The sequence below is a fragment of the Polycladomyces subterraneus genome (assembly GCF_030433435.1).
GTDB classification, from domain to species: domain Bacteria; phylum Bacillota; class Bacilli; order Thermoactinomycetales; family JIR-001; genus Polycladomyces; species Polycladomyces subterraneus.
In genome coordinates, this window is the sequence record NZ_JANRHH010000054.1 from 1 (window position 1) to 55,318 (window position 55,318).

General features: G+C 52.0%; 70 protein-coding genes and 1 other annotated feature (1 of these 71 cut by a window edge). Of the genes, 17 read left to right on the top strand and 53 right to left on the bottom strand.

Translation table 11 applies throughout. The features are described from left to right. The 12 genes from NWF35_RS15390 to NWF35_RS15445 form a co-directional block, all read right to left on the bottom strand. Positions 1-333, bottom strand: a 333-nt coding sequence (locus NWF35_RS15390; protein WP_301240301.1) for an acyl-CoA dehydrogenase family protein, incomplete at its 3' end; no start/stop codon positions are given. A gap of 95 nt (positions 334-428) precedes the next feature. Then, positions 429-1,208, bottom strand: a complete 780-nt coding sequence (locus NWF35_RS15395; protein WP_301240303.1) for an enoyl-CoA hydratase/isomerase family protein — start codon at positions 1,206-1,208, stop codon at positions 429-431. A 48-nt stretch (positions 1,209-1,256) separates the two neighbouring features. Beyond that, complete coding sequence (locus NWF35_RS15400; protein ID WP_301240304.1) at positions 1,257-1,937, bottom strand: 3-oxoacid CoA-transferase subunit B; 681 nt, start codon at positions 1,935-1,937, stop codon at positions 1,257-1,259. Positions 1,938-1,942: 5 nt separating this feature from the next. Then, positions 1,943-2,593, bottom strand: a complete 651-nt coding sequence (locus NWF35_RS15405) for a CoA transferase subunit A (RefSeq protein WP_301240306.1) — start codon at positions 2,591-2,593, stop codon at positions 1,943-1,945. Positions 2,594-2,607: 14 nt separating this feature from the next. Beyond that, a complete protein-coding gene (locus NWF35_RS15410) occupies positions 2,608-3,759 on the bottom strand; it encodes an acyl-CoA dehydrogenase family protein (protein WP_301240477.1) in 1,152 nt (383 codons plus the stop codon). A gap of 11 nt (positions 3,760-3,770) precedes the next feature. Next, the gene (locus NWF35_RS15415; protein ID WP_301240307.1) at positions 3,771-4,667 is read right to left on the bottom strand and encodes a 3-hydroxyacyl-CoA dehydrogenase NAD-binding domain-containing protein; all 897 of its coding nucleotides are present in this window, start codon (positions 4,665-4,667) and stop codon (positions 3,771-3,773) included. Positions 4,668-4,682: 15 nt separating this feature from the next. Further along, positions 4,683-5,885 (bottom strand): thiolase family protein, encoded by a 1,203-nt coding sequence (locus NWF35_RS15420; protein WP_301240308.1) that lies wholly within the window; start codon positions 5,883-5,885, stop codon positions 4,683-4,685. Between the two features lie 141 nt (positions 5,886-6,026). Continuing rightward, on the bottom strand, positions 6,027-7,778 hold the full coding sequence (locus tag NWF35_RS15425; protein ID WP_301240310.1) for a sigma-54 interaction domain-containing protein: 1,752 nt from the start codon (positions 7,776-7,778) through the stop codon (positions 6,027-6,029). A 658-nt stretch (positions 7,779-8,436) separates the two neighbouring features. Further along, on the bottom strand, positions 8,437-8,685 hold the full coding sequence (locus NWF35_RS15430) for an HPr family phosphocarrier protein (protein WP_301240312.1): 249 nt from the start codon (positions 8,683-8,685) through the stop codon (positions 8,437-8,439). Between the two features lie 5 nt (positions 8,686-8,690). Then, the gene (locus NWF35_RS15435) at positions 8,691-9,422 is read right to left on the bottom strand and encodes a hypothetical protein (RefSeq protein WP_301240314.1); all 732 of its coding nucleotides are present in this window, start codon (positions 9,420-9,422) and stop codon (positions 8,691-8,693) included. A gap of 226 nt (positions 9,423-9,648) precedes the next feature. Further along, a complete protein-coding gene (locus tag NWF35_RS15440) occupies positions 9,649-10,137 on the bottom strand; it encodes a DUF6114 domain-containing protein (RefSeq protein ID WP_301240315.1) in 489 nt (162 codons plus the stop codon). Positions 10,138-10,149: 12 nt separating this feature from the next. Continuing rightward, positions 10,150-10,665 (bottom strand): DUF6230 family protein, encoded by a 516-nt coding sequence (locus NWF35_RS15445; RefSeq protein ID WP_301240478.1) that lies wholly within the window; start codon positions 10,663-10,665, stop codon positions 10,150-10,152. A gap of 765 nt (positions 10,666-11,430) precedes the next feature. On the opposite strand from NWF35_RS15445, the gene NWF35_RS15450 reads away from it, so the two are divergent. Further along, complete coding sequence (locus NWF35_RS15450) at positions 11,431-11,571, top strand: hypothetical protein (protein WP_301240317.1); 141 nt, start codon at positions 11,431-11,433, stop codon at positions 11,569-11,571. A 39-nt stretch (positions 11,572-11,610) separates the two neighbouring features. On the opposite strand, the gene NWF35_RS15455 is transcribed toward NWF35_RS15450, so the two are convergent. From NWF35_RS15455 to NWF35_RS15475, 5 genes are all read right to left on the bottom strand, one after another. Next, positions 11,611-12,156: a hypothetical protein gene (locus tag NWF35_RS15455; RefSeq protein WP_301240319.1), complete on the bottom strand. Its 546-nt coding sequence runs from the start codon at positions 12,154-12,156 to the stop codon at positions 11,611-11,613. A 58-nt stretch (positions 12,157-12,214) separates the two neighbouring features. Beyond that, positions 12,215-13,804, bottom strand: coding sequence for an acetate--CoA ligase (locus NWF35_RS15460; RefSeq protein WP_301240321.1), 1,590 nt, complete (start codon positions 13,802-13,804; stop codon positions 12,215-12,217). A 140-nt stretch (positions 13,805-13,944) separates the two neighbouring features. Continuing rightward, positions 13,945-14,157: an alpha/beta-type small acid-soluble spore protein gene (locus NWF35_RS15465; RefSeq protein ID WP_212772920.1), complete on the bottom strand. Its 213-nt coding sequence runs from the start codon at positions 14,155-14,157 to the stop codon at positions 13,945-13,947. Between the two features lie 89 nt (positions 14,158-14,246). Next, positions 14,247-14,405 carry a hypothetical protein gene (locus tag NWF35_RS15470; RefSeq protein WP_301240323.1) on the bottom strand — a complete coding sequence of 53 codons (159 nt, stop codon included), beginning with the start codon at positions 14,403-14,405 and terminating at the stop codon, positions 14,247-14,249. A 14-nt stretch (positions 14,406-14,419) separates the two neighbouring features. Continuing rightward, positions 14,420-14,788 carry a hypothetical protein gene (locus NWF35_RS15475; protein WP_301240325.1) on the bottom strand — a complete coding sequence of 123 codons (369 nt, stop codon included), beginning with the start codon at positions 14,786-14,788 and terminating at the stop codon, positions 14,420-14,422. 193 nt (positions 14,789-14,981) lie between these two features. Between NWF35_RS15475 and NWF35_RS15480 the strand changes: the two genes are divergently transcribed. From NWF35_RS15480 to NWF35_RS15490, 3 genes are all read left to right on the top strand, one after another. After that, the gene (locus NWF35_RS15480) at positions 14,982-15,218 is read left to right on the top strand and encodes a spore coat associated protein CotJA (RefSeq protein WP_301240326.1); all 237 of its coding nucleotides are present in this window, start codon (positions 14,982-14,984) and stop codon (positions 15,216-15,218) included. Next, the gene (locus NWF35_RS15485) at positions 15,215-15,475 is read left to right on the top strand and encodes a spore coat protein CotJB (RefSeq protein ID WP_301240327.1); all 261 of its coding nucleotides are present in this window, start codon (positions 15,215-15,217) and stop codon (positions 15,473-15,475) included. The genes NWF35_RS15480 and NWF35_RS15485 overlap by 4 nt, the downstream gene beginning before the upstream one ends. 104 nt (positions 15,476-15,579) lie before the next feature. Next, positions 15,580-16,149 (top strand): manganese catalase family protein, encoded by a 570-nt coding sequence (locus NWF35_RS15490; protein WP_301240328.1) that lies wholly within the window; start codon positions 15,580-15,582, stop codon positions 16,147-16,149. Between the two features lie 50 nt (positions 16,150-16,199). Here the strand turns inward: NWF35_RS15490 and NWF35_RS15495 are convergent, their stop codons facing one another. Next, on the bottom strand, positions 16,200-16,370 hold the full coding sequence (locus NWF35_RS15495; protein ID WP_301240330.1) for a hypothetical protein: 171 nt from the start codon (positions 16,368-16,370) through the stop codon (positions 16,200-16,202). 295 nt (positions 16,371-16,665) lie between these two features. On the opposite strand from NWF35_RS15495, the gene NWF35_RS15500 reads away from it, so the two are divergent. After that, a complete protein-coding gene (locus tag NWF35_RS15500) occupies positions 16,666-16,821 on the top strand; it encodes a hypothetical protein (RefSeq protein WP_212772927.1) in 156 nt (51 codons plus the stop codon). An 8-nt stretch (positions 16,822-16,829) separates the two neighbouring features. After that, positions 16,830-17,057, top strand: a complete 228-nt coding sequence (locus tag NWF35_RS15505) for a hypothetical protein (RefSeq protein ID WP_301240332.1) — start codon at positions 16,830-16,832, stop codon at positions 17,055-17,057. Between the two features lie 536 nt (positions 17,058-17,593). On the opposite strand, the gene NWF35_RS15510 is transcribed toward NWF35_RS15505, so the two are convergent. After that, a complete protein-coding gene (locus NWF35_RS15510; protein WP_301240334.1) occupies positions 17,594-18,040 on the bottom strand; it encodes a hypothetical protein in 447 nt (148 codons plus the stop codon). Between the two features lie 289 nt (positions 18,041-18,329). On the opposite strand from NWF35_RS15510, the gene NWF35_RS15515 reads away from it, so the two are divergent. Beyond that, on the top strand, positions 18,330-19,148 hold the full coding sequence (locus NWF35_RS15515) for a hypothetical protein (protein ID WP_301240336.1): 819 nt from the start codon (positions 18,330-18,332) through the stop codon (positions 19,146-19,148). Between the two features lie 118 nt (positions 19,149-19,266). On the opposite strand, the gene NWF35_RS15520 is transcribed toward NWF35_RS15515, so the two are convergent. The 5 genes from NWF35_RS15520 to NWF35_RS15540 form a co-directional block, all read right to left on the bottom strand. Then, entirely contained in the window at positions 19,267-19,533 is a 267-nt protein-coding gene (locus tag NWF35_RS15520; protein ID WP_212772931.1) for a cell division topological specificity factor MinE, read from the bottom strand. A gap of 10 nt (positions 19,534-19,543) precedes the next feature. Next, a complete protein-coding gene (gene minD, locus NWF35_RS15525; protein ID WP_301240337.1) occupies positions 19,544-20,356 on the bottom strand; it encodes a septum site-determining protein MinD in 813 nt (270 codons plus the stop codon). A 429-nt stretch (positions 20,357-20,785) separates the two neighbouring features. Then, complete coding sequence (locus tag NWF35_RS15530; RefSeq protein ID WP_301240338.1) at positions 20,786-21,523, bottom strand: hypothetical protein; 738 nt, start codon at positions 21,521-21,523, stop codon at positions 20,786-20,788. A gap of 541 nt (positions 21,524-22,064) precedes the next feature. Further along, positions 22,065-23,312: an MFS transporter gene (locus NWF35_RS15535; RefSeq protein ID WP_301240339.1), complete on the bottom strand. Its 1,248-nt coding sequence runs from the start codon at positions 23,310-23,312 to the stop codon at positions 22,065-22,067. Between the two features lie 93 nt (positions 23,313-23,405). Then, positions 23,406-23,696 (bottom strand): YlbG family protein, encoded by a 291-nt coding sequence (locus tag NWF35_RS15540; RefSeq protein ID WP_301240340.1) that lies wholly within the window; start codon positions 23,694-23,696, stop codon positions 23,406-23,408. A 239-nt stretch (positions 23,697-23,935) separates the two neighbouring features. Here NWF35_RS15540 and NWF35_RS15545 point away from each other — a divergent pair, with 239 nt between their 5' ends. After that, positions 23,936-24,262, top strand: coding sequence for a hypothetical protein (locus NWF35_RS15545; RefSeq protein ID WP_301240341.1), 327 nt, complete (start codon positions 23,936-23,938; stop codon positions 24,260-24,262). On the opposite strand, the gene NWF35_RS15550 is transcribed toward NWF35_RS15545, so the two are convergent. The 3 genes from NWF35_RS15550 to NWF35_RS15560 all read right to left on the bottom strand — a co-directional run bounded on the left by NWF35_RS15550 (position 24,252) and on the right by NWF35_RS15560 (position 28,369). Beyond that, positions 24,252-24,671 carry a YlbF/YmcA family competence regulator gene (locus NWF35_RS15550; protein ID WP_301240343.1) on the bottom strand — a complete coding sequence of 140 codons (420 nt, stop codon included), beginning with the start codon at positions 24,669-24,671 and terminating at the stop codon, positions 24,252-24,254. The two genes, NWF35_RS15545 and NWF35_RS15550, sit on opposite strands and share 11 nt — an antisense overlap. Positions 24,672-24,776: 105 nt before the next feature. Next, positions 24,777-26,687: a helicase-associated domain-containing protein gene (locus tag NWF35_RS15555; RefSeq protein ID WP_301240345.1), complete on the bottom strand. Its 1,911-nt coding sequence runs from the start codon at positions 26,685-26,687 to the stop codon at positions 24,777-24,779. Further along, positions 26,684-28,369 carry a DNA repair helicase XPB gene (locus tag NWF35_RS15560; RefSeq protein WP_301240346.1) on the bottom strand — a complete coding sequence of 562 codons (1,686 nt, stop codon included), beginning with the start codon at positions 28,367-28,369 and terminating at the stop codon, positions 26,684-26,686. The genes NWF35_RS15555 and NWF35_RS15560 overlap by 4 nt, the downstream gene beginning before the upstream one ends. A 169-nt stretch (positions 28,370-28,538) precedes the next feature. On the opposite strand from NWF35_RS15560, the gene NWF35_RS15565 reads away from it, so the two are divergent. Further along, a complete protein-coding gene (locus NWF35_RS15565) occupies positions 28,539-29,018 on the top strand; it encodes a protease complex subunit PrcB family protein (protein WP_301240347.1) in 480 nt (159 codons plus the stop codon). Positions 29,019-29,103: 85 nt separating this feature from the next. Here NWF35_RS15565 and NWF35_RS15570 read toward each other — a convergent pair whose 3' ends face one another. The 3 genes from NWF35_RS15570 to NWF35_RS15580 all read right to left on the bottom strand — a co-directional run bounded on the left by NWF35_RS15570 (position 29,104) and on the right by NWF35_RS15580 (position 29,801). Further along, positions 29,104-29,256, bottom strand: coding sequence for a hypothetical protein (locus tag NWF35_RS15570; RefSeq protein WP_301240348.1), 153 nt, complete (start codon positions 29,254-29,256; stop codon positions 29,104-29,106). 166 nt (positions 29,257-29,422) lie between these two features. After that, positions 29,423-29,635, bottom strand: coding sequence for a hypothetical protein (locus NWF35_RS15575; protein ID WP_301240349.1), 213 nt, complete (start codon positions 29,633-29,635; stop codon positions 29,423-29,425). Further along, a complete protein-coding gene (locus NWF35_RS15580) occupies positions 29,625-29,801 on the bottom strand; it encodes a hypothetical protein (RefSeq protein WP_301240350.1) in 177 nt (58 codons plus the stop codon). The genes NWF35_RS15575 and NWF35_RS15580 overlap by 11 nt, the downstream gene beginning before the upstream one ends. Positions 29,802-30,314: 513 nt before the next feature. On the opposite strand from NWF35_RS15580, the gene NWF35_RS15585 reads away from it, so the two are divergent. Continuing rightward, complete coding sequence (locus NWF35_RS15585) at positions 30,315-31,637, top strand: hemolysin family protein (RefSeq protein ID WP_301240351.1); 1,323 nt, start codon at positions 30,315-30,317, stop codon at positions 31,635-31,637. A gap of 347 nt (positions 31,638-31,984) precedes the next feature. Continuing rightward, on the top strand, positions 31,985-32,797 hold the full coding sequence (locus NWF35_RS15590) for a PHP domain-containing protein (RefSeq protein WP_301240353.1): 813 nt from the start codon (positions 31,985-31,987) through the stop codon (positions 32,795-32,797). Between the two features lie 617 nt (positions 32,798-33,414). On the opposite strand, the gene NWF35_RS15595 is transcribed toward NWF35_RS15590, so the two are convergent. Further along, complete coding sequence (locus NWF35_RS15595) at positions 33,415-34,491, bottom strand: S8 family peptidase (protein WP_301240354.1); 1,077 nt, start codon at positions 34,489-34,491, stop codon at positions 33,415-33,417. A 206-nt stretch (positions 34,492-34,697) separates the two neighbouring features. Then, positions 34,698-35,711 carry a 3-deoxy-7-phosphoheptulonate synthase gene (gene aroF, locus NWF35_RS15600; protein ID WP_301240355.1) on the bottom strand — a complete coding sequence of 338 codons (1,014 nt, stop codon included), beginning with the start codon at positions 35,709-35,711 and terminating at the stop codon, positions 34,698-34,700. A 51-nt stretch (positions 35,712-35,762) separates the two neighbouring features. Continuing rightward, positions 35,763-36,023 (bottom strand) — a binding site (T-box leader). 111 nt (positions 36,024-36,134) lie between these two features. On the opposite strand from aroF, the gene NWF35_RS15605 reads away from it, so the two are divergent. Next, complete coding sequence (locus NWF35_RS15605) at positions 36,135-36,890, top strand: HAD family hydrolase (protein WP_363321631.1); 756 nt, start codon at positions 36,135-36,137, stop codon at positions 36,888-36,890. A gap of 339 nt (positions 36,891-37,229) precedes the next feature. Here NWF35_RS15605 and NWF35_RS15610 read toward each other — a convergent pair whose 3' ends face one another. From NWF35_RS15610 to NWF35_RS15650, 9 genes are all read right to left on the bottom strand, one after another. After that, entirely contained in the window at positions 37,230-37,907 is a 678-nt protein-coding gene (locus NWF35_RS15610; protein ID WP_301240359.1) for a GDSL-type esterase/lipase family protein, read from the bottom strand. Then, positions 37,904-38,953, bottom strand: coding sequence for a stage V sporulation protein AD (gene spoVAD, locus NWF35_RS15615; RefSeq protein WP_301240361.1), 1,050 nt, complete (start codon positions 38,951-38,953; stop codon positions 37,904-37,906). The genes NWF35_RS15610 and spoVAD overlap by 4 nt, the downstream gene beginning before the upstream one ends. A gap of 15 nt (positions 38,954-38,968) precedes the next feature. After that, on the bottom strand, positions 38,969-39,427 hold the full coding sequence (spoVAC, locus tag NWF35_RS15620) for a stage V sporulation protein AC (protein ID WP_301240479.1): 459 nt from the start codon (positions 39,425-39,427) through the stop codon (positions 38,969-38,971). A 259-nt stretch (positions 39,428-39,686) separates the two neighbouring features. Then, complete coding sequence (locus tag NWF35_RS15625; RefSeq protein WP_301240363.1) at positions 39,687-40,031, bottom strand: cupin domain-containing protein; 345 nt, start codon at positions 40,029-40,031, stop codon at positions 39,687-39,689. Between the two features lie 123 nt (positions 40,032-40,154). Beyond that, entirely contained in the window at positions 40,155-40,349 is a 195-nt protein-coding gene (locus tag NWF35_RS15630) for a hypothetical protein (RefSeq protein WP_301240365.1), read from the bottom strand. A 20-nt stretch (positions 40,350-40,369) separates the two neighbouring features. Continuing rightward, on the bottom strand, positions 40,370-40,768 hold the full coding sequence (locus NWF35_RS15635) for a YhjD family protein (RefSeq protein WP_301240367.1): 399 nt from the start codon (positions 40,766-40,768) through the stop codon (positions 40,370-40,372). Between the two features lie 185 nt (positions 40,769-40,953). Continuing rightward, a complete protein-coding gene (locus NWF35_RS15640) occupies positions 40,954-41,382 on the bottom strand; it encodes a CBS domain-containing protein (RefSeq protein ID WP_301240368.1) in 429 nt (142 codons plus the stop codon). 65 nt (positions 41,383-41,447) lie between these two features. Continuing rightward, the gene (locus NWF35_RS15645) at positions 41,448-42,137 is read right to left on the bottom strand and encodes a DUF421 domain-containing protein (protein ID WP_301240370.1); all 690 of its coding nucleotides are present in this window, start codon (positions 42,135-42,137) and stop codon (positions 41,448-41,450) included. Between the two features lie 106 nt (positions 42,138-42,243). After that, the gene (locus NWF35_RS15650) at positions 42,244-43,431 is read right to left on the bottom strand and encodes a M20 metallopeptidase family protein (protein WP_301240372.1); all 1,188 of its coding nucleotides are present in this window, start codon (positions 43,429-43,431) and stop codon (positions 42,244-42,246) included. 236 nt (positions 43,432-43,667) lie between these two features. Between NWF35_RS15650 and NWF35_RS15655 the strand changes: the two genes are divergently transcribed. Continuing rightward, complete coding sequence (locus tag NWF35_RS15655) at positions 43,668-44,012, top strand: YugN family protein (protein ID WP_301240373.1); 345 nt, start codon at positions 43,668-43,670, stop codon at positions 44,010-44,012. On the opposite strand, the gene NWF35_RS15660 is transcribed toward NWF35_RS15655, so the two are convergent. The 5 genes from NWF35_RS15660 to NWF35_RS15680 all read right to left on the bottom strand — a co-directional run bounded on the left by NWF35_RS15660 (position 43,994) and on the right by NWF35_RS15680 (position 47,189). Next, a complete protein-coding gene (locus NWF35_RS15660; protein WP_301240374.1) occupies positions 43,994-44,257 on the bottom strand; it encodes a hypothetical protein in 264 nt (87 codons plus the stop codon). The genes NWF35_RS15655 and NWF35_RS15660 overlap by 19 nt on opposite strands. 65 nt (positions 44,258-44,322) lie before the next feature. Beyond that, a complete protein-coding gene (locus tag NWF35_RS15665; RefSeq protein ID WP_301240375.1) occupies positions 44,323-44,700 on the bottom strand; it encodes an Asp23/Gls24 family envelope stress response protein in 378 nt (125 codons plus the stop codon). Between the two features lie 28 nt (positions 44,701-44,728). Further along, positions 44,729-45,511, bottom strand: coding sequence for an SDR family oxidoreductase (locus NWF35_RS15670; protein ID WP_301240377.1), 783 nt, complete (start codon positions 45,509-45,511; stop codon positions 44,729-44,731). Positions 45,512-45,563: 52 nt separating this feature from the next. Then, a complete protein-coding gene (locus NWF35_RS15675; protein WP_301240378.1) occupies positions 45,564-46,379 on the bottom strand; it encodes an NYN domain-containing protein in 816 nt (271 codons plus the stop codon). Between the two features lie 138 nt (positions 46,380-46,517). Then, positions 46,518-47,189 carry an HAD family hydrolase gene (locus NWF35_RS15680; protein WP_301240380.1) on the bottom strand — a complete coding sequence of 224 codons (672 nt, stop codon included), beginning with the start codon at positions 47,187-47,189 and terminating at the stop codon, positions 46,518-46,520. 336 nt (positions 47,190-47,525) lie between these two features. Here NWF35_RS15680 and cax point away from each other — a divergent pair, with 336 nt between their 5' ends. Further along, entirely contained in the window at positions 47,526-48,668 is a 1,143-nt protein-coding gene (gene cax, locus NWF35_RS15685) for a calcium/proton exchanger (RefSeq protein WP_301240382.1), read from the top strand. 44 nt (positions 48,669-48,712) lie between these two features. Here the strand turns inward: cax and NWF35_RS15690 are convergent, their stop codons facing one another. After that, entirely contained in the window at positions 48,713-49,810 is a 1,098-nt protein-coding gene (locus NWF35_RS15690) for a citrate/2-methylcitrate synthase (protein WP_301240384.1), read from the bottom strand. 106 nt (positions 49,811-49,916) lie between these two features. Here NWF35_RS15690 and NWF35_RS15695 point away from each other — a divergent pair, with 106 nt between their 5' ends. Together NWF35_RS15695 and NWF35_RS15700 are read left to right on the top strand one after the other, a co-directional pair. After that, positions 49,917-50,510 carry a LysR family transcriptional regulator gene (locus NWF35_RS15695; protein ID WP_301240386.1) on the top strand — a complete coding sequence of 198 codons (594 nt, stop codon included), beginning with the start codon at positions 49,917-49,919 and terminating at the stop codon, positions 50,508-50,510. Next, positions 50,458-50,802, top strand: a complete 345-nt coding sequence (locus NWF35_RS15700; protein WP_301240387.1) for a LysR family transcriptional regulator substrate-binding protein — start codon at positions 50,458-50,460, stop codon at positions 50,800-50,802. The genes NWF35_RS15695 and NWF35_RS15700 overlap by 53 nt, the downstream gene beginning before the upstream one ends. A 53-nt stretch (positions 50,803-50,855) precedes the next feature. Here the strand turns inward: NWF35_RS15700 and NWF35_RS15705 are convergent, their stop codons facing one another. Both NWF35_RS15705 and glsA read right to left on the bottom strand, forming a co-directional pair. Next, positions 50,856-51,155, bottom strand: coding sequence for an Fpa/YlaN family protein (locus NWF35_RS15705; RefSeq protein WP_435873926.1), 300 nt, complete (start codon positions 51,153-51,155; stop codon positions 50,856-50,858). Between the two features lie 197 nt (positions 51,156-51,352). Next, positions 51,353-52,270, bottom strand: a complete 918-nt coding sequence (gene glsA / locus NWF35_RS15710) for a glutaminase A (RefSeq protein WP_301240390.1) — start codon at positions 52,268-52,270, stop codon at positions 51,353-51,355. A gap of 119 nt (positions 52,271-52,389) precedes the next feature. Here glsA and NWF35_RS15715 point away from each other — a divergent pair, with 119 nt between their 5' ends. Then, a complete protein-coding gene (locus NWF35_RS15715) occupies positions 52,390-52,764 on the top strand; it encodes a molybdopterin-binding protein (RefSeq protein ID WP_301240392.1) in 375 nt (124 codons plus the stop codon). A 502-nt stretch (positions 52,765-53,266) separates the two neighbouring features. Here the strand turns inward: NWF35_RS15715 and NWF35_RS15720 are convergent. The 4 genes from NWF35_RS15720 to NWF35_RS15735 all read right to left on the bottom strand — a co-directional run. Beyond that, positions 53,267-53,740 carry a PaaI family thioesterase gene (locus NWF35_RS15720; RefSeq protein WP_301240394.1) on the bottom strand — a complete coding sequence of 158 codons (474 nt, stop codon included), beginning with the start codon at positions 53,738-53,740 and terminating at the stop codon, positions 53,267-53,269. Positions 53,741-53,756: 16 nt separating this feature from the next. Next, entirely contained in the window at positions 53,757-54,833 is a 1,077-nt protein-coding gene (locus NWF35_RS15725) for a M42 family metallopeptidase (protein WP_435873927.1), read from the bottom strand. An 85-nt stretch (positions 54,834-54,918) separates the two neighbouring features. After that, the gene (locus tag NWF35_RS15730; RefSeq protein WP_301240396.1) at positions 54,919-55,173 is read right to left on the bottom strand and encodes an AbrB/MazE/SpoVT family DNA-binding domain-containing protein; all 255 of its coding nucleotides are present in this window, start codon (positions 55,171-55,173) and stop codon (positions 54,919-54,921) included. Between the two features lie 114 nt (positions 55,174-55,287). Continuing rightward, on the bottom strand, positions 55,288-55,318 hold the 3' end of the coding sequence (locus NWF35_RS15735) for an aminopeptidase (protein ID WP_301240398.1). The gene runs 1,094 nt beyond the window's last position; 31 of the gene's 1,125 nt are visible here — the last part of the coding sequence; its start codon lies beyond the right edge, outside the window; the stop codon is at positions 55,288-55,290.

Sequence of the window (55,318 nt, forward strand, 5' to 3'; positions counted from 1 at the left end):
ATACTTTTCTTTTTGAAATTCGTCTCCCCATTGCAACAGCGTCATGCTGTTCAGCGCCGTGTGAACGGAGACGAGCGTTCGGAAGGCGGTGTCTCCGCGCTCCAGTTCGGAACAGACGATAGCCAAGGTGATGTAGTCCATGCCTTGGCCACCGTACTTTTCCGGGATGCAGACACCCATGAGTCCGAGATCGGCTAGTTTATCGATGATGCTGGTTTCAAAGTATTGCTCTTCATCCCACTTTTCGATGTTTGGCATGATTTCCCGATCCACGAATTTACGTACCAGCTTCTTAACAGACAGTTGGTCTTCCGAATAAGAGAAGTCAAACATGCGATTCACTCCTTTGGGAGAATTTCGTTATCCGTATCGCCCATTTCACAGAGGATGATCTCCGGATTCATGCCAAATTTCGGATAGCTGCGCCGTTAGCAGCCTTTGAACCGAGGCTTTCGTTTTTCCAGAAACGCGGCCGTGCCTTCCCGCATGTCTTCCGTTGTGTATAAGAGGGATTGGGCCAACTTTTCAAGGATCAATCCCGTTCGCTGATCCGTTTCAAAGCCGGTATGGACCACCATCTTGGCTAATCTGACCGCCAAGGGACCTTTGGAAAGAATCGCTTCGGCTACTTTTCGCACCTCCTCCATCAGGTGCCCTTGGCTGACCACTCGGGATACCAGGCCGATCCGTTCCGCTTCCCGGGCATCGATCACGGTCCCCGTCAAGATCATATCCATCGCCCGTCCTTTTCCCACCAGACGGGCCAACCGTTGGGTTCCGCCCGCTCCCGGGATAATGGACAAATTGAGCTCTGGAAGGCCGAACTTGGCATTCTCCTGCGCAATCCGCAGATCGCATGCCATGGCCAACTCACATCCTCCCCCCAACGCATAACCGTTGACTGCAGCGATGGTCGGTTTCTCGTACTGCTCGATCTCATCAAACAAACCCTGCAGGACCCCAGCCAATCCGTCTCGAAAGGTTCGCTGGTTCAGTTGGGCGATATCCGCTCCGGCAGCAAAAGACCGCTCCCCTGCCCCGGTAAACACCACCAACTGAACCTGTTCGTTGTCCCGCCATCCTTGAAGAACCTCCCTTATCTCCCGAATCACCTGGGAGTTCAAGGCATTCCGCACTTCCGGGCGATTGATTGTGATGATTCCCATACCATCCACTACTTCCGTCAGGATCGTTTTCTTTTCCGTCATGGCTGAATCTCCCTCCCGTTTAAACACCCAATTTGACAGGTTTTCCTTTCAATGAACTCCCTCCCAACGATCCACTACGGTAAGTTGTGGGTGAATCTCATAATCCGCCGGGGTGATGGACTTCAATTCTTTCAAATCGAGGTGATCCCCGATTTCTACGAGAATCATCCTTCCCTCATTAAAGTGAAACACCGCGTGTTCCGTCACCAACACGTCCACTTCGCCACGAGCGGTCAAGGGGAGGGTGCATTCCGGAAGAATTTTTGGCTGTCCTTCTTTGGTTTGATGAGTCGTTGCGACGATCACCCGTTTAGCCCCCACCACGAGATCCATGGCTCCCCCGACCCCGAGGACCGTCTTTCCCGGAACAGCCCAACTGGCAATATCTCCCGCCTGGCTGACCTGCAAGGCCCCGATGATGGTGGTGTCCAAATGTCCGCCGCGCATCATGGCAAAAGAGAGGCCGCTGTCGAAATAAGAAGCGCCGGGGAGCTCCGATATTGGTTGGCGGCTGGCATTGACCAGCAGAGGATCGACCTGGTCCGGCGGCGGGGTTGGTCCCACTTCCAGCATGCCGTTTTCCGTATGCAAATGGATGGTGACGCCGGGGGGGATATAGTCATTGACCAAAGTGGGAATACCGATCCCCAGGTTGACCACATCCCCGTCCCTGAGCTCCAGAGCTGCTCTGCGAGCGATGCAATGACGAATCCGATCGCGCTGATTCATTCGCCTCACTCCGTGACAAGAATGTCGACAAACACGTGCGGGGTAACGATCGCCTCCGGGTCCAGACTCCCGACGGGAACAATTTCATCCACTTCTGCGATGGTCAAATCGGAAGCCATCGCCATCAACGGATTAAAGTTCCGGGCCGTTTTGTAATAAATCAGGTTCCCCAACTCATCCGCCTTGTGAGCTTTAATCAGGGAAACATCACCGCGCAACGCACGCTCTAAAACATACGGCTTGCCGTCGAAAAACCGAACCTCCTTCCCCTCAGCCAGCTCGGTCCCGGCTGCCGTCGGTGTGTAGAAAGCAGGAATGCCACTCCCCCCGGCCCGGATGGCTTCGCAAAAGGTGCCTTGCGGGATCAACTCCACCTCGATCCTCCCGGCATGGTATGCCTCCCCGACATCCGGATTGGTGGTGAAATAGGTCCCGATGACCTTTTTGATATGTCCCGCATTCAACAATTTCCCCAAACCCTGCCCGGGGGTACCGATGTTGTTGCTGATCACGGTCAGATCCCGGACCTCCGTCCGCTCCAAGGCATCGATCAGCCGTAGAGGGACGCCGGCCAAGCCGAATCCGCCCACCATCAAGGTAGACCCGGAGCGGATACGGCGAACGGCCTCCTCGGCAGATTGTCGGATGGCTGGCACATTTTCTCTCCTCCCTATCGGACGTATTCCTTCTTCAATTGCGCCGCAATGATGTTGCGCTGAATTTCCGATGTACCCTCATAAATCCGTGTAATTCGGGCGTCCCTGTAAAACCGCTCCACCGGAAACTCTTTCATGTAACCCATTCCGCCGAAAATCTGAACTGCCCGATCCGCGATGCGATTGTACACCTCCGAAGCATACAATTTGACCGTCGCCGATTCCTTGATGACTTTCTTTCCTTGATCCACCATGGCAGTCACCCGATACAGCAAACTCCTCAGTGTTTCAATCTCCATAGACATGTCCGCCAACATGTGTTGGATGGCCTGGTTTTCAAAAATCGGCTTTCCAAATTGTTTCCGCTGCATGGCGTAATCCATGGAAAGCTCCAACAGTTTCTCACATGACCCCAGGCAACGGGCTGCAAGTGAGGCTCGACCGTTTGCCAGGATTTTCAATGCGTTGACATAACCTTCTCCCTCCGCTCCCAAGCGGTTTGCCTCCGGCACCTCACAGTCTTCAAAAAACAACTGGCAAGTGTGGGATCCCCGAAGCCCCATTTTCACATCCGCCGGACCTCGGCTGAACCCTGGCGAATCGCTTTCCACCAAAAAGGAGGTGATGCCCTTGGCTCCCTTGGCGGGATCGGTGCTAGCCATGACGGTGATCACGTGGGCTTCCGGACCGTTAGTGATAAAGTGTTTCATACCGTTTAGCACATAGCGATCACCCTTGCGTTCAGCCCGGGTGCGCAGGTTGGCCGCATGGGATCCCGCCTCAGGTTCGGACAGGGCAAACGCTCCGAGCCATTCACCCGTCGCCATTTTCGGCAGGAACCGCTGCTTCTGTTCTTCCGTTCCCAACTCCACAATTCCGACGGTTCCAATACCGGTGTGTGCGCCAATTAAACTGGTGAAACCGTTATGGGTTTTCCCGAGCTCCTCTAACAGAAGGCACTTTTCCGTCATGCTCAAGCCCAATCCACCGTATTCTTCAGGAATGGAAAGACCGAACAATCCCAGTTCCTTTGCTTGCTCCACGACATCCTCCGGGATACGGTCTTCTTCTTCGATGACCTGTGCGACCGGTTCGACCACTTCCTTCACAAAATCCCTCACCACTGTCTGCAGCTGCCGGATTTCAGGTTTGACCGTAATTTCCATTGTTCTCACCCTCACTTTGCAACCTCTTCTTCTTTGTATGGAATCCGCCGCCCCTGCTCATCGTACCGGTAAACGCCCCATCCGGTCTTTCTTCCCAAACGGCCGGCTTTCACATATTGAACGAGAAGCGGGCAGGGACGAAACTTCTCTCCTAGCGTTTTATGCAGATACTCAAGCACTTTCAACCGGGTATCCCAGCCCACCAAGTCCCCCAATTCAAAGGGTCCCATCGGATAGTTCAACCCGAGCTTGATGGCCCGGTCGATCTCCTCGGGGGATCCGACCCCTTCCATCAACATATAGAACGCTTCATTGCCTACCAATGCGCTGATGCGGCTAGTGGCAAACCCCGGCCGTTCATTAATGCAGACAACTTCTTTTCCCAATTGCCAGGCCAATTTTTCCGTCTGCTCAACGGCCCAATCTGCGGATTGCAAGCCTCGAACCACTTCCACCAGCTTCATACGGTGAACGGGATTGAAAAAGTGCATGCCGCATACCCGACTGGGATCAGATGCGGCGGAAGCGATTTCGGTCACGCTTTTGGCCGATGTGTTGGTCGCGAGCACCACTTCCCCATCGCAGATGGCATCCAGCTGCCGAAACACGTGATGTTTGATTTCGAGATCTTCGACCACAGCTTCGATAACAAAATCACAATCCCGAAAGGATTCCAGCGAATCCACCGTTTCGATCCGGGTCAAGGCTTCCTCACCCCATTCCGGGGAAAGAGCTCCCTTTTCCACCTGCCGCTTGATGAGGGAAGCGATCTGTTTCACGGCATTTTCCAACACTTCAGACTGAACGTCGTACAAAACCACCGAAAAACGAGAGATCGCTGCTTGGTAGGCAATCCCCCTCCCCATCACTCCCGCACCGACGATACCGATCCGATGGATTTCCCGCATACCGATCCTCCCTCCTCAACTTTCGACTCGTTCCACAATTGTGGCGATTCCTTGTCCCACTCCGATGCACATGGTCACCAATCCATAACGGACTTGGCGACGCTTCATTTCGTAGAGAAGCGACGTCAACAACCGTGCTCCCGTGCTTCCAAGGGGGTGTCCGATCGCGATGGAACCACCGTTCACATTGCATTTTTCTTCAGGTATGTTTAATTCGCGCATGCATGCCACCGCTTGGGCAGCAAAAGCCTCGTTCAATTCGACCAAATCAATGTCGTCTATCGTCAAACCAGCCCGTTTTAACGCCTTTCGTACAGCCGGAACTGGTCCGATCCCCATCACCGAAGGATCTACTCCGGCAACCGCGGAAGAAACGATTCGCCCCAGAGGCTGAAGGCCATAGGCTCTCGCTTTCTCCGGACTCGCCAGAAGAAGAGCCGCCGCCCCGTCGTTGATCCCGGAGGCATTCCCCGCAGTCACCGTGCCACCTTCCCTGAACACGGGGCGCAACGCCTGCAATTGCTCCAGGGTGGTTTGCGGGCGGGGATGTTCGTCCTCGGTAACCCACCGGATTCCTTTGCGGTCATCGACGGGCACCGGAACGATTTCCTCTTTGAATTTTCCTTCCCGTATGGCAGCAGCCGCTCTCTGCTGACTCAGCAAAGCGAATCGGTCCTGATCCTCTCGGGAGACACCGTAACGCTCCGCTACATTTTCCGCCGTTTCCCCCATCGATTCGGGGGGATATCGTTCGGCCAACCGGGGATTGACGAACCGCCAACCGAGGGTGGTATCGTAAACGGTTGTATTCCCCCGCGGAAAGGCCCGATCGGGTTTCGGCATCACCAATGGGGCACGGGACATGCTTTCCACTCCTCCGGCGATCATCACGTCCCCTTCTCCCATCCGAATGGCCCGGTTTGCCTGGTTTACGGCCTCCAGACCCGAACCACACAACCGGTTGACCGTCACACCGCCGACGGTGACGGGTAAATCTGCGAGTAACAAAGCCATTCTCGCCACATTTCGGTTATCTTCCCCCGCTTGATTGGCATTTCCGAAAATCACATCTTCCACGGCTTCACCGGGGACACCGGTCCGTTCCAGCAAACCGCGAATCGCCACTGCGGCCAAATCGTCGGGTCGTACAGTGGACAAAGCACCACCGTAACGCCCCACCGGTGTTCGCACCGCTCCGACGATCCAGCAATCCTTCACTGTTTCTCACCTCCCGTTCCATATTCAAAGCAAAAGCCATGCCACATGGTGTTTCCCCATCATCTCAAAAGAGGGGCATCGTCCCTCCTCCCGAATAAGTCAAAAAAATAAGTCGATTCCGGTTTATAAACCGAAATCGACTTAAGAGGAACCCCTTTCTCTGATTCCGTATTTGTATGCCTTCCGCATGGCTGTGGACTGGCTGATGCCCAAATGCTGCGCCACCTGATAGGAGCTGTGGAATCGTTCATAAGCCTCGGCCAAAATCTCGCGTTCCAGGTGGGAGATGAAGTCGTTCAAAGATTGAAAGGAACGGTTGAAACCGGATAGTTTGTAGCTTTCCCCGTTAATCTCCGGGACCATCCCCCGTGACTGGCCATCATGGGAATCAGCGTTTCGATTTTCCCGTATTTCCGGAATATATTCCGGTCGAATCGCATCCTCCGGACAGGTGATGACCAGCCGTTCCACCATATTGGCTAGCTCCCGAACATTTCCCGGCCACTCGTATTCCTGCAGCTTCTCGAAAACTTCCGGAACAAAGTAACACGACTTGCGGTACTTTCGGTTATACTTGTCCAGAAAGTGAATGAGCAACGGTTTAATGTCGTTTTTCCGCCGTCGAAGGGGAGGAATTTCGATCGGAACCACGCTGATCCGATAATACAAGTCCTCCCTGAACTCCCCCTTTTTCACCATTTCTTTCAAATCGCGGTTCGTTGCCGCGATAATTCTCACATTGATTCGAACCGACCGTGTTCCCCCCACTCTTCGAACCTTTTTTTCCTGAATCACGCGCAAAAGTTTTACTTGCATCGCCAGAGGAAGTTCCCCTATCTCATCCAAAAACAAGGTTCCGTTATCCGCCAGCTCGAACATCCCCGGTTTCCCTTCTTTTCGGGCTCCGGTGAAGGCCCCTCCCTCGTAACCGAACAATTCCGACTCGATCAGCTCTTCCGGGATCGCACCACAATTGACGGTGATGAAGGACCCGCTTTCATACCGGCTGCTGTTTTTATGGATCATCTGAGCGAAAACTTCCTTACCCACTCCAGATTCCCCCAACAGCAAAACCGTTGCGTCAGTGCCGGCCACTCTCATCGCCAAATGATAGGCCTGTTGCATGGCCATATCGTTCATCACAATGGAGGGTTCTTCTTTTAGGTACAGCTTCCTCAATTCGGCTAGTTCTTTACGATACCTCTCCGATAACTTGCGCGTCTCGTCCAGTTCATCCCGAAGGCGATTTAATTCGGTCACATCCCGGATATTGGTAATCACCCGTACCACCCGGCCTTCGTTGTCAAAGACCGGATTCCCCGTAATGATCAGCACTTTCCCTTGTTTATTGGCTTGCACGGTGCTGACGGTTTTTCCTGTTTTCAACACTTCCAGCGTCACGGACTTTTTCAAAATTCCCCTTTTTTCCAGATACCGAACATCTTTCCCCACATAATACTCCTTCGGAATCCCCGTAAGCCTTTCAATCGCGGAGTTTGTATGAAGCGTGATCCCGTTGTGGTCCGTGATGTATATACAGTCATAGGAATTTTCGATGAGGGTGTCCAGATCCAACCCGTTGGGCGACGGTAGGGAAGGGTGTCCTTCAGTAGCGACCCTTTCCAACAAGTAAAGAAACCAACCTTCCAGTTCATCCAGTGCACAACAACGAACCCGGTATCTCTTGCCGCCGATCTCTTGAAGTTCCGGATGTTCCTTTATGGTAGTTGCTTGAATAAACGAAGCCCAGGATCGATAATCTAACTTTTCCTTTTCAAACAGTCGGAGCAACTCTCGATTTCCGTACCGGATGATACCCGATTCGTCCACGACCGCCATGGGACAGGGTGTCTGGTGCCAAAGATGCTGCCAATCGTGAAGTTTCTCAGCCATCGCCTACCCCCTCACAAAAGTGAATCCCCGAATTCTTCTGTCTCAAGCTAGGTTGTGTCTGGTGAATACTGTCCACATCGTTTTCCCGGTTCTCTGCACCTGCGCCATGCAAGGAAGAGGATCTCCGACCTGGAGCGCAGGACGCGGGCAAAGTACGCTTCGCTTTGTGAATCATTCCTGAAATTTCTAGTTCTTCGCTCGACTGATACAGAGGCGGAGGGTTGGTACTTCTTCATTTCTTCCGATATCGTATCGAGATCGTTGGATCGGTGTGTTCCAACATGACAGCTCAGTGTAATTGTATAAAAATGTCACTCCTATAAAATAAGTGGGCCTTGTTGAAAGCCCTCGGCCAGAAATTGGTACAAAAATTCCAAATAGAAGAGGATTTCACATGGCTCAATACCAGATTACAGTAGAATCGAAGATATTGCATCAGGTTTTTAGAAAGATTCCAAAGACATGGGAGTTGACATACCGATGTGAGGGTAGGGACAGCGAATCGGTAGCCAGCTGGAGAAAATGCGTGGGTGGATTTGGTCGTTTCGAACCACCGTTCCGACTGGATTCGGTTCATTTGCCAGCATTATCAGGATCCCACCTCGCAACCAAACAGAAAAACCCGAAACGGACAATTGCCGCAACGGGTATGTGGAATTTATTCACTTTGACTCATCATCTTGGCCAAAGCTTTCACTGCCTGGTCTGCCTTTTTTCCTTCAGCAGTCAAGATCATCTCTGTCCCGGGTGTGAGTGTTATGCTGAGAACTTCCAAAAGATTTTTCGCGTTTGCCTTTTTGTTCCCTTTTTGGATCGTGATCTCTGTATGAGGATACTTCTCTGCCTCCCGAACAAACTGAAGAACGGTCAGGACATGATCCAACCCGTCTTTCAGCTTCACGACCACCTTTTTTACCACCGGTTTCCCTTTTTCGAACACGTTTGCTCCATCAATTGGAGGCAAAGAAGGTGGGTTCGGCAAATCGTTCGATGGATCCAACGGCGGATTAGGATCGGTTTCGTGTCAGGAGGCTTTTTCGGCAATTGAGGGGGATCTTCCTCGGACCACGGTGGTTGATTCGGTTGACTCGATGGATCGTCAGAACGGGTTACGGGTCGATCTTCCGATGAATCGAAGCCTGACAAACTCGCCAGCAGATCGTTGACGGTGTCCGTCAGTGCTTTTAACCCGTTCGCCTTGGGCAACCGGCCCATATCTATCACAGGGCCGTTCGAAGACAAGATGACACCTTGCTTCGTTTCCAGGTCCACCTGCGGCATTCTGACACGGTCAGTATCCATCTGTTTCACCTTTAGATAGACATCATAAAGTACCACAGCGGGAAGCGGCTTGTCGATCTGCAAAAGAGGCCCTTTTATTTTAAATCCCAGAGCGGTCACATCAGCGACCAGGCCTTGGATCGATATGGGGCCCGCATCTTGAATCTCCATACCCCATTGTCCGGATGGGGAACTCTTTTTTCCGATGAGCAATTTCATATCGTATACTTTGGCTCTCTTTGCAAAAAGACGAACAGCCAACCTGTCATTCTCCGTGGTCGTTAGTGAAGGGATCAAGCCTTGTGCTTCAATGCGATCGGCACGGATCACGATACCTTCATCCAGGGACGTTCGGCTCAACACCGCCTTTGGTGCCTCATTCTTCGAAGAAACCTTTTCGTCCTTTTTCTTGAGGGTTTGCTGTTCACCGGACGATCGGCCCTCGTCCGGTGACCTTGTTTGAGCCGAAACCATTTTGTCACCAATAAAAACAAAACAAACTGACAAACCCACCGAAAGGGCCAGTACCTTCCTGAGGATCCTGCAACAAGAAGCGTACAAAAGCTTCCCCCCTCCATCCCCCGTCTGTTTACTTCAACCACTTCTGCCACGTGGCGGCCGCTTCCTGTTTGGCTGAGCTAACCCCCTCCACCCCAAAATGTTCCTTCTCATTGCTCTCGTTTGACGGTCGGGAGGTCGGTCCCCAAGCAATGCACAGGGACCCGCCTACAATACCCAACAATGTCCCAATCATCAGCCCTCCTAATGCTCCGATAATGGACACGATCGACAAAATCATCGCGAACGTCCCTAGAAGCCGAACATATTGAGGCATCAACCAACCTATCACCCCGCAGCTGAGCACGAGCGTGCCGAACAGCATTCCGGCAAAGGCAAAGCTCCCCGGCACAAAGGCCATCCAATGCAAATTGACGGGAATCCATAAAATAACCAGTCCTGACAGGCAAACCAGCGTAAGGGCCAGTTTTGGGCGCCTTTTTTCGTCAAATCGGCGATCTGTCCGCAAACTGATCTCCGAATTGCTCAAAGACCTTTCTTCCACAGCTCTCTTTCGCATGTTGACACCCCTTTACTTGGCCGAAATCATCTCCAACTGCATGGAAAGCCCTGGCAGAGAGATGCTGTTGGCAAACATGTAGTGCCCTTGAATGAAAGGCTTTTTCAGCACGAGGCTGGGTGCCGACAAATTGAATTTTTGCTGCCAATCGCTGCTATATTTCTCTGCAATTTTCATTTTGTTGAAAGACGCGTCCGCTTGCAGCTTGCTCAAATCGAGAACCAATCCTGAAGCTTTTACATCCTTGGACGCAGTGATGAGCACCCGCACTTTTCCCTTACCAGGAACATTGAGATCTTTGTAAAGCTTCAACTTCTTGATCACCGCATCCAACTGTGCGCTTCCCTGGGGATATGCCGCCCGCTCACTAGTTTCCCCAATCTTTGGCAACACCTTGAAATTGCTGATTTGGATCTCATCCGCCAGGATAATAAACCCACCAATCCCCCCGATAGGGACGGCCAGCGCCACACCCCCAGTCCAAATCCCCAGCACCAACGTAAACACCAGGCACAGAGCGACGAACATACTCAACCAGAACCTTTTTCCATGGTACCTAGGTCATTTCCCCCTTACTTTGGGTCAATGTATGTCATTCAAGCTCATTTGGAGCGAATGACCCGCCATATGACGTAAACGCTGACGGCAGCTCACCAAAGCATCCCGGAGGCCAGCCAACGAAGGGAGGGAATCGCTTTCAACATTTCCGTTCCAAAGGAGATCAAGATGGAGGACCCCCACGAACAACCCGCTGGTCCATTACAGCCAAGGCCATCCGATTGACCGTTTTGTTAACGTTGTGCACCAGAAGGTCATTAACATCTCCGTTCTAATTTTTATAATATTCCGTTAATTATCATGGGTAGATGCGTCGATCGCACTGGTCTTTCCACTGAACTGAATCGGTATAGCGGGGCGCGATCATAACCTTCCTTGAGATTCCATCCTATCCCCTTTTCCGCGACGTTTGCTGGATCATTATGTCTGTGAATCTATGTGTTGGATCACTCCTCTGTATGATTGAAAGGACTGCGCTCATACAGATGATTTAATTCGATTGTATTATAGTACAGCTAAATGAGTATTGACAAGTTATTTTTAGAAAAATTATATAAGTATAATATATTTAAATTTGTTAGGTTATTATCAAGGTATATGCAGACGGAGTTCGACATCGGAAGCCTTATCACGGGCGATTACGATTACGGAGAGGGACTTGGTGATGATCCCTTCTAACAATCCGCATCCCACTATGATGTTGAAGGCATAGCGTTGTTTAAAACGGAGGATAAGATGCTTCGGCATCAGACGCTGCCCACTCAACCGGCTGCCATTACGACAACCCGGGCATTAAAAAAGATCGAAGCATCAGCTTCGATCGCACAAAGTCCGCAGTCTCCCGTCTGCATCATCCAACGCAACAGCCAGAGTTGATCGACGGGAAATGCGACAGCTACTCTAAAATGACAGCCTTTACTTCCCTCCCGCACAAGGTGGTGTGCGATCGGGTTTCCATAGATTGGCGGCACAACCCACTTCGTCGAAGTTGACGTCGCGTCCCACTTCATGCACCTGCATCCAAAACTCAACCACACAATCTAATGGGTGGGTCACCGCCTCCGGGTCGGTGAAGAAATAGGTAATTTCCTCGTCTGGATCCTCACCGGCCGAAAAGGTAACATACAACACTGTACAAGGCACCGTCCCCTTGGCCGGATCGTGAATATCGAATCGCGCCTCGTGGCTGATCATCAACGCGGATATGGGATGTTCTCTTTCCTCCGTTTCCCCGTCCTGCCGGCGGAAACGGATACGCAACAGATCCTGTTCGTCCAAAACTTCGAAGGATTCCGCCGTTCCGAACACATGCAATGCCTGCTGTGGGATACTAATCGTGCCCACCATCAGGTTTCCGCATTGGGAAATCGCTTTTTTCAGCTTGGCGTCTAAGTCTTTAGGGTACATTTCTCGAGCAGTCGCCTGAAAATTGACTACATATCCGTGGGGAAACACCTTCATGATACCGGTCTCCTTCGTCTTCAACTGCCCTCGATTATACCGAAGGCGAGAGCCCGGTTCAACTCGACTGCCGTTTGGCTTTGCGTTCTTTTTCCAATTGCCTCAGTACTACCCGGCGAATTTTGCCGCTGGTCGTTTTGGGCAATTCTGTGACGAACTCGATTTCCCTGGGGTATTTGTACGGAGCGGTCACCTGTTTCACATGTTCCTGCAGTTCCCGAACCATTTCGTCGGAGGCATCCTCCGGTCGTTTCAGAATGACGAATGCCTTGACGATCGAGCCCCGGATCGGGTCCGGGCTGGCCACCACGGCACATTCCTGCACCGACGGATGTTTGACCAGGGCGTCTTCCACTTCAAACGGCCCAATCGTGTAGCCTGAACTGATGATGATATCGTCGGAGCGTCCCTCGAACCAGAAATACCCATCTTCATCCTGACGTGCCTGATCGCCGGTCAGGTACCAATCCCCTCGAAAGGCTTTCGCCGTTCGCTCCGGATCACGGAAATAGCCCTTGAACAACGCTGGTGCATCTTTGTGAACGGCGATATCCCCCACCTGTCCAACCGGAACCGGATTGCCCTCCTCGTCGATGATGGCCACGCGGTTGCCCGGTGTGGGTTTCCCCATCGACCCCGGCTTCACTTTCATTCCCCTAAGCGTTCCCACCAGAAGTGTGTTTTCCGTCTGTCCGTAACCGTCCCGCACTTCGACATTGAAATAGCGGCGGAACGTGTCAATCACTTCCCTGTTCAGCGGTTCTCCGGCACTGACGGCACTGCGTAGCGACGACAGATCGTACCGCTCCAGACCGTCCACTTTGGCCATCAGTCGATACTCGGTCGGCGTACAGCACAGGACATTCACTTTGTATTGCTCCATCAGGGAGAGATACTTTTCTGCAGAAAACCTTCCTTGATAAACAAATGCCGTGGCACCGGACCCCAGGGTGGAGATAAACGGACTCCACACCCATTTGGCCCATCCGGGACCCGCTGTCGCCCACACCACATCTGATGGACGGATATCCAGCCACAGCCTGGCTGCTACCGCCTGATGGGCAATCGCCCAACTATGGTGATGGATCACACCTTTGGGACCGCCAGTGGTACCGGATGTATAAGCCAAAAAAGCCACATCGTCACTGCGGGTGCGGGGAAGTTCCACTGGTTCCCGCTCCACTGTAACCAGCGGTTCCCAACCTTCTCTCTCGTCGGCACCCACCACCCATCGATGCAAGAGGAACGGACAGTCCCTGGCTGCCTCATCCACCCGTTGCGTGAGCGACGCATCGGCAATCACCGCTTTTACTTCTGCATGCTGCAAACGGTAACGAATATCCGATGGTTGCAACATCTCGGAGCCGGGCAATACCACCAAACCCGCTTTCAACACACCCAAATAGGAGATATAAGCTGAGGGATGACGCGGTAACAAAATCATGACCGGGTCACCCTTGGACAATCCTTTGGCAAGCAAACCACTGGCCAAGCGGTCAGAACGCAGTTTCAGCTCACGATAAGTGACAGTTTGACGATCTCCTTTGTCATTTTCCCACAAAATGGCCGCTTTATCCGGGGAGTGAGCGTGTCGGTCCACATCCTGAGCCAAGTTGTAATATGTCGGAATTTCCATCATGAGATCCATGCATACATCGCCTCCCGGTTACGTGGTGACGCTTTCAATAATTACGACAGCAATGATTCCAAATCCTCTGAAATTTGTTGGAAATGAGAGGGGCAGCGACATGTGTCGCTGCCCGATACCAGAAGATGAAATTGTTCAGGTTAAACCGTACGGCCTCCACCCAGTTGAGATTCGGCCAAGGCAACCAAGCGTTTCGTAATTTCACCACCAACAGAACCGTTGGCGCGGGAGGTCGTGTCCGGTCCCAGTTGAACGCCGAACTCAGAAGCGATTTCATACTTCATTTGATCCAAAGCTTGAGCGGCTCCTTGGACCAGGAGTTGGTTGTTGTTGCGGTCACGTTGTTGCGGCATGATTTTCACCTCCTTGATCTTGTACCCTTATGTTGTGGTTTTACCAAAGGATCAATGCGTGTGAAATTATGGTGAAACTGAGAAACCATTCATTTCGACGTCAGGGAATCCGGCGTTTCTTCACTCGCCTTCACGTCTCCATCCCACATTCGCGGCGGTTTGTGTCCATCGATCGAAATAGGTGGTTCCTTGTCCGTTTTGTCCACAAAACGGCTTCCTTTTTCCGGTTGTCCTTTCCGGTGTGTCACTCCTGATCCCTCCTTTATAAACGGGCACCCATCGATTCCAACAATGCCCTCATTTCTTCTAGTCGCGATTCATCCACCACGGCAGTGACCAACACATCCTCATCTGACTGCCATCCACTGCCATCGGCCATGCCGCTGGCACTGGGATGAGCTGCCGCCAATACACCCGCATCAGGGCTGGAAATGTCGGCGTCCATCACGTTTTGGGCCAAGGATGATATCGGTTCTGCAATCGGATTGTCCAAATCCCGTTCCTCCGTTGAAGGAATAACCGAAAAGCGATCCACCTGAACAATCTCAACTCCATGACGTTTCAATTCTTCCGCCGCTTGTTTCGCCTGTTCCTCCGTATGGAAATAAGCCAGGATTCCACGTTCTTTCATGATCTCACCTCCAAACAAAGAGGTACGTCTCGTCTTAATATGACGATTGTTGGTATTGAGGTATGCGCCTGACGCCGATGACATTTTTTGCGTAACGGGAAATGGGCGATTGGACCCGTCACACTCGCCCATGAGGTACATATTCTGACACTGAGCAAATCACACCATGACATGGTTAAGGTGAGGGTGAAAGATGTGGAATCCGTTTGTACATCAGGAGCGATATTGGCAACCATACATCAGTCCATTTGACCCGTGTCATCCCATTCGTTTCAAAAAATACGTCGTTCCACCTAACCAATATATCCCGTTCCAACCCCCCAATCTTCCCCAGTTTTCGCCCAAAGAGGCACTTCGACGCGGCACGTTGTGGCCGCTTTTGTACAGTCCGTACCGGAAGACACGCTACGACGGGGGCAACAAGAGATGAGTAAAATGAGCAAGGAATATTACCAGCTCCTGCATCAGTTGCAGGTGGTTGACTTCGTCCTGGTGGAATTGAACCTGTATCTGGATACTCATCCCGGGGATGCATCTGCGATTCAGCAGTACAACAGCTATGCACAAAAACGATCACAGCTCAAAGAGAATTTCGAGTCCCGGTTCGGCCCATTGACCCATTTTGGTCACAGTTATAACCAGTATCCCGATGGATGGAACGAAGGCCCATGGCCTTGGGAAGTTTAGATGTCCAATCGGCCCTGGTTTGGGTTCACGATATAGACGATATCACCAGACACTGAAAACATCGTCAGTTCAGTTAAAGAGAGACCGTAATGGAGGGAACGGACGTGTGGATTTATGAGAAGAAGTTGCAGTATCCGGTTCGCGTCAGCCAATGCAATCCCAGACTGGCTAAATATCTGATCGAGCAATACGGGGGAGCCGACGGTGAATTGGCCGCCGCATTGCGCTATCTCAACCAACGCTACACTTTGCCGGACAAGGTCAAGGGATTGTTAACCGACATCGGCACGGAAGAATTTGCCCACTTGGAAATGATCGCTACCATGGTCTATAAACTAACCAAAGATGCTTCACCCGAAGAGATGAAAGCAGCAGGGTTGGGCGATCACTATGCCGATCACGATCGTGCACTGTTTTACCATAACGCTGCCGGCAATCCCTTTACCGCCACCTACATCCAAGCCAAAGGAGATCCCATCGCCGATTTGTACGAGGACATCGCCGCGGAGGAAAAAGCGCGCGCTACCTATCAATGGTTGATCGACATGTCGGACGATCCGGATGTCAATGATGCCCTTAAATTCCTGCGGGAACGGGAAATTGTTCATGCCCAACGCTTCCGTGAGGCAGTGGAAATCCTGAAGGAACATCGGGAACAGAAGCAGTTTTTTTGAAAAAAATGTTGAAAGCTCCCCGTAGGGAGCTTTACCTTTTGTATCCAACTTCAACTGATCTGTCTCAATCTCAACTGATCCCGCTGTTTTTTCAGTTGCTGAATCTCTTCCCATAAATCCGCTTGTGCCAAAAACTCGTGGCGTTGCACGGCCAACTTATACTCCTGTTTGACTCTTTCCAACTTTTCTTCAATTTCCCGCAACGGTTCCGCCGTCATCATGCAACACCTCTTTGCTGTAGAATGAACACAGCCCAAGGAGTGTGTGCCCAAATAGGGCTAGGTGTTGATTACCCTTTTTTCTGCTTTGCGAAACCTTTTTTTCATGACAAAAACGAATCTTGTCGAGATCTTTCCGAATGCGGGAGTGAGAAGGCATGTGAGTGGGAAAAAACGACATCGATTGGGACAATCCACACCTGATCGTCATTGACCACTGACAGATTTCTGATACAATTAGAATTCCCTCGGACGAAACAAACGACCCTATGACGAATTTCCGAAAGGAGTTATTTTCATGTCGGTTCATCCCCAATACATCCCATCATTTTTGGAGGAATTCCGGTTGTTGAAACTGGAGAGTATGATGCGGGACCTTCACAAGCTGAGTTCGGACGAGCTGAAACGAATCCACGAGGAAATCGAACGCATCCTATCCTCTCGTGAGGAGTAAACGACGCAATGAATCATCCAAGTCCCGCAGCCAAATTGTTGATTCAAGCCTACAAGCACATTGATGAAGCAAGAAACTTGCTGGAAGAAGTAATCAACCAGATGGGACAACACCAGATCGCGATGTTATCTCTTCCGGAAGATATTCAGCATTTGGTCAATGTCGCATTGCAATTGTCCCCCGAACAGCGGAAAACCCTGCAACGTTTTCTGGAATCCCTCAAAGAAAACGATTGACACCCCCATACAACTGAAAACTACATCCTTTTTCGGTATTTCAAGTCACTTTCTTGGTTGTTCGTCCCCTGCTCACTTTCCACATTACCCATATCATAATAAACACTGCTTTCAAACCGCAGTCTGGCGTTGATTGTTTCACAGTTACACCGACGGCTAATGCCTGTGGAACATCAACGCCTTTTTCATTGTGTGTCTGGTACATTGCTTTCCCGACTCGCTGCACCTACGCCATTCAGGAAGCAGATGATGACCGCTCCGACCGGGTCAGCGCAGGACGCGGGCAATGTACGCTTCGCTTTGAGGAAATTGCCCGCGATTTCAATCCTCCACTTCCCGTGTCTTCGCTTAGTCAGGGCTTAGGTCTTCAATCGCTGGAAAATATTGCTACCTTACGATGATAAGACTGCCCTAGTGTCCGCAAAAAAAACGTAAGCCGTTTTCCAGCTTGGATGGAAGGCAGGATCACGGCTTTCGTCATCTTAAAAATCCAATCTCATAAGTATTTCCAGTGAGACGAAAATATTAAAATCTGATCACGAATTTTTGTTTCTGGGCGATTTCGTGGTAGTATGTAGTTGTCGAACCAATACGGAGGTACGAAATAAGTCGTACATCTTAGCAGCATCGACAGAGGCGAACAATCGTGTACCCGGTGTGACACGGTCGGGAGCCTGTATGCGGATGTAATCATGTTGGACAAACCGTTCCAACATACTTCGCCATTGCTGCTCGCTTCCGAGATGTTCACGAAACGATGCGTGGAGTTGGTTGACCGAAACGACGGGAGGCGGTTGAAGCCTCATTTCCGGATCCAAACGGGGATAGATCAAAAGTCCCCACAAGATGACCAAAGCCGCTTTGGAAGTGATGTCCCAATCGCGGTGAACAGGCACATCAGAACTGTTCTGCTCATGATGGTTCCCGGAGAGCGGATAACGGGTAGTCAGTAATGAACTGATTTCATTCACTCTCAATTCCAATTCCACGTCCTCCTTCCTGGGCTGACAGCCAATATTTGGTGTAAGTACTCGGATATGTATAAATTCTATATTCAGTAATTGTATGGGCAATTTAGTTGACAATTATACTTTTTTGATCATATTTTTGGTTATTACTAGTGTTGATACCCTTTGTTATGTTGATTATGGAGAAAAACATCGTTTACAAACTAAAATTTAGTCAAAAAAAAGGAGTATATTAGTGGAAAAGGTTGTTTCAATTTTGTTATATTGAAATAGAGAAATTATTAAGGCTGAGAGGGGGAAACGCATGTTCGATACAAAAAAAGGCAAATATACAGATGAAGAAAACGAAACAATCATAGAGGCGATTAACCAGGGATTGGCCCAAGGTCGCCGTGAGCGGGACATTTTAAAAGAACTGGCTGATACTTTGAACCGTGGCTACGCTGGTATCATGTCCCATGTTCGCAAACTACGGGCGGAATTCCCGGAACGATTTCCATCAAATTACCAAAATGGCCATTCCCCCAACGGTCGAATGAACAGTTGGTCCGAAGAGGAAGAGGAAACGGTGATTCAAACCGTCAACCGATACTTGAATGAAGGCAAATCTCTGTCGTCCGCCATAGCGGCATTGGAAAAACAATTGTCACGTACACAAGGAGCCATCTATCAGCGGATTTATACCTTACGCAGAAAATATCCGGACCGTTTCAACCGCTTGCCGGAACAACGTCCGCGTAGACGACGCCGTCTGCAGGATTGGCAAATCCAACGCCCGGAGATCCGTTCGTTGGACGGTACATTCTCCCAACAGCAGATAGAGAATATTCGGCACGAGATCGCCGCTTCCCATGAACAAGAGAGTCCCGTCAAGGACCAGACGAAAGAGTTCTCATCCCCCCGTTATGAACCTTCTTCTGAAGAGCAAATGATTTTAAAAGCTTTTGAAAAGAGATTCGGAAAACCCAACGCTACCACTCGTGATAAGCTGGTGCATTTAATGCGCAAGTTCGGTTGTACCCGTGTTTCCATCGCCTTGTTCACGATTACCGAGGACAAAGCATTTCCGACTGTGGTTGTAGATTTTTTGGAGCAAAATCTGGAAAATAATCACACGATATAACCGTGGGCAACCCTTTGACCATGCACCTACTTGTTGTTTATACAAAAAAAGGGCGCGTTTTCCCGCCATGGGTCCATCTTTCATGCCGATGGACCGGGCGGAAAAACGCGCCCTTCCTTCAATTTTTTTGCTTCACTCGGACTGGGATACTGGCACATAAAACGGTTGTTCGATCTCCTCCCCTCGATTGGGGACGCACTTCCACTTGGCCGACCACATCGAAACCGAAATCATCGCACAGCTCGATCAGGCGGATCCGAAATTGTTTCAATTTGGCCTCATCGATTTCCGACCGTTGATAGCTCAAAACGAGAGACAAACGATCATCCGCCGTAGGTGCGGTGGGCTGATCCTTGTCCCTACTGAACATATTGAGAAACGCCACGGACTTCACCTCAATTTAACGCACTCGCGATATGGAACAGCCGTTTGATTCGAGAGATCAACCCATTTTCCTCCAACTCGAGAAACGGGACTTCTTCCCCGTTGATTCTTCGGGCAATATTGGAAAACGCTTTGCCCGCCAACGACTTCTGATCCAAAATGACGGGTTCACCCGTGTTGGATGAACGAATGATGCGTTTGTCCTCAGGCACAATGCCCAGCAGATTGATTGCCAGATGGTTTTGTACCCGTTCCACACTCAACATATCCCCATCACGTACCATCCCGGGCTGCACCCGGTTGACGATCAAATCGATCTGTTTGAGATCGGCCGCTTCCAACAAGCCGATTACACGGTCAGAATCGCGTACCGACGGAATTTCGGGGTTAACCACTAAGATGGCACGGTCCGCCGCAGCGATGGCATTCCGAAAACCGCCTTCGATTCCTGCAGGTGAATCGATCAAGATGTAGTCAAACTCGTTTCGCAGTTCATCCACCACTTGTTTGACCTGTGCCGGTGTGACCTCTTCCTTGTAGCGCGTTTGCGCCGCCGGCAAGAGGGCCAAACCCGGATATTCCTTGTGGCGAACCAATGCTTGCCGCAGTTTTCCCGTACCTTCGATCACGTCCACCAGATCATACACGATGCGATTTTCCAACCCCAGCATCAGATCCAGCTTGCGAAGACCGATATCGGTGTCTACCAGACACACTTTTTTGCCGAGTTGTGCCAATCCCAAGCCGACCGAAGCGACGGTCGTCGATTTTCCCACACCGCCTTTACCACTCGTAATGGTAATCGCGACAGATTCGTGCTTCATACTCGTTACCCCTTTCCCCAACCCTCTGTCTCGATTCGACTGATCCCGCCTCCAGTAGGGTGCTCTTACACCCATGCGGGGAATCTGCTTTCCGAAAGCTAGGGGTTGTGTCATCCAAACCCTCTTTGCGACTCACACCGCAAAGATGTGTACCGCTTATATACACGCGGGTAACGAGACCCGAGATCGTACGGCGATCACCCAAGCCTGAAACAATGAGAATCCTGTTGCTATGACACAACCCTAAAGATTACCCATTATTGTATCAAACATAGTATGGAGGCAAAAGACAAATTTTACCTTAATAACGGGTCCTCCCTCCGCATTTCCGGGACAGGTGTCGAAACGTGTGTCATACCCACTTTTTTCTTTTCAAAGAAAGTTTTTCGTCACACACCGGCTCGTGTCCTGCCAAAACGCCATTCTTTCTCAAACAGACTGGAAAAAAACTTCTCCGCATGTGTCGCATCGTGTCGCCTGCGGGTTGATTTGGATACCGCACCCTGGACAAACCACGATTTCTTCAAAACCTGTAGTGTGTTGTGTTTGGGAATGAACGGCAGACGCAGCGTGAGTATCATGATTGCCGTCGTAACCGGTTTGTGGCGTGGATTGGACAGTGTCAGCTGAAGACAAATCCAGGTTGATTTTGGGCAGGGTATACTTTCGAAAATCCATTTTATTCCTGGTGCGTTGGGATTCTGCAGTCGAATGGGATGTTGGTTGTTCGACTCCTGGTGAATCCGATTCGGGAGTATGTACACGGTTATGTACGGGTCGCCCAGAAGAAACATATTCTTGTATCGTGAATCTCTTACCACAACTCGGACATGTGTCCAAACTCTTATCAATTACCGTTTGGCAACCCGGACACGCCCGTTTTCCTTTGACGTCCAACAATTCTTGTTCCAAAATCTCCACCTGCTGTTTGAGGTCCCTTATCGCGTCCAACATTTCCCGTATATCCGCATTCAACACAAGCTCGGTCTTTGATTCCCACACTTCCGACACCGCTTGTCCCAAACGGCGGTACAGTCGGTCGATATCCTCTTTTTTCCCCTTGATTTTCATACTCAACCGACTAATCTCCAACATCTGTTGCGATTTATGTCCAGCCGTTTCCATGCCCTTTTCTAAACGGTCTTTCAACTCTTTCAACAGTTTCACGGGGCTCCCTCCTTATATCCATCAAATCCTGTAAGGATGTTAGTCGTGTGCCGATACAACTTTATTATAAAGGTTTTTTGCCATTGGTTTCCGGTCTATTTTTGATGGTTTTTCGCCAAACAAAAAAAACTGAGCACGGATGCTCAGGGAAAATGACAAATTTCAAAAAGAACCGGACAACCCTTTAGTCCAGCCACTCTCCGGGAGGAAATGGCCCGGGAGGTCCATCAAAAAACGGTCCCGGGGGTGGTGGTGGCGGGGGTGGGGGTGGTGGCGGGGGCGGCGGCCCCAATACGCCCGGTCCCGGGGGTGGTCCCCATCTTTGTTTAAATCCCGGCCCTCTCAAACCTCTGGGCGGGAAGAACGGTCTCGGCACTCTTCTTCCAAACAATCCAAACAACGGCGCCACTCCTTTCTCCGTCTGCAAGCAAAGCGGATCTACGGGCCTGTTCCTATCCTATGAAAGGAGGGCGGTATCCGTCTGGTCACGCGTTGAGGGCGGATATGGAATTGAGGCGGATAAGAGATTTCGTTAACGCCCTCACCTGATGGTGGGAGCGTGATCCCCCGCTGCATGTTTTTCCATCGGGGAATCGTGTGCGGTGGACGGCGTGAATTTGAGACCTGCTTTCAACCACCACGCGCCGAGGAACAATAAGGCGGCGGTCACGTAAAATATGCCGTGAAAACCGATCCACCTGTACAGGTAACCGCAAGTGATGGGGCCCAGCATATTTCCCAAGGAAACGGCACTGGTGCTGTATCCGTATGCGGTACTTTCTTTTCCTTTGGGAGCATATTGACGCACCAATGTGTTGAGCGAAGGCAACAGCCCACCGACGCACAGCCCCAACAAGAAGCGCAACAGCAACAGTTGCCACACATAATGCACCCAGGCGTGCGGGATAAAGAGTACTGCCGCCCCGAGCATCGCGAAAAACAACACTTTTTCCGAACCATACCGGTCACCCAACCGGCCCAATACCGGAGATGCCAACATATTGGCCAATCCTGTGACAGCCGTCACCAGTCCGGCAAAGAAGGCCACATAGCCGCCTGGCGCTCCCAATTCCGATACGTACCCCGGCATCTGCGGCATCGGTCCCAATACGGCGAACTGCAACAGAAAACCGACCGTAAACAGGATGACCAACGGACGCTGGTGCAAGATAGCGGAACCCTCAGCCCAAAAGCCGGCTGTTTCACTTGATGGTTGAGGCCGCTTCTCTTCTTTGACAGCTAACAAAACGACCAGAGTCGCCAATCCGAGCAGAGCGCCAGTCAAAAAAAAGATGTCACGGTAACCGATCACTTCTGCCAAGACGCCGCCGATAAACGGCCCCATGATCGAGCCGGCCACCGCTCCGGATTGCAACAGACCGAGCGCATATCCGGCATGTTCTTTGGGCGTATTGGTGGCCGTTAATGAGATGGACGCGGGAATAAATCCGGAAATCGTACCGTTCAACATACGTAACAGCAACAGTTGCAGGGGCGAAGTGGCCAATCCCATCAGCATGATCACGACTGACATGCCGAATCCCGAACGCAAAACCATAATCTTTCGGCCGTACCGGTCCGCCAGTGTGCCCCAGACCGGCGCCATCAAAAACGAAGTCAAAAAGTTGGCGCCAAAGACCAATCCCGCCCACAGTTGTCTCTCCGCAGGGTCCCTCATTCCTAATTCCTGCAGATACAACGGCAGAAACGGGACGACCATCGACATTGCGCTCAATACCAAAAACTGAGATACCATGAGAATGTACAAATTTCGTCGCCAAATGGGCATAAAGGTCCTCTCCCGATGTATTTGTCTTTCGCTTTCCCTCTATTTCGCTGAGCGAAATATTAGGATGAGAAAAAGCCGCCCTTTGGTGGGCAGCTATTTTTCCGTCTTGATTCCAACTGATGATCCATCCTTCGACTTTTCCAATGTACGTTGAAAATCGGTCGTCCATTCGCGCCGCAGGGAACGTTCCACGCGTGTGACGTACGGAAGGCGTTCAATTTTTCGGATCGTTTGATCCGATTTACGGCCATCGATGTAGAGATACACATATTTCAACCGCTTGGAGACAAAATGGATGTTTCCCATACGCCGCAATGAACTCGCTGCCTTCAGATCTTTGACCCACACAGCCAAACCCAGCCGGTCAGAAAAAGGAAACGACATGATCGGCTCTCCTTTTTGCGCCGTGTTTTGCAAAGGTTGTTCACCTTTTGTAAAGGCAGTGCATTACACTATATATGGTAACATGTCAGCTCTACCCAGATCAACTGACGAACATTTCCTGCCCTATACCTATTTTCGATCGGATTTGGTACAATAGGTGGAACAATGGGTCGATGGCGGACCCCACCGCCAATCTGGAAATGGGAGTGTGAAGAACAGGCGGCATCCGCCGGTTCCTCATGAAATCCACAACGCTGTATGAACGCCTTACGGCACAGTTGAAATCGTCCCCTGTTTGCGCCGATGTTCGGCTCCGAACATTTGCCGGCGTCCATTTTCTGTATTTGCAACCTGCTGACGACCGTCAACCCCACGAACTGGACGGGCTGTTGGAACAGATGGCGAACGAGCTGGTCAAAGAGACGGAGTGGTTTTTTGCCTGTCATTTCGTACGTTGCTCGGGTGGCACGCGTGTATACCGAATTCAGTTCCGCGTGCCGGACGTCAAGAGTTTTTGCTGCGGCAATCAGTGCCCTCAGTGCATCCTTCTCCGCCCTAAGCGGTGAATCCACAGCGTTTCACCGACGTGTTCCTGTCGAGCGGATCGTTGGCGGGCACTTTGATTGACTCGGATACCGCATGGGCGATTGTTCGGCTCACCTGATGCAGTAACTGGTCCAATGCCGCTTCCGCTTCCAGATAGGCTGCGATCAGCGGATGTTTCCGCATGCGTCGTTGAAACGCTTCGGCCTCTTCTTTGGCAGCATGATAATCGGGATGGAAATGGCCGAATCGCTGGCATTCCTCAAAACGTTCCTTTTTCTTTTGAAACTCCCGAATCAGCGCTTGTACCTGCGCATCCTCGCGGAGTTGTTTTTTCAACTGCAAGTAACGGGTCACTTCCTCGGATTCATTGATCTGATCGGCCAAACGATAGGTTTCCAGTAAAATTTCGGTCATATCGAGCGATGCCATCGCATCATCCCTCCATGCTTCCATTGTACCACAACCCCATTCGTTCTAGGGTGTGTCTGGTAAATACTGTCCACATTGCTCCCTTACGAAATGACCAGACATGCCTTAGACACTATCGCGCAGTTCATCTGGAATGAGGATCTGCACGGCGGACAGTTCTTCCATTTTCCATTGTTTCTCCTCACCGCGACGGTTTTTCCCCCGGATCAGCCAATGTCCGCCGACATTGTCGACTTGCTGCGGGAAGAAGCGGACCGGCCCGGCTCCTTCCCGCGTCGCCATCATCTCCAAATCCCATTCCGCCGCTTTTCGGACCATATCCAAAACGGTGGTTCGATGATACGCACGCAACCCCGACGTCCACATCCGAGGCAACTGCTGTATGCCAGGTACCGCCTCATTGATCTCTGGGTACGTATCCACCAACTGCCCTTCCTCCCTCATCGCCCTGTCAGAAAAACGACTGCCCGCCGATCCGAGGGAGGGCGGAGGCGGCAAGCGCCACCATATTTGTTCCGTTTCTTCAACCAGCCCCGGCAAAAAGGGATATCCTTGTCCGTCCAACAACTCCTGCAGTTGTGCGATTTCCCCTTCGGCCACCCGGAAGGTGGCGGGACCGATCCTTTTTTGCAGTCGTGAGCCGATTTCCGGATGTTGTTCCAATTCATCTGCCAACCGCTCGTCCTGACATTCCAGCAACACACAGGTGCAGAAAGTGATGCGCCCTGCTTGCGCCGCCCACTGGCTCACACCGATCCGTACGTTATCGGGCAACGGGGAGACGCTGATCTGCTCCAATGCGGCAAGCATTTCCCCGGTGGACATCCCCTGCGCTATTCCGCGACGGACGGAACCCACTGTCAAGAGATAGGTCAACATCCGATCCCCCCCGACATAATCGGCAAACTGCGCCAGCCGCCACCGTTCGGCCATGGGGAACGTGAAAGGGATCAGCACTTCAAAATCCGGTTTAACAAAACCCTTGTCTGGGGTATCCGCCAAATGATCCGCAAATGGCGAACAGCTGCTCCACCGCCAGTATGACCGCTTGCCGTTCCGACCCAGATCGACCCACCCCATCACTTGAAGGGACCGCAGCCATCGCCGGATTTGGGAGAGATTCGGTTTTCTTCCAGGAGGCATCGGGTTGCCCCCACCCTCAACCGGCGTCCAGTCCCTTCCCATTTCCTCCAACCACCACCACCATGCTTCCCTGCTCGGATCATCCTGAAGCAACCGCCGTTTCACCCAATTGTACAATCGACGCTGTGCCACCCGTTCCGACAGGTGCAACCATTCCCTCACCACCGCTTCCCGCAGGACAAGCCGGTCCTCCACCACCTCAACCAAATCCCAGTCTTGGGCCAGATGCCAGACCAATTTCAACGCTGGTGGTTGATCGTCCTCTTCTTCGATTGGGTCCCACGGGGTGTAGCGCAACGCTTCGGTTTCCATCTCCAATTCAGCATTCCATTTTTGTGCGGTCCGCTTGTACAACCGTCCGTCTTGCGTCAGCCGAGGGGATTGTTGGTGAATCAAGATCAAAAATTGAAACAGATCCTGGTATAAACCGCCTCCGGCCAGAAGTTCCGCCTGTACGTCGGAAACCTGACGAATCGTCTTCCGCTCCCCCCACCTCAGACGAAACCATGCTCGACGAACCTCTTCGGGGCACAGGTGACCCAACTGTTCACCTGCCCTGCGGACGGCATAAACCAATCCCTTTTGCCTGAGCCGCAGCAGGGCGACACGCAGCGACACCGACGGCAAGAAGCGTGCTCCCTCCTGTTTGCCTAAATCCCTTCTGCCCCACACACCACTACCGACCACAAAAGTGAAATGATCCATCCACGCCTGTTCGGCCTCGTCCATACCTTCCCGTATCTTCCGCAAATAATCAGCATCAGACAATCGGTCGGGCAGTCGTTCGGCTTCTTCGTCCGCCAAACCGTGCCATTTGGCAATCCGGGAACGAACCGATGGGGACAAGGATCGGTAACACACCGTGATGTTCACTGTTCCACCTCCCATTGCTCGGCATCCCGGATGGTGTATCGGTATCCCTGTTCCACCAAAAAGAGCTGACGCTGCATGGCCATCTCCTGATCAACTGTATCCCGGGAAACGATATGGTAAAAATAAGCTTGGTTCTTCCCTTGTTTGGGGCGCAGAATCCGTCCCAGCCGCTGGGCTTCTTCCTGCCGGGAACCAAACGACCCGGATACCTGAACTGCCACACCGGCATCGGGCAAATCGATCGCAAAATTGGCCACCTTGGAGACAACCAACACAGGAATTTCTCCGTGCCGAAACCGTTCGTACAACTGATCCCGTTCCCGCTGAGCCAACCGTCCCGTAATCAGCGGCGCCGACAACTCCTGCGCAATCTCTTCCAACTGACTTAAATATTGACCGATGATCAACACAGGCTCATCGGCGTGCCTCCGCAATATGGCTCTCAGCACCGCCACCTTGTTCGGGTTCTCGGCGGCTATCCGGTACCGGTGCCGTTTTTGCGCGCATGCATACCGTTGTCGAATCGTCGGAGGCATCGGGGTACGAATCTCGGTGCAAACCGCTTCTGCAATCCATCCTTTCGACTCCAGCCCTTTCCACGGCACATCGTATTTTTTGGGACCGATCAGGCTGAATACATCTTCCTCGCGCCCGTCCTCCCGGACCAGTGTCGCTGTCAGCCCCAATCGCCGTTTAGCTTGTAAATCGGCTGTGGCCCGAAATACGGGTGCAGGCAACAGGTGAACCTCATCATAGATGATCAATCCCCAATCCCGCTCTTCAAACAACCGCATATGGGTAAACGGGGCGTGTTGGTCAGACCGGTGGGTTAAAATCTGATACGTTGCCACTGTCACGGGGGCAACCTGTTTCTTCTCCCCGGTATATTGACCCACACACGTCCCGGGAAGATCGGTTTTGTCCAGAATCTCACGCACCCATTGTCGGACGGAGGTGGCATTGGGGGTCAGGATCAACGTTTCCCGCTTTACCCTCGCCATCGCAGCCAACCCAACGATCGTTTTTCCCGCCCCGCACGGTAGCACCAACACGCCGTTCCCGCCGTATACCGATCCGGATCGATAAAAAGCATCGGCCGCGTCCCGCTGATAGGACCGCAATGTAAACGGTTCTCCCGACCGGCACCGATCCCGGAGCGCAACCTCCAATGATTTCCCTTCACTGTACCCGGCGATATCTTCCACCGGATATCCCATACGTAAAAACAATTGTTTCACTTTTCCGCGCCATGCAGGATCGATCACTGCAGTTGTCTCATCCAACGTTTTCAATCCCATTTCCCGCACTTCGGGCATTTGCCTAAGCGCTTTCCACAACGATCGATCCTTGCATCCGATCGTTAAATCCCTTCCGATCCGACACAATTGGATCTTGCCGTAACGAGACATCCAATCCCGTACTTGGTCCAGCAACGACGATGGCAATTCGAATTTACTGTAGCGCGTCAACACGTCGATCACTTCCTCCTCGGTGACGCCGCTGGCTGCTGCATTCCAAAGAGACAAGGGGGTCAAACGGTATGTATGAATGTATTCCGGGCTTTTGACCAGTTCCGCAAAAGACGCCAACCGCTCCCGCACCTCGTCGAACAATGGATGTCTCACTTCCAGCAATAACGTGCGGTCTCTCTGTACGATCAATGGCAGATCGGGTCGATACACCCTCCACCCCTCCTTTCCATCTACTGGTTATTTTGAACAAGAATGCACAAAACATGACAAGGTACCCAAACCAGATGGTAATTCATTCAATTCGTTGCAAACCGTTGAAACTTTTCCCAGACGAAAGGGGTCTATAAAGGAAAAGGCGAATGAAACAGGAGGGTACCGCATGAATAACCCATGGAAGGTGATCGTCATGCTGTCACTGGTGTTGATGATGGGCATCACTGGTTGTGGCGGAGGGATGTCCCGTGATCATGGGACCCCGGAAGGAAAAACGCCCCACGACGACGCGGACATCCCTTTTCACCAAGAATCGCCACAACAGCTGCCCGTTGAAGTGAAGAAACGATGGGAGGAGATGCAAGCGACAGGTGAGCCCACCGGGGTCGCTGTTCATGTCGACAAACGCACCTATGTGATCGCGGCGTTGGGCGTGCGACCAACTGGCGGTTATCGCCTCAAGATCCAGCGTATTCATCGCCACGGCCAGATGGTGGTTGTATATGCCGAAGAGCAAGTTCCTCCTCCCGGATCACTTGTCACCCAAGTGATCTCCTACCCGGCAACGGTCGTCTCCATCCCTTTGCAGAAGGACGTCACGTTCCAATTTCGCATCAAGACCGCCCGGCCTCCAGCTCAAACATAAAAGACCTGTAACATCAAACCGATCAGGGCAGCGATCAACCCCAAAACGTCAAGCGAGTGTACCGCTCATTTCGGCGTTGAGCGTGTCAACGTTCCGCTTCGTCCGCGCGGACCGGACCCGGATCGCGGGGATGATCAGGACCTTTCGGAGACACGATTTCCGGCTGATGCGGGCTCGTGATCTCTGGTTCCCGGATGGCCGGCGGGATCTCCGGGATCCCCCTTTCTCGAATTTCCATCCTCTTTTCCCTCCTTTTTGTGTCACTCTTTTCATTGTGCCCCGCCATGTACTTTTCCACAAAAAAACCTTTCGGAGGGAAACATCCGAAAGGCATTTATGCAAGGAAGGGTGGAAACCATGAAAGGGTTCCAATGACAGTTTTATTCATCAAGGAGGTGCTTGATTCATCCGTTTTCGCCATCCACGTTCTCAGTCTCCGGCGTTCGAATCCAAGGAGATTCCGGGGATTCCATCGATTCCCACAACGGTTCTCCCACAGGATCGAATGGATGAAACGCAGTTGGTTGTTCCGCATCCGCTTCCCGTGCAGAATACGGTGGTGCGTTGGGAACAGTCGGCTCGCCTGGATACGACCCAATTGGCACTTCATTGTACATAGGCGGAACTCCCCACCATGTCGCCCACGGTGTCCATTGAGCATAGGGAGGATTGGATTGGCAGTTCCGACAATTCCCCGAACCCCCCTTTCCTTGCGTCCACGAAAAAGGCCAACCCGGTTGGCCGCCAGGTGATGGCATCATCGACCATGGCCATCCCATCCATGTTCCCATCCCCGGAAAGCCAGGTGATCCCCCACCCGGTTGGAATCCCGGATAACAAGGATACCCCGGTGCTCCGGGCATTGTCCAAGGTGATATTTCCGGCTGTATTGGATAAAAGGAATGATCCCACTGCCATGGGTAAGTCATGCCCGGGTAAGGTGGTCCGGTCGAATAGATATCCATTCCGTTCCCTCCTTTGTTTCATCAGATTGTATGAAAAGGAATGCCTGTCTTAGACCGTCCCTCCTTTTTGCGTTAAAATAATACGGATAGGAACAGTGCCCCATCACGCCAGGGTGACCTGACGATGAAATGAAGCAGGTTGGACACAATATACTTATGAAGTTGTGTCAACCTGGGATGCGTCTGAGCTTTTGGGTTGACCGTTTCTGTACGAGTGTGACCATGGAGTTTTGCGATAGGGGAAACAGCACACCTGGGTCCAAACGATTTACCAGATAAGGTCTCACCTGTCCAATATGTCGAACATCACGAACGGGGGGTTCTTCTGCCGTTGGAAAACGTGATCACCCTTTTGTTTAAATTCACACTCGTCTTTTTGCTCGTATTGGCGAACGGCTTTTTCGTCGCGGCAGAGTTCGCGATTGTCAAAGTGCGTTCTACCCGGATCGCCCGGTTGACGGAGGAAGGAAACCGTCGGGCCCAAGCGGCGGAAAAAGTGCTGGCCAATATGGATGCTTATCTATCAGCCACTCAGCTGGGCATCACATTGGCTTCACTCGGTTTGGGTTGGATCAGCGAACCGGCTGTTGCCCGTGTGATCGATACGGCGCTACAATGGCTTCATCTACCAGATTGGATGATACATACGGTATCGTTTGCCATCACGTTCAGCCTGATCACGTTTCTTCACATCGTGCTGGGGGAAATGGCGCCCAAATCACTGGCCATTCGCCGGTCGGAGAATATCACCTTATTCACCTCGCGTCCGCTGATTTGGTTTTATCGGCTGTTTTATCCATTTATCTGGGTGTTGAACAATGCCGCCAACCAAGTGTTGAAGTGGCTGGGGATCGAGCCCGTACCCGATCACCAGACAGCGCACGATGAAGAAGAAATTCGCATGTTGGTGGAGCAAAGTCACAAAAGCGGGTTGATCGACCAGACGGAACTGTCCTTGTTTGACAACATCTTCGATTTTACCGACAGGGTGGCGAGAGAGATCATGGTTCCCCGGGTCGATATGGTCTGCTTGTACGCCCATCTGTCCTTCGAGGAAAACATGAAGATCGTGAAGGAAGCACGATACACCCGGTTTCCCCTGTGCGGCAAAGACAAGGACGACATCCTCGGCATCATCCATATTCGCGATATCTATGAACGGCTGGCGGAAGGGGAGACGCCTGATATCACCCAGCTGGTTCGCCCGGCTATCCTGGTACCGGAGACGATGGAAATCAAGGACATCCTGCGGATTTTGCAAAAAAATCGAACGGGTATGGCCGTCGTCGTCGATGAATACGGCGGCACATCCGGTCTTGTGACGACAGAAGACATCATCGAAGAGATCGTCGGTGAAATTCAGGACGAATTTGACGACGAACGACCGTTTTTTCAACAAAAAGGAGACGAGACGTCAATCGACGCCCGCCTGCTGATCGAAGAAGTCAACGAGCATTTCAACATTCACATCGAAGATCCCGACAACGACACGATCGGCGGATGGATCTTCTCGCAACTGCAGGAAGTCCCCAAGGTGGGGGACCGCGTGGTGCACGACGGCCTCCTCTTCATCGTACAGGAGATTGATCAGCGCAGTGTCACCCGTCTGCTTGTCAAACCGGTGCCTTCCGAAAACCGGAAGACGTCATCGTAATCGGTGTACTGGTGAATATCTTGTCCATTGCTTTCCCAAGATCGCTCCACCTGCTCCTCAAAGAAGCGGATCATGGCCGCTCCGACCCAAGCGCGGGACGCGGGTAAAGTACGCTTCGCATAGAGGAAGTCGCCAGCGATTTCATTCCTGTGCTTTCCGGGTCTTCGCTCGGCCGGGCTTGGTAAATCCGTGGGAAAGCATTTGCTCCCCCACGGACCAAACACGCCCTACCTGCTGCCTCCCCTTGGGTAGGGGAGGCATTTTTTCACCGAAATGAATCTCTTCCCATATGCTGAGACAAAACATCCGTCGATCGAACCGAACCACAGCCCGGGGGAGGAAACACAGTGTCTATCCTGTTCGATTTGCCGTGGGGAACGTTTGACTTGCATACGCATACAACAGCCTCTGATGGGGAGTATCCGCCAGCCCAACTCGTAGTGAAAGCGAAACAGGCTAGTTTGTCTACTATCGCCATCACCGATCATGATACATTGGCGGGAATCGAAGAAGCACAGCAATCGGGAGAACACGAGGGTATCCGGGTCATTCCGGGGGTGGAGATCACTACCCGTTTCTTGGGAAGCAGCGTGGATGTGCTGGGTTATGCGTTTGACCACCCTTCCCGGCTTCATCAGAAACTGACGGCATACAGGGAAGGCCGCCGAATACGGGCGGAACGCATCCTGGAAAAACTGGACCAACTGGGGATGAAGCTTTCGATGGAAGAGGTGTTGGTTTACAGCGCCGACGGGGTGATCGCCCGCCCGCACATTGCCAAAGCGCTTGTACAAAAAGGATATGCACCAGATGTACAAACCGTTTTTGATCTGTATCTGGCGGACGGTCAACCAGCCCATATTGAAAAACAGTCCTTATCAACAGAAGCAGGCATTCATCTCATACACCAAGAGGGCGGAAAAGCTGTGTTGGCTCACCCCGGATTGATCCGGGACGACCGATGTCTCGCCGATCTGTTGAAAATGAATTGGGACGGTATCGAAGTGTGGCATCCTGCCCACACATCCGATCAAGCCCGCTTATTTTACCATTTGGCGCAGGAAAGAGGGCTTGCTGTCACCGGAGGCTCCGACTTTCACAATGATGAGCGTCGGCTGGGGTGTTTCGGTAAAGATATGATCAGTCCGGATGCCAAATAATGATGTTCATGCCTATTCGACCGTTGCGCCGAATGTATCGCACCGGTGGCATCCACATATCACTCCTTTCACACGATTCCAGATAACCCAAAAACTTGCATCTGTTTGTCTTTACCGAAGTATGTGAAACTCGCAAAAATGGTGTGGGTGATAAAGAAAAATAGACGAAAACAATGAACCGGGCCACTAGCGGCCCTTATTCGTCAGAATACGTTTATCCGTTCCCGTACTTCCATCTTTCTCGGCTCAAAACACATCGTCCGCAATGATGAACAGACTTTCAATCGCAATTTCCATTGGTATTTTCCATAGCGTATGTTCAACCCATTTGGGGGATATCCGCACTTTCCGCTGTCCATTGGTTGATTTTCACCAATCATCCACACCGTCTCGTCCGACGGACGCCGTCTTTCAACCCATCATTTCTATCTAACGCATAAACGGGGACTCGACGAACGGGTGCCCCGCTTGATTTCCACCAAATGTTCATACCGTTGTTCCACCATCCGGTCCCAAATCTACAATACGTGCCATCTTTATTGCCTGTTTCCTCAAGGTTTTCCTGAGAATGAGGATGATATCCGAGGAGCAGTGATTTTGGCTGAATCAAGGGCAAGTCAACGGATTTGCAACAAACCTGCTCCCGTCAGGCGAGGAGAGCCTGTTTGTCTGGCACGTCTGAACAATATTTGTTTCAGTACCGTAAGGGGCAAACCCGGGTTCAACTGTTTGAATACCGCCGCCGCCCCCGCCACATGCGGTGCCGCCTGTGATGTCCCGCTCAAAACAGCATAACGGCCGCCCTTGAAAGTGCTTAAAATCCGCACACCGGGAGCGGCGATATCCACTTCTGGCCCCGTCGCGGAAAATGGCGCACGATGATTGTTTTTGGCCAATGCGGCTACGGCGACGGCACCGGGGATCTTTGCAGGAACTTCTACATTGTTGCCTTTGCCGTTGGCCTGCCCGTTATTGCCCGCTGCAGCAACCACGAGAATCCCCCGATTGACCGCGGCATTGATCGCGGCGACCAGATTTCCGGGAACGGACGTCCCCCCACCGATACTGATGTTTACGATGTGCATACCGTGGTCGATCGCCCATTCGATCCCTTTTATCAATGTGGACAACGTACCCACGCCGCGACTGTTCAACACCTTGATGGCGTACAATTGCGCTGCAGGTGCCACACCCACCACACCGATCCGATTGTTAATCGCGGCAATGATCCCGGCCACGTGCGTCCCGTGTCCATTATCATCCTGAGGGGAGGCACTTGGTTTGATCAGGTTGACCCCACCCTTGATATTGCCTCTGAGATCGGGATGGGTCAAATCGATCCCGGTGTCAATCACGCCTACACGTACGCCCTTACCGGCGTTTGACACGGGTTTGGCGTTCCAAACACGCTGGATGTTCCAGGGCAACACCTGTCGACGCGATTTTTCCTGAAAACTCCGAACTCGATAAATCTGTTCCAACTGCGGTGAAGGCAACCCCACCAAACGGTCCTGTTCGGCCAAAATGAGATCGTGGTCGCGCAATAGCGCTTTCAGCGCTTTGGCCGAAGGTACGACGGCGGACACCGATCGACTGTAGCGGCTGACATGGTAGACCTTCCCTCCCCACTGCCGGATCTTCTCCGGTTTGGGAGAGGTGCGAAACAGAAACGTATACCGTCGATCTTCCATCATGTTTCATCACCTCATACCACAATGTATGAGACAACTAGAATGGAAGATTGGACGAGACGCTTGAGCCATCGGTTGATTTTTAGCAGGGATCTACAGTTGGTGAATGAAAAAAAGGCCGGTCTCCCGATCGGGAGAATCCGGCCTATGAGACCCTGATCATCAGACACACCCTGGACACGCACCAGAGCGGATCAAGGAGGCATTCGTTAACCCACCGTCTCCAACTGTGTCGTCAATGCCTTCACCTGGCGCATCAGCTCATCAAACTTTTCGAACGTGAGCTGCTGCGGTCCGTCGGACAACGCCTTTTCCGGCTGGGGATGCACTTCGATCATCAAGCCATCCGCGCCGACTGCGATCGCCGCTTTGGCCAATGGTGTCACATAGCGCCATTTTCCGGCAGCATGGCTGGGATCAACGATGATCGGCAAATGGCTCAAGTGTTTGACGACCGGAACGGCACTGATATCCAGCGTGTTCCGCGTGTACTGCTCAAACGTGCGAATCCCGCGTTCACACAGGATCACATGGGGATTGCCTTCGTTTAAAATATACTCTGCCGCCATCAGCCACTCTTCGATGGTGGCGGAAAGACCTCTTTTCAACATCACCGGTTTGTTGATCCGCCCCACTTTTTTAAGCAGATGGAAGTTTTGCATGTTGCGGGCACCCAATTGCAGGATGTCAACGTACTCAGCCACCAGCTCCAGGTTTTCTGGATCCATCACTTCGGAGATGATCGGCATGCCGGTTTTTTCGCGCGCCTCGGCCAACAATTTCAGACCTTCCTCACCCAATCCCTGGAACGAGTAGGGGGAAGAACGCGGTTTGAACGCCCCGCCGCGCAGGATCTGCGCACCCGCTTTTTTCACTGCTTCCGCTGTGGTCATCAACTGCTCCCGGCTTTCCACGGAGCACGGTCCGGCAATCACTACCGGTTCCTCGCCGCCGATGACAACGTTGCCCACTTGGATTCGGCTCGGCTCCGGGTGAAAATGGCGACTGGCCAACTTGAACGGTTCGCTGACATGCACCACTTTTTCCACGCCGGGAAACCGTTCCACCGGCAGTTCTGCGAGTTTCCGCTTATCACCGATCAGACCGAGAATTGTTTTGTCCACACCTTTGGAATAATGAACCTGAACCCCATTTTCCTCCAACTGACGGACAATGTTCGCCACCTGCTCATCCGTTAAGTTTGGTTCCAACACCAAGATCATGACGTGCCGCCTCCTTGAATCGAATATCCATAATAACAAAGCTCCTCATCCGTAAGGGACGAGGAGCTCGCGGTACCACCCTTATTGAATCCCGAAAGATTCCACTCAGTTGCACGGACCGATCGTCCGCACGATTCCCGATATCGGGGGAATCCGGTTTGACCTACTCCGTGGGGCCACTGATCACCCTCAACGTTTCAGCCAACTGCTCCGAGGGGTAATTCGGTCAATGGGCCGATACCGGTTCGCAGCCACCACCGGCTCTCTGCAATCGGGTCTCCACTGCCTACTTCGCCTCTTCAACGCTTTTAGGTATGAAAGTGAAATTTGATTTATAACTTATCACGTTCCGGCACATCTGTCAACAGGGCGAATGAGGAGAATGGAACTTGACCAAAAAAGGGGATGGGGCGATTGAATGAAGTGGTGCTTTCTTTTGATCTGGATCACACACTGATGATCAATCCGTTTCGACGCTGGGTGTTCCCGGAGATCAACCGTTGGTTGCAATCACATTTTCCAGAGGAAAACCCCGTGAACCGCCTCATCCGAGAACACCGGCGACGGCTCTCGGATGGCGCCTACCTGGAGGCCTACGACTGGGATGACATCCTTTGCACGGTCGCCTTGGAACACGCTATCCCCTTTACCGTACGTGAATTGGTGGAAAAACACGCATGTGTGGGGAAAGTATGGTTGTTTGCGGATGTGTTACCGGCAATGGATCGATTGACCCAAGCAGGCGCCCATATGGTAGCGGCTACCAACGGATTCACTCGATACCAACGGCCTGTAACGGACTGTCTGGGCTTGACCCCGTATTTCAGCGGGTTCTACACACCGGAGGAGATGCGGTGCGCCAAACCGCAAGCGTCGTTCTTCCAGTTCGGAAAAGGTAGACGGGTGATTCATGTAGGAGACCGGTTGGATCAAGATGTGTTGGGAGCGAACAGGGCTCACCAGATATCCGTGTGGATTTACCGTGAATTGCATTCGGATTTGCAAAACATCCCCTTCACGGAGCGGACCCGTCATCCATCGTTTTCCACCTGTCTGACGGCCCGCCTCTATCGGGAAGGCGTACCGACGGAGCTTCACGAAACATGTCGTCCCCAATATGTCATCAGTACCTTAGACGAATTGCTTGAAATATGGAAGCAGGAAGGGATGAATAACTAGAATCCTGTCTGGGGAATACTGTCCAATTACTTTCCCGGTTCACTCCACCTGCACACTGCGAGGAAGCAGGTCATGGCCGCTCCGACACGGAGTGCAGGTCGCAGGCAAAGTACGCTTTGCTGAGAGGAAGTGGCCCGCGATTCCATTCCTGCGCTTTCCGGGTCTTCGCTCACCTGGGAAAGCATTTGCTCCCTCATGGATAAAGAGAAGGGGAAGAGGATTTCCCGGACCGCCACTCTCAAAGTCGTGTCTGACAAAAAATGAATTGAAGGGAACCCTTTATATGGGAAGTGACTTCACCACATGGGACAAGTTGGGTAAAGGGTTCCCGAAGAAACTCTAGGAGATGACTGTTGGCGATTGATCCGCTACTCCTTCATCCCCCAAAACCAACCCTGTATCGCTTCCGGCCCTTTCCGGGTCCGCTGTTTGAATGAAAAGACGGGCCAATTGGTCGTGCCCCTTTTGGTTAGGATGGACTTCATCGGCAAAATAGTCATGGCGGTGGAGGAACGTGTCAAACGGGTCAACCCAATAAACCCTGTGTTTCCGGCACAATCGCTGGTATGCCTGGTTCATCGAGGTGATCAACCGGGTAGCGAGCCACAACCCCTGCTCATAAGCGGGTAGGGGCAAATAAAACCCCAACAGATGGATTGTCGCCTCCGGATTGTATTGCCTGAGCATACCCAGGATGCGATCCACTTGCATTTGTACTCGCCGCATGGTACGGGTCAAACTGATGATGGAAACACCGTCCGTTTCATACGTTCGGATAAAATCGCAACCGCCCGTGGTTACGGTGATGTGGGACATACGCGCTACCAACCGACCGATCCCCGGATTTCCCAACATCGATAACAGTTCCTCCGACGTCATACCGGAAACACCCCAGTTTCGCACCCGGCAATCATCCGTTCGACGCAGGTGGTCGAAAAACTGCTCAACAAATGGAATGTGAGCCCCAATTCCTTCCGTTAACGAATCGCCCAAAGCCAAATAGGCGATCTGACTCATGACAATCCGCCGCTCCCTTCCGCCGCTTGAGACATTTCTAAAGCCACTGCGTGAGCAATACAGGGGATGGATTCGCCTTGTTGATAGGATATCGGGCTCAACAAAGCACCCGTTGCTATCACCAGTACCCGTCGCCATGTACCCTGACGCATCTGCTTCAAAATGTGTCCGTAGGTTACCACCGCACTGCTCGCACATCCACTGCCGCCAGCGAAGACTTCATGACCCGGACTGTAAATCATCAACCCACAATCCTGGAACCGCTCACCGAGGTCATACCCCGCCTGCTTGAGCAGATCAGCGGCGATGGGGTGGCCCACTTTGGCCAAATCGCCAGTGACGATCAAATCGTAGTCTTCCGGACTGCGACCCGTATCTTGAAAATGAGTCTGGATCGTGTCAACAGCGGCAGGAGCCATCGCCGTTCCCAAATCAAAGGGATTTTTCACCCCCCGATCGACCACTTTCCCGATGGTAGCATAACGGATGAAAGGACCGTCTCCGCCCCGTCCGACCACTGCTGCTCCGGCTCCGGTCACCGTCCATTGTGCCGTGTCCATTTTTTGTCCGCCATATTCCGTCGGATAACGGTATTGTTTTTCCGCGGTACAGTTGTGACTGCTGACACCGGCCACGGCATAGGGTGTATACCCTCCATCCACCAACGCCGCCGCCAACGACAAAGACAGCATGGAAGTAGAACAGGCACCGTACACGCCCATAAACGGCATCTGGTGTGTTTTGGCCGAAAAAGACGAGGTAATATTTTGGTTCAACAGGTCACCCGCCAGATAGGCCGGAATGTCCGATGTCTGCAACCCCGCTTTTTCCACGGCTGTAGCGACCGCATCCTCCAGCATCTTCCGCTCTGCTTTTTCCCATGTGTCCTGCCCGGCATACATATCCGTGTAAATGATGTCGTAGTCATCTTTCAGCAATCCTTCGCCTTCTTTGGGCCCTACCACCGTTGCGCTGGACAAGATCTGAACACCTGATGGATAAACCCATGTACTTCTTCCCAGTGCTTTCGTTCCGTTGATCGCCATCGTCCACCCCTCCTTTCACGAAAAGAACAACGTACGAATAATCCCGATGAAAAAGGCGGCCACAACGCCGAACACAATGACTGCTCCGGCCAGTTTAAACATATTGCCGCCGATACCGAGCACCCATCCTTCCGAGCGGTGTTCCAATGCCGCAGATACAATGGAGTTGGCAAAACCGGTCACAGGCACCGCCGTTCCCGCTCCGGCCCACTGCCCAATCTTATCGAACACGCCCAATCCGGTGAGCACGGCAGCGATAAAGATCAGGGTGGCCACGGTCGGGTCCCCCGCCTTGTCCGGTTGAAAATGAAATACGTGAATGTACATGTTTTGCAGTAACTGACCGATCACGCAAATCAAGCCGCCGGCCACAAACGCCTTCAAACAGTTTCGAAGCACTTTGGGCCGGGGTTGATGTTGTTTCGCCACTTGCTGGTATTGTGCATTTTGCGCTTGCTCCTCAGCCTGTTTCATGGCTAGCTGTTCCGCTTGTTGTTCTTTGTTACTCATATTTGCATCGCACTCCCTCGATCAACAATCGCTTTCATATCGTGCGATGAAACCGAGGATTTTATGCGATGACATCCAGTAAAGGCGTTTGAAGGTGATCAGGCACACCCACAAAGTCGAACAGACGAAAAAGGGCACGTTTTCCGTCCGGCAATTTTGTGCCGGTCGGATAAACGTGCCTCCTGCTTGGCCATCATGAAGCAATATATATGTGGAACGACTGTCAGTGAGCCGTCACTTTGGCTGTTGGATTGTTGACTTCCAAGCCCCGTGCGGAGGTGATCAGCAAGGTACAACCGTCTTCCGTCATGGCAGTTTCGCTCACACCAGGAGGAGCATAGTAATAGTCCCCTTGTTCCAAACGCACTTTTCCTACTTGCACGCTTCCTTCGATGACATATACTTCTTCTCCACCGACGTGCTCATGCATCGGAAAACGGCCGCCGGACTCCATCTTCAGCAAAATGCTGTATTCCTCACCGCTTTTTCGCAGATAGCTCAGCTGCACTCCTTTTCCCATCGGAATCCAGTCACTGCCACCCTTGCGAATTACATAGGGCCCCTCCATTGATTTTGCAACCCCCTTCGCCATTTGGGTACATTGTACTGCAAATTCGGGATATGATTCAACTGACGGAAGCAAACTTTTTACAAGAAAAAGTGGGAAGACTTTCCCCTATTCTCATCTTTATCATCGCGCGCGCCGACGAAACAGATCCATTCCGCCCAGTATGATCTGAGCCAAACCAAATCCAAACACACCCCAACCGTACGGACGGGTGGAACGAGTTGTACGGAACCAGTTTTTCCGTTTGCGGTTGATCAGCGAAACGCCCAATGTGGAAACCAATGTACCCAGCATAACGGGAATCAGGCCTTTTCTCATGATACATCCTCCCTTCATGTTTAATGTGACCGAGTCTGGGGTGTTTGTTGTCTGGTATTTTTGCCCTCCCGCCAATACGAGCGAAGCCACTCTTCACATTCACTGCGAAGCCATTCGTTGTCAAACCAGTGTCGATAGAAAAAACCGCGGAACCGCGCCTGCACTTCCCGTGCATCCGACCATTGGCGCACCTCCACGATGTGTCCCCCGCACCGGCGCAGTTGCCGGCGGCATTGCACCCGCTCCCGCTCTACGCGCTGAATGATCTCCGCCATCGTCTCCTTCCACACTCTTCCAAGTTTTAAAGGGAGGCGCTCCATCCCCCGTTGATCGATTTCCAGTGCGCGGGCCAGCACGTCCAATACCACCAGCCGCTTGATAAGATCGGCGAATCGGTTATATTCCTCCGGCGGAATCATCATGGACATCACCTACCTGGCCATCACACCTGCATCATTTTCCGTTTTTTATTATATGCGAACATATGTTTCGATAACGACGGAAATTGTATCCAAAAACAAGCAAACGCCGCCTTCAGCCCCGCGGTCAATGCGGGCATGAAAGGCGACGTAGGTTTTTCCCGGCTCCAATAGGTAATGCAACGTTACATTTGCGGTTGGCTCGGCTCGGAAATGTTGCTCAATGCCTGACCCGCTTGATCGGAGAACGGTTCACGAACTGCCATGTCCCCGATCGCCACAACTCCGACCATTTGCCCGTTTTCCACCACAGGCAGACGACGGATTTGATGTTGGGCCATCAGTTGGGAAGCTTCAGCCACCGACATGTTCGGATGGCCCGTGACCGGATTGCCGGTCATGATATCGCTTGCCTTCAGGGAGTTGGGTTGCCGTTCTGCGATGCAGCGCAGAACCAGATCGCGATCGGTAATGACACCTTGCAACGCGCCGTTTTCAACGACCGGAATCATCCCCACGTTGTGCTGTTTCATCAGGTTGGCCACTTCATACACGTTATCTTGTGGGGTAACGTAAGCGATTTGTTGGGTCATGATATCTTTCAGTTGTCCCATGCAGGGTTCCTCCTTTTTTCATACGATGCTTTGCTTATTGTGGCGTGCAGGTGTGTGTTTTATTCTCAGACCTGATCATTGCGCACATCCACATAGAGAGTACCGTCCGACTGCAAGCTGGCGTAATAGACGTCACGAAGTGACTGCACCCCTTTTTGCTTCCGGATTTGGTTCATGAGCCACTGTCCATTTTTGCGGGCCTTTTGCAGGTTTTCATAGATCACCTGGCCGTCGATCACCAATTCCATCGGCATATTGGCAGGTCCCGGTGGCTTGGACATACTGTCTTTGGTGAGCGGCTGATATTGCGGTTTCAGCATCACCGTGATTTGTCCGTCGTTTTCCAATACGGCCTGCTGAACTTGGGAGATGTCGAACACGCCTTTTTGTCGCAACAGTTCCATCACTTCGTCGAAATGAAACCGGTTTTTTTTCAGATTTTCCTCCATGATCTGGCCGTTTTGGATGACGATGACCGGGTCTCCCTCTAACCAGCGGCGGGCTTTGCGATTTTTCAGTGAGAGGTACGACAACAGCAAGGTCAACCCCCCGAACAACACCAGTCCGATCAAATGCTGCCACGTATGCTGGTCGATGTCGGTCGCCAATGTGGCCGCTATTGACCCGAATGTGATCCCGTTGATATATTCGAAATAAGTCATCTGGGCGATTTGCTGCTTTCCGAGAATCATGGTTAACACCAGAATCACCATGAAAGCGATGACCGTCTGAAAGATTACCTCCAAAAAATCCATCTCTTTTCCCTCCCGCATTTGATCAGGAGATAGTATGTCCACTTTTTCCCAAAAAAAAAAAGAGCGAGGAAAACGCTCCTGATCTGTCCCCCATATAAAAACCCCTTTAATTCACCGGATCTCCCCGCAAATACGACATCGCGGTCTCAATGAGCAACGCGGCCGACACTTTCATCGCCTCTTCGTCAATATCAAATAATGGATGATGATGCGGATAACGGATGCCGCGCTCAGGATTGCCCGCACCGACAAAACAGAAAGCGCCCGGGCGCTGTTGCAGGTAGTAGGCAAAGTCCTCTCCTGCCATCATCGGAGGCACTTCCCACACTTTTGCGTTGCCTACGATCTTTCGGGCCACTTCGGCCATTCTGTGGGCTTCGACAGTATGATTGACCAGTGGAGGTGTGCCCCAATCGAAATCAACGCGATAAGTGGCCCCGTACATCCGGCAAGTCTGTTCAGTCACCTCGCTGATTCTGGCGGAGATAAATTCCCGAAGCGTCGGATCCAATGTACGTATCGTGCCTGTCATCACGCACCGTTCTGCGATCACATTGCACGCCCGACCGCCTTGAATGTGACCAATGGTGATGACACCCGACTTGAGTGGATCGATTTGCCGGCTGACAACAGTTTGCAGATTGACGACCAAATGGGATGCGATGGCGATCGCATCCACCGTTTCATGCGGCAAACCGCCGTGCCCACCTTTGCCGATCACCTCGATATGAAATGTGTCCGCCCCGGCCATCAGGGCGTGATCATTCAAAGCGACAACCCCGACGGGAAAAGAGGTCCAGAAATGAACACCGTAGACGGCATCCACTCCCTCCAACGCACCGTCTTCGATCATGCGCTCTGCCCCTCCGGGAAGGACTTCTTCGGCGTGCTGAAACAAAAAAACGATCCGACCGGGAACCTCATCACGGTGTTGACTAAGCAGAACGGCTACACCGAGCAGAGCAGCCGTGTGAGCATCATGACCGCAGGCGTGCATAACGCCGGGTACGGTGGACCGGTATTCACACGTCTTCTCATCCTGAATGGGCAACGCATCCATATCGGCACGCAAGGCCACAGTGTGTGACGAATCGCCGTTACCGTGAAGAATCCCGATCACACCCCTTCCGCCAACACCAGTGCGCACCTCCAGACCGGCTTGTTTCAGGATTTCCGCTACCCGTGCCGAAGTGCGCACTTCCTGGAAAGAGATTTCCGGATGCATATGAAATTCACGGCGCCATTTCACCATTTGCGGGAACAGCGCACGAATCGGTTCATTCCAATTTCGCATGTAATAAAAGTCCCTCCCGACACCTTTCAAGAACCTTGGAATTTCATCTTAACAGAAAACGTCCTTCAAACAAAAAAACATCCGGTGACACGAAAAATCAATGTGGAAACGGAGACGGCTTTTCAAGGAAAAACCGAATCAAAACCTCACTACTGGCCAATCGGCTGCCTTGCACCCGCTGTCAGAACATACTATCATGAAAAGGGATGTTGTGCGTCAAGAGAGGGGGAGCCAATGTGTTGGAAGAAGTCCAGTTGAAAGGGATTCGCAAAACGTTTGGCGAAGTGGAAAGCGTTTTGACCGGCTTGGGCTTTGTTCGCTGGTCATGGGATTACAACAAAGCTGTTTACGACATGAAATTCCATGATGAAAAAACAGGTCAGGACTACTATCTGCGCATCATGGCCCGGGCAGTGGAAGGACAGTTGGAAAACCCCAAGGCCATAGTGGAATTGGAAAATGCCGCATTTGCCCATCATATTTTTCCACACGGACTGGATTACTCGGTAGAGATCCCTGAAGCATTCCGGGAAGCCATTGCCTCCGTCTTGAAAGAAACTCATCAAAAATTGACCACATGACAGACGACAGCCGCCATCAATGGCGGCTGAGACTGCTGACAATGCTTGAGATCTGGATTGATGGATCGATCCATTTCGTTTTCCCGGATCACTCCATACTCTGCAAGAATACTAGCCTTAGCCGCTCCGAACCGGGCAGCGCAGAACGCGGGCACAAAGTACCCTTGCTTAAAGGAGATTGCCCGCAAATGAATGCCTGCGCTTCCCGGTTCTCCATTCGGTAAGGCTACGTTGCGGCTGATCAAGTGGCCAGACACTGAGACGGGAAATCGGAGTCGGTGAACCTTGTCTTCAACCTGGCGGCTTATCTTCAGCGTACGCGATCTTCCTGTTCGTCTTCTTTCTCCTTGACGTCGACGCCCTCCACCTTGACGTTGACTTCGACCACGCGGAGACCGGTCATCGTTTCTACCGCCTCTTTGACGTTGTGTTGCAGCTCACGCGCCACTTCATTGATCTTGACACCGTATTCCACGATGACCCGCAAATCGATGGCTGTCTCCAGTTGACCCACTTCCACCGATACACCGCGCGTCACGTTTTTACCACTGACCCGTTTGGCCCAACCTTCGGTGATACCACCGGACATGCTGGCAATCCCCTTTGTTTTCGTAGCCGCCAAGCCAGCAATCACTGCCACTACATCGTCGGCAATCCGTATGCTTCCTTGGGATAAGGTTTCCGACATAAAGATCCTCCTTGATCTAGAATATATGTTATAATGCTTTCACCATTCCGCCGTCTATCATCAACACCTGACCCGTCACATAAGTGTTGGCTTCAGAAGCCAGAAACGCGACTACACGGGCAAATTCGTCCGGCTCTCCATAGCGTCCCAGTGGAATTTGAGCGGATACAGTTCTGCGCACTTCCTCCACTGATACGCCTTTTTTCTCGGCGAGAGACTCATCCAACTCTTGCACGCGATCCGTGGCGATACGACCCGGGCAAACCGTATTGACCAAGATCCCGCGCGGAGCCAGCTCCTCAGCCAACGACTTCATCAGACCGGCCACCCCGGCCCGCATCGTATTGGACAAAATCAAACCGGGGATCGGCTGTTTGACACTGGTGGAAGCGATGGTGATGATTTTGCCGCCTTTGGACATATGCGGCAAAGCAGCCCGCACCAATCGCACCACGCTCAGCAGATTGGTTTCAAACGCTCGTTGCCACACCTCATCGTCAAACATCTCAAATGTGCCACTGGGCGGTCCACCCGCATTGCACACCAAAACATCGATCCGTCCCCACCGACCGACCACTTCATCGATCAGCTTGTTCACCGGTTCCGCCTGCGATACGTCAGCCGTCACGGGGAACACTTCGGCTCCAGTTTGCTCGGCGATCGCCTGAGCGGTTTGTTCCACACGAGCCTGATCCCTGCTGCAAACAGCCACTTTGGCTCCCTCAGAAGCCAAACGGTGAGCGATCGCACGTCCCAATCCCCGACTGGCTGCTGTCACCAACACCACTTTACCTTTCAGTCCGAGATCCAACGCCACCAATCTCCTCTCTTTCGTAGCAATGAAAATTGCCTCATTAGTACTTCTATCCTACCATATACCCGGCGATTTTGACGATCAACCGCACCTGCGGATGTTCCATATTGGTTCGGTATCCGTAGAATTTCTTTCCATCCACGCCGATCTCGTAAGGCTCCAAATAACGTCCCCTCACAAGCCTGGTGAACAAATCGTTCGCTTCGGCGTCGGACAATCGGAACTTGCGCATGAAATCCTTCTTGATCCAGGAGCTGCCGTAGCTCTTGTCAAAATTGTTGGGGTCCTCGTACCACTCATAAATATGGATGATGGCGCTTTGAACCAATCGATCCATTTGGGAGAGATTCTGAAACTGAGGAATGTGCAAAAATTCGAACAGGTTGTAAATCCGATCACAAAATTCGGGAAGCTGGGCGGATTTGGAGAGGCTCTCGTCAAACAGGCAGAAAAGCTCCACCTTTTTACCGTAAGACCACAGACGATCCAGCAAAGGGATCATGTCCTGGTCGGCACTGACAATGACAAATGTCGTCACCTCGGGAATCTCGTATAACACTTCCATCGCATCCAAGCAAAGCTGGATGTCTGCGGCGTTTTTCCGTTCTTCCCCGCCCCGTCCGTTACCATACACCTGATGGACATGCACCCGTTTGCGCTGCAGGCTCATCATGGACAAGTCAAGTTGTTCAAAATCGGCGTACGCCTCCATCATACGGATCTTATCCTTGCCGTAATGTTCCTGCAACCGCAGAAACAAGTTGTGGTGCGCATCGGGATGATCCGGATCCATATGGTATTTCTTCAGTCCGTAATAGACATTTTCCAAATCGATGAACACGGCGATATGTTTCTCCAAATTCATGGGTAAGGCCTCCGATCCCTCACTTTGTTGCAAACTTCACCGCCTCGGATTATGTCATCTCCATCTATCAACCAAACATCACGCTTCCGGCTTCTTGATTATGGATGAATTCGACAAACGCACATACGAATCCTTTAGTTACAGTAATTCAATCAGGCTACGCACTTTGGGGCCTGCATAATCCGGATACTTATTTGCACGATCAAGCAGAATCGCTTTGATCCCGACCTGATGGGCCCCTTTGACATCGACAGCGAGTGAATCTCCGATCGTCCACACATCCGTGGCGGAGAGCCGCAAATCATCCAACACGTATTGGAACGCCTCCCTCGCCGGTTTCGAATAGCCTATCTCGGCACTGATGTAGATCTTGTCCACATAATCGGTCAACCCCAATGCCGCCATCTTGTTGCGCTGCCCGTCGGCAGGCCCGTTGGTCAAAACGGCTCCCATCACTCCGTTTTTCTTCATATTTGCAAGAAACGGGATCACATCTTCAAACAGCTGAATCCGATGGTTCGCTTCGTTCATGTACACCGCGTTCAAACGGTCCACCCATTCCAGCTTGCTCTTATCCCACTCTCTCAAAACATCCGCGTACCTTTCGACCCGATATTCCTCCACAGTCAGCTTCTTTTCGGTAAACTGTTGAAACAGAACGGGTTCCAATTGATGGTATCTTGTCCAAAACGAAGCGGGATCGACACCAATCCCGCGTAAAATGTCACTCACCTTTTGTTTTGCGTTTTCCATCGCTTGCCGATAGTCGCACAGCGTATCTTCCAGATCGAAAATCAGGCACGCAACCACTCTTGATCGCCACCTTTCTCATCCAGGACCTTCTGGTAAATCCCTTTGACAGCTGTTTCACACGAACTCAAAAACCGCTTGTTCGGTTTGGTATGTTGATTCGCTTCATCAGTATCAAATCCTGTCCGCTTCCCCCATTGCATTCAACGAGATTTCCCGTACAATACAAGGGAGCGACATTTTTTGAAATTGTTCCGAAAGCGATTGGAACAAAAAACAAAAAATGTCACAGTGATGAAATCTCCTCCCACCAAAGGGCTGATCTGACATAACCGATCGATCAAGTATGATGGGAGCATCCGAGGACAAACTAAATGGAGCAAGGAGTGAGAAATGATGAAGCAAAAGTGGTTTTTGCCGTTGTTGATCATGTCTACACTTCTAAGTATCGGTGCGCACTTTTTTCTCCATTCCCAACCGACTCAATTCGCCACTGCCTGTTTTTCGCTGTTGTTCTGGGCCGCATTGCTGGGTAAGGCCACGGAAAGCGTCGCCCATTACGCCGGCGAACGCCTGGGGGGGCTTTTGAACGCTACTTTCGGCAATGCCGCTGAGCTGATTATCGCGTTTTTCTTGGTGAAAGCCGGATTGTTCGATATGGTCAAGGCGAGTATTACAGGGTCCATCATCGGCAACCTGTTGCTCGTACTCGGATTGAGTGTGCTGTGCGGCGGTTTGCGGTACAAAATTCAACGGTTTAACACGATGCTGGCCGGACACAATGCTTCCCTGATGTTGCTGGCTGTGATCGCGTTATTCATTCCCGCTGTGTTTATCAAGGGACTCCAAGGAACAGAAATACATATCTTGAGCCTGAGTATTGCTGGTGCACTGATCATCGGATACTTCCTTTGGCTGTTCTTCTCCTTGGTAACCCACCGCAAAGAATTGGGAGATGCAGTGGACGGTATGCCGGAGGAACACTCTCCGCTGGACGAACCGGAAAAGGTCCCGACTGTCGGAACGCCGGCCTTTGCCGCTGCATCAGCACCCGTTGCGGAGAGAGAAGAAGAGGGACCGGAGTGGTCCAAAGGCATTTCTCTGTTGCTCCTATTGGTTTCCACCGCTTTTGTCGCCCTTCAAAGTGAATGGTTGGTCCACAGCGTGGAAGCCGTCGCACATGCACTGGGTTGGTCGGAGCTGTTTGTCGGTGCGTTTCTGATCGCGATCATCGGCAATGCCGCCGAGCACAGCGCCGCGGTGTTCCTGGCAATGAAAAACCGGATCGGCGCTGCGGTGGAAATCGCGATCGGCAGCAGTTTGCAAGTGGCATTGTTTGTCGCGCCGGTACTGGTATTCGCCAGCTACTTGGTCGGCAAACCGATGGATCTGGTGTTTTCGGGTTACGAACTGGCGGCGATTGCTGTCTCTGCTTTCATCGCTTCCTCCATTTCCCGTGACGGGTCTACCAACTGGTATGAAGGCGTGTTGTTGCTGTTGGTTTACGTTATTTTGGGTACGGCATTCTTTGTCGTCTAAGACTCACATCACAAAAATCCCCCTGCGGTTGCAGGGGGATTTCGTCACTCTTGCGGCATCGGACCGACATAGCGGGAACCGGGGCGGATGATCCGATTAGTTGCTGCCTGCTCCAACGCGTGCGCGGCCCACCCGATCACCCGTGAAGCCACAAAGGTGGGCGTATACATCTCCTTGGGCAAACCGATCGCTTTCAACACTGCCGATGCATAGAATTCCACATTGGCGTACAGTTGGCGTCCCGGTTTGTATTCCTGTAGCAGACGGACCGCTTCTTTTTCCACATAGAGTGCCAACCGAAACCAGGGCTCCTCCTCGGCCATCTCTTGTGCGATCTCTTTCAGCGCTTCTGTCCGGGGGTCGACGGTTTTGTACACTCGGTGACCGAAGCCTATCAATCGCTCTCCTTGTTCCAGACGCGATCGCAGATACGCCTCGGCCAGCCGTTCGTCACCGATCTCCTCCAGCATGGTTTCCACATGAGATGGCGCACCGCCGTGCAACGGACCTTTCAATGCGCCGATAGCGGCCGACAGCGCAGACGGTAGATCCGCCTGTGTGGATGTCACAACGCGAGCTGTAAAGGTAGACGCATTCAGTCCGTGTTCCGCCGTCAGGATGAGATAAGCCTCCAGTGCGCGCACATATCGGGGAGGCAACACATTTCCGCACGTACACCAACCGTGCCATTGCGCATGGGTCCAATCCCGCATCGGAGGATCAAACGGCACACCCTGTAACGCATGGCGGCGAACCCCGATGATCGTCGGAATTTTGGCCGCCACTTGCAATGCCTGATCTGGCGTCGGCGGCCAGTCAAACTGTGTTTCGTCCGATAAGGCGGCGATAGCCGACTGCAAGACGCTGCTCATAGACAAGGATCGTGGAAGGGACATCAGCCATCGCTGCATCTCTTCCGATAACTCCCGAGCCTCCCGCCATTTTTGAAGAAAGACGGTTCGTTCCGCCTGTGTGGGCAAACGGCCGTACCACAACAGATACGCCACCTCTTCCAACGATGACGACAGCGCCAGTTCCTTCGCCCAATATCCGCGGTAAACCAGATGTCCCCGCTCTCCATCAATGGCGGACAAAGCCGTTTCAGCCACTACCACATCATCTAAGCCAATGGCTTTGTTCAAATGAATTTCCTCCTTTCACCTCCCATCGTAGTCGAATTGTTGAAAAAAATCTAATTTATCATTATCATGACGTTGATAAATGAATTTAATCAAACGGGAGGGTCTTATGCACATCCAACAGTTGATCACCTTTCTCACGGTAGCGAAGCATCGGCATTTTCGCCAAGCCGGAGAAGAGCTGATGTTGACCCAACCCGCCGTCAGCGCACAAATCCGGAGCCTGGAGGAGGAGCTGGGCTGCATGTTGTTCCACCGTCCCCACGTTTCGCTTACACCGGAGGGAAAATCCTTTCTTCCCTATGCCCAAAAAATGGTTTCCCTTTATGAAGAAAGTAAACATGCCCTGCATCAAAAAAATGGCGATTCGATTATCCGGGTCACAATCGGTGTCGATGCCACTCTGGCACGATTTACGCTTCAGCGATTATCTCCCTACTTGCACCCCGAACGCCCCCAAGTTCACATCCGCATGCTGACCCTAACCGAAGTGCAGATCATTCAAGCGTTGGAAGAGGGGCGGATCGATTTGGGCATCGCATACCGGACCGGTATCCCTTTCCGCTTTCCCGTATCCGTTTTGGTCTATGACACGTTGACATCGGCCGTTTCCTTCCAGGACCCGATCGCCCGCATGGCGTATTTTCCATTTGAAACGTTTACCGGAAACCCCCATCATCCTTCCTTCTCAGGGGACAACTGAGCGACGGCTGATCGATGAACAATTGAAACGGCACGATTTGACCATCGATCCCATTCTCGAATTGCCCGACATGGAAACGATCAAACAAGCAGTATCCGAAGGAATTGGGGTCGCTATCCTCCCCCGGATGGCCTTGACCCATGACCATGGCGGATGGCGCCTGTTGCGCATCCCTGAACTGCATCCGCAACTGCCCGTTTGTCTGTTTCATCCTGACCGTCGGGCCCTTTCTCCGGCGCTCCGCCGTTTGGTGGATGATTTGCGCGGGATTTACCCACCATTTGAAGAGTAGAACGTATTCATAGAGAAAAATAAAAAAGACCCCGCAATCGGAGTCTTCGCGCGTCATGATTCTTTGGTTTTTGATAAGGGGAGTACTTTCGTGTAGAGATCGGCCAACTTCCTTTCCAAGTCGCTGATGATCTCCCGGCCTTGCTCCCGATCGATCAAGCCCGCCCGGACGGCGAAATCGATCTCCCTGGAAAGGCCAAACATCTGCGTGTCCAAAACTTCTTCGTACAACGGACATTTCGGCGCTGTCAAATGTTCCAGTTGCACATGAATCAACTGGTGAATCTTTTCCGCATCTTCGCGCAACAATTCCAGCGCCCGTAGATTGAGATCGGTCTGTGTTGGCGTCAACAGAGAACCCCCCTATCCGACCGCTACTCTTTTAGGAATGTAAACGGCCGTACCCACTACACTTGATCATAGTGTAACATGTTCCCGATTAATTTGCAAAGTGCTGACCCACATGAATCTGACAAGTTCAATGTGTCCTCATTCCCTCTAAGGACGAAGTGAAATCAGGCCACCCATCTTCCAAACCGTCCCAAACTCCATTAAAAAATGCTCAGTTGCCATGCCTGTGACAGACTCTGCAACAACCGAACACCAGCGCGGCTGTTTCCTTTGTCGTCCAATGCGGGGCTGAAGATGCCGATCCCCATCTTGCCCGGCACAGAAGCCAGGATCCCTCCGGAAACGCCGCTTTTGGCGGGAATGCCGACCCGGATGGCAAATTCCCCCGACGCATTGTACATTCCGCATGTCACCATAAAGGTTTTCACCAACCTGGCGATCGATTGCGGGATAATCTGTTCCCCGGTCACGGAACGCCCATACTGGGCCAAGCTCAGACCAATCCGTGCCAAATCCTCGCAAGTGACACGAATGGCACATTGCCGCACATACACCTGCAGGGTTTCTTCCACATCGTCGATTTGGTCGTATTCTTTCAAAAAGTAGGCGATCGAACGATTACGGTGCGCGGTTTCATATTCGGATCGGAACACTTCTTCGTCCACTTCGATCTCGGGATTGTCTGCCATCGCCCGTACCAAATCCAGCAGACGACCGACCCGATCTTCTACACCCGATCCTTTCACCAGCGAGCTGACCACCATTGCACCGGCGTTGATCATGGGATTGAGCGGCTTGGGCGGACTCATCATTTCCAGTTTGTACAACGAGTTGAACGGGTCCCCCGTCGGTTCCATGCCCACTTGGGAAAATACCGTCTCTTCTCCATGATCCATCAACGCCAACACCAAACTGATCACTTTTGAGATGCTTTGCAAAGTGAATGAGACCGTCGGTGCATCCCCGCCATACATCACTTTCTGATTGGGTGTCACCGTTGCGATGCCCAGCAGGGATGGATCTTGTCGGCTGAGTGCGGAGATATAATCCGCTACCTTGCCGTCCTTGGTATCTGGCCGGTGTTTGGCCACCAGCTCTTCCAACAGGGGGTGTCTCATCTGTTTTCCTCCTCGACTGCTTGCGGGCTGATCGTCTTACATCCTATTTTTTGCATCCAACCAATCATGTATAATGAAACATGCCAAATAAACCATCCAGACGAGGGAGCCGACATCACATGAACGAAGTCATTTTGATCACCGGAGCAGTCCGATTTCAGATCAACCTCGATCCGACGATCTGGATCGTGGACGAACGCAAAATTCCCATGGAAGAATATTTCCCAGGCGTCGAGGGTTACGGGATGAAACTGTCCATCTTTCTGGAGCATGCCGAACCTGATCCGGATGCCACTCACGTCATTTGTCACCAATCCGACGGCAATCAAATCAAAATCACTCTGGAAGAAGCGCGTTCGGGCATTTTACGTTTCACTCGCGATGGCAAGCCGATTCGCCCGGACGGCCCGGCGCTGTTGTACCTGCAGAAAGGGAATTTGGCAGGTCAACCAATCGGCTATCTGACCAAGCTGGAACTCGTCGCAGGAAAGTGACTTGCTCCACACAGCTTAAGCACCAGAGGCACTCCCCTGGGTCGCCGTGAGCTTCTCGCTTCATCTGGCGTGGCAACCCAAATCCATCCACGAAGGCTTCGTCCAAGCCTAGAAAAGTGTTATTGTCAGTATCTCGGTTCAGGAACGTATCCCATCGCTCGATGCAGGATTTTTCTTGCGGCATTGACGTCTCTGTCTGCCACATATCCGTAGCAACGATGGGTACGTTCTTTTCATGTCTTCTTTACGATCTGACCGCACTCCGAGGTAGGTTCTCATCATCGTGATCACTTCCTCTTTGTATGTTTTTTCTCGCATCATTGTATTATACGGGATTTTACCGGTATTTTCAGAATTGATCAGAAGCTCATTGGAACAATGTCGGTGCTGAAGCCCCCCGCGTCCGACACTCGCTTTCATCCCAACCCTAAAGGGCAGGGTTTTCCCACACGCTCTTTAAAATCGACCATCCCCCGCGGGCTCATGCCGCAGGGGATGGTGTTTATCTGCGGGTTCCGATGAAAAACGTACCGGTGGCGTAGGCGATCTTTCGCTCCCGCTCATCAGTGACCGTGCAGGAAGCTACGGCAAACGGATGCCGCAAATCCAGCAAGGTGGCGCGTGAAATCAGTTCCTTGCTCCTCCCCGGACTGAGATAATGGATCTTCATCTCCGACGTTACGGCAAACTGGTCGTCCGGCAACGAACGGTTGATCAAGGACCCCATCGTGGAATCGGCCAATAGGGCGGTCATACCGCCGTGAACCACTCCGCCACGGTTGAGCAAATAGGGGGTGACGGACACCCGGAATTCATACACATCGGGGGCCACAAACCTGCCAGACAAGCCCATGAATCCGGATGGATACGCACTTTGCCTCTCCCGTTTTTGCCGGACGGCTTGTAAAGTGAGTCGGAACAACTCTTTTTCTTCCTCACTGCCGTTTTCCAGCACTTCCCGGATTTCATCCCACATCGCGCTTTTTCCCTCTCTAAAGTGACGGTGTTTGAAGATAATGATACAATAACCGATACGTATGGACCAATGCCTCACGATGAGTCCGTTCATATGCGTGGGACGAATCCACTCCCGGCCCGATCAGTCCCCAGATGAGGTCGTGTCCCGCCTGCAAAGCGGCGCTGGCATCCGAGCTGTATCGCGGATACAGGTCGACCCGATAGCGTATGCCGTGCTGTTCTGCAAGATGGACCAGTTTCTGCCGCAAGCCGAAATGATATGGTCCCGAGGAGTCCTTGGCGCAGATGGAGACGCTGAATTCGTCTGATTCCTGCCCTTCTCCGATCGCACCCATGTCGACGGCTAAATATTCCCGCACTTTTTCCGAGATCACCGCATTGGCGCCATGTCCCACTTCTTCGTAGTTGCTGAAAAAAATGTGTGTAGTGACCGGTGGGATCCATCTTTCATCGGCAATCCGGCGGATGAGTTCGATCAAAATAGCCACACTGGCTTTGTCATCCAGATGTCGCGATTTGACAAATCCGGTTTCCGTCACTTCTACACGCGGATCAAAAAAGACAAAATCGCCCACATTGATCCCCAGTCGACGCACCTCATCGGCATCGCGGACACGGGCATCTAAGCGAACCTCCATGTTTTCTTCCGTTCGTGGTTGCGTCCGGGCGTCGGCATAGACATGAGGAGTAGAATGTGTAGCCAAGATTGTGCCCCTGAAACACCGACCGGACTGAGTCTCAATCGTACAACCTTCCCCATCGAGGGAGTGCCAGGTCACCCCCCCGATTGCAGTGATCCGCAAACGACCGCTCTCTTTGATCTGTTTCACCATCGCCCCCAGTGTATCCACATGGGCGGTGATGAACCGGATCGTCTCCTCATCCTTTCCCGGAATCTCGAGCAACAGCCCTCCTTTGTGCGTGCGGATCAGCGAATACGGCAGGTCTTTCAAGCGCTCCTCTACGTATGTAATGGCCGCGTCTGCTCTCCCGGTCGGACTCGGGATGTTCAGCAATTCAACCAAGGTGGAGACCAATTGTTCCTCCACTTTGCACCCTCCTCTCCTATTCCGAATTATACCAGCGGACATGAGACACAAAAAAGAGGCCTGCAAAAACAGGCCGATAGGAGGAGAGGGGGAGAAACCAGCAAAACGGGCCTACCTGCCCGACCGGTTACGCACGATCCTTCATGGAGACCAATTCTTCCACGCAAGTCTGGCACACGTTTTTCCCTTTGTAGGAGATGACATTTTCCACCTGGCCGCAAAACAGACAGGAAGGACTGTATTTCTTAAGTATGATGTTGTCGCCGTCCACGTAGATTTCCACCGGGTCTCTCACATCAATATCCAACGTGCGGCGCAATTCCACCGGCAAGACGATCCGTCCCAGCTCGTCTACTCTTCTGACAATCCCTGTTGCCTTCATGCCCAACCACTCCTTTTTGGTCTCCTGGAATTTTGCTGGGAAAATCCTACAGCATACTTGTAGTTCCCTTCAAATCTACTAACATTTTCCCTATTAAAGAGATTTGAAACCATTTTATGCGGAAATGTCCAGATTTTCGGGGTTG

Bases quoted from the DNA above. Each gene is read 5' to 3' on its own strand.
- NWF35_RS15395 (WP_301240303.1), bottom strand. From the start codon at position 1,208: ATGACGGAAAAGAAAACGATCCTGACGGAAGTAGTGGATGGTATGGGA.
- NWF35_RS15400 (WP_301240304.1), bottom strand. From the start codon at position 1,937: ATGAATCAGCGCGATCGGATTCGTCATTGCATCGCTCGCAGAGCAGCT.
- NWF35_RS15410 (WP_301240477.1), bottom strand. From the start codon at position 3,759: ATGGAAATTACGGTCAAACCTGAAATCCGGCAGCTGCAGACAGTGGTG.
- NWF35_RS15415 (WP_301240307.1), bottom strand. From the start codon at position 4,667: ATGCGGGAAATCCATCGGATCGGTATCGTCGGTGCGGGAGTGATGGGG.
- NWF35_RS15425 (WP_301240310.1), bottom strand. From the start codon at position 7,778: ATGGCTGAGAAACTTCACGATTGGCAGCATCTTTGGCACCAGACACCC.
- NWF35_RS15440 (WP_301240315.1), bottom strand. From the start codon at position 10,137: ATGCGAAAGAGAGCTGTGGAAGAAAGGTCTTTGAGCAATTCGGAGATC.
- NWF35_RS15445 (WP_301240478.1), bottom strand. From the start codon at position 10,665: ATGTTCGTCGCTCTGTGCCTGGTGTTTACGTTGGTGCTGGGGATTTGG.
- NWF35_RS15450 (WP_301240317.1), top strand. From the start codon at position 11,431: ATGCTTCGGCATCAGACGCTGCCCACTCAACCGGCTGCCATTACGACA.
- NWF35_RS15455 (WP_301240319.1), bottom strand. From the start codon at position 12,156: ATGAAGGTGTTTCCCCACGGATATGTAGTCAATTTTCAGGCGACTGCT.
- NWF35_RS15460 (WP_301240321.1), bottom strand. From the start codon at position 13,804: ATGGATCTCATGATGGAAATTCCGACATATTACAACTTGGCTCAGGAT.
- NWF35_RS15465 (WP_212772920.1), bottom strand. From the start codon at position 14,157: ATGCCGCAACAACGTGACCGCAACAACAACCAACTCCTGGTCCAAGGA.
- NWF35_RS15475 (WP_301240325.1), bottom strand. From the start codon at position 14,788: ATGAAAGAACGTGGAATCCTGGCTTATTTCCATACGGAGGAACAGGCG.
- NWF35_RS15480 (WP_301240326.1), top strand. From the start codon at position 14,982: ATGTGGAATCCGTTTGTACATCAGGAGCGATATTGGCAACCATACATC.
- NWF35_RS15485 (WP_301240327.1), top strand. From the start codon at position 15,215: ATGAGTAAAATGAGCAAGGAATATTACCAGCTCCTGCATCAGTTGCAG.
- NWF35_RS15495 (WP_301240330.1), bottom strand. From the start codon at position 16,370: ATGATGACGGCGGAACCGTTGCGGGAAATTGAAGAAAAGTTGGAAAGA.
- NWF35_RS15500 (WP_212772927.1), top strand. From the start codon at position 16,666: ATGTCGGTTCATCCCCAATACATCCCATCATTTTTGGAGGAATTCCGG.
- NWF35_RS15505 (WP_301240332.1), top strand. From the start codon at position 16,830: ATGAATCATCCAAGTCCCGCAGCCAAATTGTTGATTCAAGCCTACAAG.
- NWF35_RS15515 (WP_301240336.1), top strand. From the start codon at position 18,330: ATGTTCGATACAAAAAAAGGCAAATATACAGATGAAGAAAACGAAACA.
- minD (WP_301240337.1), bottom strand. From the start codon at position 20,356: ATGAAGCACGAATCTGTCGCGATTACCATTACGAGTGGTAAAGGCGGT.
- NWF35_RS15535 (WP_301240339.1), bottom strand. From the start codon at position 23,312: ATGCCCATTTGGCGACGAAATTTGTACATTCTCATGGTATCTCAGTTT.
- NWF35_RS15540 (WP_301240340.1), bottom strand. From the start codon at position 23,696: ATGTCGTTTCCTTTTTCTGACCGGCTGGGTTTGGCTGTGTGGGTCAAA.
- NWF35_RS15545 (WP_301240341.1), top strand. From the start codon at position 23,936: ATGAAATCCACAACGCTGTATGAACGCCTTACGGCACAGTTGAAATCG.
- NWF35_RS15550 (WP_301240343.1), bottom strand. From the start codon at position 24,671: ATGGCATCGCTCGATATGACCGAAATTTTACTGGAAACCTATCGTTTG.
- NWF35_RS15565 (WP_301240347.1), top strand. From the start codon at position 28,539: ATGAATAACCCATGGAAGGTGATCGTCATGCTGTCACTGGTGTTGATG.
- NWF35_RS15570 (WP_301240348.1), bottom strand. From the start codon at position 29,256: ATGGAAATTCGAGAAAGGGGGATCCCGGAGATCCCGCCGGCCATCCGG.
- NWF35_RS15575 (WP_301240349.1), bottom strand. From the start codon at position 29,635: ATGTACAATGAAGTGCCAATTGGGTCGTATCCAGGCGAGCCGACTGTT.
- NWF35_RS15580 (WP_301240350.1), bottom strand. From the start codon at position 29,801: ATGGATGGGATGGCCATGGTCGATGATGCCATCACCTGGCGGCCAACC.
- NWF35_RS15595 (WP_301240354.1), bottom strand. From the start codon at position 34,491: ATGATGGAAGATCGACGGTATACGTTTCTGTTTCGCACCTCTCCCAAA.
- aroF (WP_301240355.1), bottom strand. From the start codon at position 35,711: ATGATCTTGGTGTTGGAACCAAACTTAACGGATGAGCAGGTGGCGAAC.
- NWF35_RS15610 (WP_301240359.1), bottom strand. From the start codon at position 37,907: ATGAGTCAGATCGCCTATTTGGCTTTGGGCGATTCGTTAACGGAAGGA.
- spoVAD (WP_301240361.1), bottom strand. From the start codon at position 38,953: ATGGCGATCAACGGAACGAAAGCACTGGGAAGAAGTACATGGGTTTAT.
- spoVAC (WP_301240479.1), bottom strand. From the start codon at position 39,427: ATGAAACAGGCTGAGGAGCAAGCGCAAAATGCACAATACCAGCAAGTG.
- NWF35_RS15625 (WP_301240363.1), bottom strand. From the start codon at position 40,031: ATGGAGGGGCCCTATGTAATTCGCAAGGGTGGCAGTGACTGGATTCCG.
- NWF35_RS15630 (WP_301240365.1), bottom strand. From the start codon at position 40,349: ATGAGAAAAGGCCTGATTCCCGTTATGCTGGGTACATTGGTTTCCACA.
- NWF35_RS15635 (WP_301240367.1), bottom strand. From the start codon at position 40,768: ATGATTCCGCCGGAGGAATATAACCGATTCGCCGATCTTATCAAGCGG.
- NWF35_RS15640 (WP_301240368.1), bottom strand. From the start codon at position 41,382: ATGGGACAACTGAAAGATATCATGACCCAACAAATCGCTTACGTTACC.
- NWF35_RS15645 (WP_301240370.1), bottom strand. From the start codon at position 42,137: ATGGATTTTTTGGAGGTAATCTTTCAGACGGTCATCGCTTTCATGGTG.
- NWF35_RS15650 (WP_301240372.1), bottom strand. From the start codon at position 43,431: ATGCGAAATTGGAATGAACCGATTCGTGCGCTGTTCCCGCAAATGGTG.
- NWF35_RS15665 (WP_301240375.1), bottom strand. From the start codon at position 44,700: ATGTCGGAAACCTTATCCCAAGGAAGCATACGGATTGCCGACGATGTA.
- NWF35_RS15675 (WP_301240378.1), bottom strand. From the start codon at position 46,379: ATGAATTTGGAGAAACATATCGCCGTGTTCATCGATTTGGAAAATGTC.
- cax (WP_301240382.1), top strand. From the start codon at position 47,526: ATGAAGCAAAAGTGGTTTTTGCCGTTGTTGATCATGTCTACACTTCTA.
- NWF35_RS15695 (WP_301240386.1), top strand. From the start codon at position 49,917: ATGCACATCCAACAGTTGATCACCTTTCTCACGGTAGCGAAGCATCGG.
- glsA (WP_301240390.1), bottom strand. From the start codon at position 52,270: ATGAGACACCCCCTGTTGGAAGAGCTGGTGGCCAAACACCGGCCAGAT.
- NWF35_RS15715 (WP_301240392.1), top strand. From the start codon at position 52,390: ATGAACGAAGTCATTTTGATCACCGGAGCAGTCCGATTTCAGATCAAC.
- NWF35_RS15720 (WP_301240394.1), bottom strand. From the start codon at position 53,740: ATGTGGGATGAAATCCGGGAAGTGCTGGAAAACGGCAGTGAGGAAGAA.
- NWF35_RS15725 (WP_435873927.1), bottom strand. From the start codon at position 54,833: ATGTCCGCTGGTATAATTCGGAATAGGAGAGGAGGGTGCAAAGTGGAG.
- NWF35_RS15730 (WP_301240396.1), bottom strand. From the start codon at position 55,173: ATGAAGGCAACAGGGATTGTCAGAAGAGTAGACGAGCTGGGACGGATC.